Source organism: Streptomyces sp. NPDC038213, from assembly GCF_055600495.1.
In genome coordinates, this window is the sequence record NZ_JBVJYM010000021.1 from 55,157 (window position 1) to 110,766 (window position 55,610).

Genomic DNA, 55,610 nt, shown 5'->3' on the forward strand with positions numbered 1-55,610 from the left:
CTGCGTCTCTTCGGGTCATCCCTCGCCGCACGGGCCGGCCGCCGGGCGGGCGGGACGGCCGACGGCCCCCGCGCGACGGGTGCGCACCCGCTCAGCGCTCAGCCCCTGCGCCCGAGCAGCGCCAGCAGCCGGGTCTGCGCATCGGCGCCCGCGGGCACCTCCAGCGGCTCCGCGTACATCCCGCTGGCGGCCAGCCCGTCGGCGTACGGCATGACCTCCTTGAGGGAGAACTCGACCAGCGCGGGCGGCAGCCGGTCGTCGGCGCCGAGTCCGCGGGCCAGGTCCCAGGCGTGCACGACCACGTCCGCCGTCAGTTCCGAGCAGTAGGCCGAGCCCCGTGCGGGCCCGTACGAGAGCCGGACCGTGCGGTCCAGGGCCCCCGGGGCCGCGAACGCGGCCGCGGCGAGCGCGGCGGCGCGGTCCCAGGCCGCGGCCGGGTCCGCGCCGAGCAGGTCGCCGGAGAGGGCGTCGCCCACCTCGGCGACCGTACGGCCCTCGGCGACCAGCGGGGGCACCCAGAGCTGCTCGCCGGTGACGTGGTTGACCAGGTCGCGGACGGTCCAGTCGGTGCAGGGGGTCGGGCCGCGCCACTGCTCCCCGGCCACGGAGTGCACGAGCCCGCCGAAGAGCGCGAGCGCCTCGGCGTGCGCCTCCAGGAGGCCAGGCGTCCGCGCCCCACCGCCACCGCCTCCGCCGTCCGCCGCCTCCGCGCCGCCGGCTGCGCTTCCCGCTCCTGCTGCTGTGTCTGACACGGGTCCCACCGTCCTCTTCCGCCCGCGCCCCTCGCGTTCCACTGTCCTCGCACCCCGATTCCCCCGCCACCGCTTCCCCCAACCCCCTTGCAGCGCAAGCAGTGTGTCCATATGTCAAAACACCTATCTCAGATTTCGACACGATCGCCTACCGTGGTGAACGAGCCGGACCAGCCGGGCCCGGGCCCGACGATGAGGGAGCTGCCGCCATGACCGCCGCCGCGCACCGCGAGACCGCCGTCTACACCCACGGGCACCACGAGTCGGTCCTGCGCTCCCACCGCTGGCGCACGGCCGCGAACTCCGCGGCGTACCTGCTGCCCGAGCTGCGCCCGGGGCTGAGCGTGCTGGACGTCGGCTGCGGGCCGGGCACCATCACCGCCGACCTGGCCGAGCGGGTCGCGCCCGGCCCCGTGACCGCGGTGGACCACGCGGCCGGGATCGTGGACGAGGCCCGCGCGTACGCCCGCGAGCGGGGGCTGACCGGGATCCGGTTCGCCGTGGCCGACGTCCACGCGCTGGACTTCCCGGACGACTCGTTCGACGTGGTCCACGCGCACCAGGTGCTGCAGCACGTGGGCGACCCGGTGCAGGCGCTGCGCGAGATGCGCCGGGTGTGCCGGCCGGGCGGGATCGTCGCCGCGCGGGACGCGGACTACGCCGCCATGACCTGGTACCCGCAGGCCCCGGTCCTGGAGGAGTGGCAGGACCTGTACGGCCGCGTGGCGCGGGCGCACGGCGGCGAACCGGACGCCGGGCGGCGGCTGCACGCCTGGGCCCGCGCGGCCGGGTTCACCGGGGTCTCCTGCTCCTCGACGGTGTGGTGCTTCGCCACCGCGGAGGAGCGGGCCTGGTGGAGCAGCCTGTGGGCGGACCGGACCACCCGTTCGGCGTACGCGGAGAAGGCCGTGTCCGGCGGCCACGCCGGGCCCGGGGACCTGGAGCGGATCGCCGGGGCCTGGCGGGCCTGGGGCGCGGACCCGGACGGCTGGTTCTCGGTCCCCCACGGCGAGGTCCTGTGCCGCGCCTGACCGCGAGCGGGCGCAGGGTCCGCGGGGCCGGGCAGCAGGCGCGACCCGGCCCGGCGCTGCGGACCCCCGGAACCCGGAAGGGGCAGCCCCACCCCCTCCGGCCCGACCCCTCCCCTCAGTCCCCGCCCTCCCCCGGCCTCATCCTGAAGTCGTACGGAAGCGGCAGCGGGCCTGCCGAGAGCTCGGACCAGACCTCGCCGAGCACCTCCTCCCCCTCCCTCAGGTCCGCCACCTCGAAGCCGTCCTCGAACACCCGCCGGGCCGCGGCCACGTGCCCCTCGGCCACCAGGAGGCGGGCGGCCAGCAGCCGGAAGCGGCCCCGCTCCCGCAGGGCGGGCCGCAGCGCCTCCCAGACCGAGCGGGCCGCCGCCGGGCGCCGGGCGGCCAGCAGTGCGGACAGGGCCTCCCGGCCCAGCGCGGCTTCCGCCGCCTCCCAGACGGGCCCGTCACCGCCGTGCGCGCACAGGTCGGCGAAGGCCTCCCCGAAGCGGTCGGCGGCCCGCTCGGTGTGTCCGGCGAGCTCGTCGGCCACGGCCAGGCAGCGCAGCAGGGGCCAGCGGGCCGGGGCCAGGGGCAGTCCGCGCTCCCAGCTGCGCACGGCCTGCGCCACGTCGCCGGCGTGCCACTGGGCCACGCCGAGGTGGTACTCGGTGAGCGGGTCGGCGGGCGCGGTCTCCAGCATGTCCCGCCAGTGCACGGCCACCAGGCTGGGCCCGGGCGGCGCGGGGGCCGCCGGGGCGGGGAACACCCCGGTGCGGTACAACTCCACCCAGGGCGCCTGGACTTCCTCCAGCCCGGCCTCCTCGAAGGGGGTGCCGGGCAGTTTGTGACCGGCGCGCAGCACCTCCAGCGCGCCCCAGCCGGAGCCCCGGGCCAGCCGCTCCCCCGGTTCGGCGTCGGCGTACGGCAGCCAGGCGGCGTAGGCGGCGTCCACGCGCTCGCGCGGCAGGTCGGCGGCGAGCCGTGCGGCGGCCCCGGCGCGGGCCGCCTCCCAGTCGGGTCCGTGGACGGCGGCGGGGTCGGCGGCGAGCGGCCCGTACGCCTCCAGCCAGCTGAACTCGGCGCCCGCCGCCAGCGGGACGTGCTCCAGCTGGGTACGGGCGAGCCCGGCCTGGACCTCGGCGTACCCGGGGGTGCCGGGCTCGGTCAGCCACTCCTGCCAGCGGCGTCCGCCGGGGCCCGTGCCCCAGACGAACAGCTTGCGCCCGCGCAGCCGTTCGGTGGAGGTCTGGACGAGCCCGTACCCGGAGGTGTCGAGGGCGGCGATCCACGGGCGGGCGCCCTCGGGCAGCTCGTAGAACCAGTCGGCGGGCCGGGCGGCGTTCAGGGGGTACGTGGGATCGGCGCGCCCGGTACCGCCGGGGAAGGGGATCCGCCGCAGGGTCCGGGCGCCGTCGAGGTGCCAGGCCTCGTCGGCCGGGGCGAGGACGCGGGTGCCGGGGGCCTCGGGCACCGCGGCGCTGGACCACCAGTAGACGGGGGCGGGGCGCTCGTGGGGGTTGCGGACGCGGATCCCGGCGTACAGGTGGCGGGAGTCCGCGGGCAGCCACAGGTCCACCTGGAAGGGCAGGTCGCGCAGCCGCTCCCACTCCCACAGCCGCAGCATCACCCCGCCGTCCGGAGCGGTCACCACGGCGGCGTGCAGCGGGGCGCAGGACAGGGCGGAGTGGCCGGTGGCGCCGGTGTTCCACTCGATGCCGCCGGAGAACCAGGCGCCGTTCAGTGCGAAGGCCGCGGGCTGGAACACCGGGTTGCGGTACAGCAGTTCGCGTTCGGCCGGCCGGTCCCCGGCGGCGGGCGGCGAACTTGCCGCGCTTCCGGGGGCCTTGTCGACCAGGGAGACCACGCGGCCCCCGAGTTCCGGGAGGACGGTGGCGCGTAAGTAGGCGTTCTCGATGACGACGGCCTCGAACCCGCGCTCGATGCGCTGTCTTCCGTACCCGTCGAGGACGCGGACGGGCAGGAGGCTGCGCAGCGGGGCGTGGCCGAGCTGGCGGGCCATGTCGCGGGGCAGCGCCTGCCCGGCGGCGGGGCCGGGCAGGCCGCGGCTCCACATGCCGGCGGGCCGCGCACCCGGGTGCGGCGCGCCGGGCGCATGCGGGCCCGGTCCGTGCGGGCCGGGGGCGGAGCCCGGCGGGACCTCGGGGGCGCGGAGGGCGGGCAGCGGGTTCTCGGCGCCCAACGGGGCTGCGGGCAGGGTGAGTACGGCGCGACGGATGCTGGTGGCGGTCATGGCAAGGAGACCTCCCCTTCTCGCCGGGGCGGTGCGGGGTGCGCGCGCCCCCAGGGGAATGGAACACGCCACGGCGGCCGAAGAACAGGGGTCCCGCGGACCACACCGGGTCAGGATTGCGCAAAGGCCGCCACGAGGACGTCGGCGAGGAGCCGGCCGGCGGCGCCCCCGGGGTCGAGGTCGGGGTCGTAGACGGTGACGTTCACCCCGGCGCACCGGGGTGAGGCGGCCAGCGTCAGCAGCAGTTCGGTGAGTTCGCCGGGCAGCAGGCCGTCGGGCTCGGGCGAGTCCACGGCGGGCATGACCGAGGGGTCGAGCACGTCCGCGTCCAGGTGCACCCAGAAGCCCCGGGTGCCGGAGTCCCGGAAGGCGGCCAGGGCCTCGCGGGCGGCGGCCTGCGGGCCGCGGGTGCGGATCGCGCCGACCGTGGCCGCGGCGATGCCGGCCTGCGCGAGCTCGGGCAGGTCCCCGTCGGCGTCGCGGATCCCGAAGAGGCGCACGTCCTCCTCGCGCAGGTAGGGCCGCAGCCCTTCGAGGTCGGTGAGCAGGTCCTGTCCGCGGCCGGTGGCGAGGGCGAGCTCCTCTCCGGCGGCGGCCCCGACGGGCCCGTTGGCCTTCTCGTTGCCGGGGTGGCGGAAGTCCGCCGAGCCGTCGAGGGCGGCGAGCCCGTACCGGCCCAGGCGGCGCATGGCCAGCGAGGCGCCGAGCTGGATGGAGCAGTCCCCGCCGAGGACCACGGGGAACTCCCCCTTCTCCAGGTGCCGTTGGATGCGGTCGGCGAGGCGGACGGTGTACGCCGCGATGGCCTCGGCGTGGAAGACCCCGTCGCCCTCCCGCCAGTGCCCGCGGTCGTAGCGGGGCGGGACCACCGCGCCGCCCTCCACGGCGCCGAGGCGGGCGAGCAGGCCCTCTTCGCGCAGGGCCGTGGCGAGTTTGTGGCAGCCGGGGACGGTGCCGGGGGCCGGGGGCCGCAGCCCCAGGTTGGACGGGGCGTCGATCAGGACGAACCGGTGCACCGGATCATCCTCCCGCGGGCGGGGCGGTGACGGCCCAGCGCTCGTGGTCGCGCCAGGCGCCGTCGACGTACAGGAAGTCCGGTGAGAACCCCTCCAGCCGGAAGCCCCGTCCGCGGACCAGGGCGATCGAAGCGGTGTTGCCCGGCTGGACGTTGGCCTCCAGGCGGTGCAGGCCGAGCGGCCCGAAGCATTCGGCGAGGACCAGGTCCAGCGCCTCGGACATCAGCCCGCGCCCGGCCGCGTGGGCGAACGCGCCGTAGCCGAGGGCCCCGCAGCGGAAGGCGCCGTGGACGATGTTGTTCACGTTCACGAACCCGGCGATGCCGCCGCCGTCGAGCTCGCAGACCAGGTAGCCGGTCCGGCCGGACTCCGCCGCCGCGCCCGTCAGCCGGGCCGCGTACTCCCCGTACGCGTGCAGGGTGTCGGGCGGGAACAGCCAGGGGCGGTGCAGCTGCCTGCTCTCGCGGGCGCGGGCGGTGAACTCCGGCCCGTCGGCGGCCCGGTAGGGCCGCAGCCCCACGCGGGCGCCGGTCCTGACGTACGCCGCTCCAGGTTCGCGTTCTTCGCTCATGCGGCCACGCTAACCCCGGACCCCGCCCGTCCGCCGCCGCGCCCCGTCACGTCCTCAGCTCCAGGGGCGCCAGGTCTTCCCGCTCGAAGCCGAAGGCCCGTGCGTACAGCGCGAGTTCGGCCTCCAGGGCCCGGACCATGGTGTCCGCGCGCCGGAAGCCGTGCCCCTCGCCCTCGAAGGCGAGGTAGGCGTGCGGGACCCCGCGGCCGGCCATCCGGGCGAGGAGGCGCTCGGCCTGGGCGGGCGGGCAGACGGCGTCGTCGAGCCCCTGGAGGAGCAGGAAGGGGGCGGTGATGCGCTCGGCCCCGGCCAGCGGCGAGCGGTCCTCGCCGCGGGCGGCCAGGCCGGAGAGGTAGCGCGATTCAAAGTCGTGGGTCTCCGCCGCGATGGCGGCCGCGTCCAGCACCGGGTAGATCACCGTCCCGCAGGCGTACAGCCCGGTGGCGGCGAGCGAGGCGGCCGCGGTCCAGCCGCCGGCGCTGCCGCCGCGGACCGCGAGCCGCGCGGGGTCGGCGGTGCCCTCGGAGGCCAGCGCGCGCGCCACGGCCGCGCAGTCCTCCACGTCCACCACGCCCCACTGCTCGCGCAGCCGCTCCCGGTAGGCCCGCCCGTACCCCGTGGACCCGCCGTAGTTGACCTCGGCCACCCCGATCCCCCGGGAGGTGAAGTAGGCGATGGACAGGTCGAGTACGGCTTCCACGTGGGAGGTGGGTCCGCCGTGCGCCCACACGACGTACGGCGGGAGCTCGTCGGCGGGGGCCGCCCACCCGGGGTGGTGGGGCGGGTAGACGTGCGCGTGGATCTCCCGGTCGTCGGGTCCGGTGAAGGTGCGGGTCTGGGGCTCGGGGTAGTACACCGGGTCGACCGGGTCCGCCCGGTGCGCGCCCGCGACCCGGGCGTGGCCGGTGGCCGTGTCCAGTTCGACCACCTCGCAGGCGCTGCGCGGGCTGGCCGCGACCCCCGCCACCCGGGTGCCGCGCACCGCGAGGGCGGGCTGCCAGGAGGTCCAGGGTCCGGGTGCGTCGACCAGGTCGCCGGTGGCGGGGTCGAGGATTCCGAGGAGGGTGGCGCCGCGCCCGTGGAGCACGGCGACGAGCCCGTCGTCCAGCGGGGCGAACCAGCTCAGGCCGGTCTTCCACAGCGCACCGCCGAACTCCTCCTCCCGCGGGCAGAGGTTGACGGCGCCGCCGGTGTCCGGGTCCACGCGGTGGAGGTTCCACCAGCCGGTGCGGTCGGTGACGGCGAGCAGGCTGCCGTCGGCCGCCCAGTCCGCCTGCGCCACGGACTCCGCGGGGCCGCCGAGCACGGTCCGCGGCCCGGCGAGCCCGCCCCCGGGCGTCACCCGGGCCACCTTCAGCTCGCTGCCGTCCCAGGGCATCCGGGGGTGGTCCCAGACCAGCCAGGCGGCCCGCGTCCCGTCCGGGGAGAGCCGCACCCCGGTGGTGAAGCGGTGCCCGTCTCCGGTGAGCTCCCGCACCGCGGACCGGTCCCGGGCGGCCGATCCGTCCAGGGGGACGGCGGCCAGCACGCGGCGCACGTCGGTGGGCGCGGGGCCGGTGGACTCCTCCAGTACGCACCAGGCCTCGCCGGGTGCGGGCCGGATCACGGGGTCGGCCCAGCGCAGCCCGCCGCCCTCGGGGGTCAGCGGGCGGGGTCCCGTACCGGCCGCGGGCTCGTACGCGTACAGCCGCTGGTCGGCGTAGTGCACGAAGAGGACGAGCGGCCCGGCGCCGTCCCCGCGGGCCAGTGCCGCCCAGGGCCGGCCGCCGTACTCGACCACCCTGCTGCGGACGTTCCACGGGGCGGGCAGCACGGTCTCCTCCGTGCCGTCGGCCCGGACCCGCACGAGGGCGCGGCGGCCGTCCTCGGCGGGCCGGGGCTCGGTCCACCACAGCTCCCCGCCGACCGCGCCGAGGTACTCGGGCCGGCCGTCGCGGCCCGCCGCGAGCCCGGCGCCGATCGGCGAGGGCCAGCTGCCGTACGGTCCCGTGGACACCATCCCGCGTCCCCTTCCCGAATGCCGTATGCCGAATAGCACTTGCCGATACCGAATGCCGGATTCCGCCGCCCGCCGCCCCGTGGACCGCGGCCGCCCTACAGCGTGCGCAGCGCGTGGTCGAGCACCCTGACCCCGAAGTGCAGGGCCTCGACGGGCACCCGCTCGTCCACCCCGTGGAAGAGCGACCAGTAGTCGAAGCCGGGCGGGAGCTTCAGCGGCGAGAACCCGTAGCCGGTGATCCCGAGCCGGGAGAACTGCTTGGCGTCGGTGCCGCCCGCCATGCAGAACGGCACCACGTGGCCGTCGGGGTCGAAGCGCTCCACCGAGGAGCGCAGCACGGCGTACGTCCGCGAGTCGACGGGGGCCTCCAGGGCCACCTCGCGGTGGTGGTACTCCCAGTCCACGTCCGGGCCGGTCAGGGCGTCGAGGGTGGTGCGGAACTCCTCCTCGCCGCCGGGCAGGACCCGCCCGTCGACGTGGGCGGTGGCCCGGCCGGGGATCACGTTGAGCTTGTACCCGGCCTCCAGCATGGTCGGGTTGGCGCTGTTGCGGACGGTGGCCTCGACCAGGGCCGCGGCGGGGCCGAGGGCCGCGAGGAAGGCGTCGAGGTCGAAGCCCGGGTCGTCGGGGTCGGCGGCCAGCCCGTACACGGAGCCGAGGGCGCGCAGTGCGGCGCGGACGGTGGGGGTGTACCGGACGGGCCACTCGTGCTCCCCGATGCGGGACACGGCACCGGCGAGCCGGCTGACGGCGTTGGCGCGGTTGGGCTTGGAGCCGTGGCCGGCGGTGCCGTGCGCGGTCAGCTTCAGCCAGGCGGTGCCGCGCTCGCCGGCGGCGATCGGGTACAGGGCGCGGCCCGGGGCGGGGTGGACGGTGAAGGCGCCGGATTCGCTCAGGCCCTCCGTACAGCCCTCGAAGAGCTCCGGGTGGTGGTCGGCGAGGAAGCCCGAGCCGTCGACGGCGCTGTCCTCCTCGTCGGCGGTGTACGCGATCACGATGTCGCGGCGGGGGCGGACCCCGGAGCGGGCCCAGGCCCGTACGACGGACAGGACCATCGCGTCCATGTCCTTCATGTCCACGGCGCCCCGGCCCCAGACCACGCCGTCGCGCACCTCGCCCGAGAAGGGGTGCACGCTCCAGTCGGCGGCCTCGGCGGGGACCACGTCGAGGTGGCCGTGGACGAGCAGGGCGTCGGCCCCGGGGTCGGTGCCCTCGATGCGGGCGACGACGTTGGTGCGGCCCGGGGTGCGCTCCAGGAGCACGGGCTCCAGCCCGGCCTGCGCGAGGCGTTCGGCCACGTACTCGGCGGCGGGGCGCTCGCGGCAGTCGCCGCCGCCGCGGTTGGTGGTGTCGATGCGGATCAGGTCCGAGGTGAACTGCACCGCCTCGTCGAGGGCCGTGGCGTCGACGGTCCCGGGCGAAAGGGTTTCGGTCTCAAGAGAATGCATATCAGCCATACTGCTCCTCCACGGCCGCCGAGACGATCGTGGTGACCGCCTTGAACGTCCGGATCCCCTCGTACATCGCCCCGCTGGTGTACGAGATCCGCCGCTCCCCCGTGCGCTCCACCCCGGGGACGACGGTGGCCGCGGCGGCGAGGTGCTCGGCGTCGAACTCCAGGACGAAGCCGAACGGGCCGCCCTGCACCGGCTCGTGACGGACCGCGAGGGCCGCGGCCTCCTCGGCCGCGGACCGGATCTCGGCGGCGGTCCGCGCGGGCGGGCGGCAGACGGCGGCGTACCGCGAGACGTGGTCCTTGACGGCGACGGTACGGGCGCGGGGCGCGTAGCCGCGGGCGTCGTCGCAGGTCAGGTCGTCGCCGGTGACGAGGACCACCGGGACCCCGTACTCGGCGACCACGCGGGCGTTGAGCAGCCCCTCGCTGGCGCGCTCGCCGTTGAGCCAGACCCCGGTGATGGAGTTGGCGAGGTAGGTGTGGGCGAGTACCCCCTCGGCCCCGGCGCCGGTGTGGTAGCCGACGAAGGCGATCCCGTCCACGTCCCCGTGCTGCACCCCCTCGACCATGGAGAGGGACTTGTGGCGGCCGGTCAGCATCTCGACCCGCTCGTCGAGCTGCTCCAGGAGCAGGTTGCGCATGGTCCAGTGCGCCTCGTTGACCAGGACCTCGTCGGCGCCGCCGTCGAAGAAGCCGAGGACGGCGGCGTTCACGTCCGAGGTGAACATGGCCCGGCAGCGCTCCCACTGCGGGGTGCCGGGCAGCACGTCGGCCGGCCAGGTCACCCCGGTCGCGCCCTCCATGTCGGCGGAGATGAGGATCTTCATCGGGCCCCCGTGCGGTCCGGGACGTCCGCCCGCGGCCGCGGGCGGCGCCTTCACCCTAGGCCGTGCCGCCCCGCGCGGCCCGGCAGCGCGCCCGGCCGCGCGGGGCGGCGGGGGAACGCGGGGGTGCGCGGGAGTGCACGCGGGGGTACGGGGGGCACGGGGGCGCGCACAGGCGTACGAAGGGTGCGCACGGGCGACGCGGGCGGGTTCAGGCCGGGGCGGGGGCGGGTTCAGGCCCGGGCGGGGGCGGGTTCAGGCCCGGGCGGGGGCGGGTGCCCGCCCGGCCCTGCGCCCGAACCACCCGATCCGGTGACGCGTCACTTCTCCACTTCGGCGGCCAGCTTGTCCAGCAGCGCGTCGTAGATCCGGGCGAGGCCCTTGGGCGCGAAGGTCCGCTCGAAGAAGCCGCCGATGCCGCCGGCGCCGTTCCACACGGTGGAGACCACGGCGCGGGACTTGCCCTCGCCGGCCGGGGTGACCGTCCAGGTCGTCACCATCGAGGAGTTGCGGTCCTTCTCGACGAGCTGCCCGTCGGTGGGCTCGGTGACCTCCAGCAGGCAGTCGCGGATCCGCTTGCTGGTGGCCTGCAGCTTCCAGTGGACGAGGGTCCCCTCGCCGTCGCCGCCCTCGCGCACCTCGTACTCGCTGAAGTGCTCGGGCAGCACCTTGGAGCGGGTGCCGGTGTAGTCCGCGAGCGCGTCGAACACGGTCTCCGCGTCGGCCGCGATGATCCGCTCCGTGGTGGCCTCGACCTGCGCCATACCTGTTCCTCCAGCACGTGTGAACACTCGACTTCGGGGGTCGGCGGCAAGCCAACCACCTCCGGCACGGCGGCCCAAATCCGGGTCCCCGGCAGGGGGCGATCCGGGAGCCCCCCGGGAGCCGCCGGGCGGGAAGGAGTACGGAAGCATCATCAAATCGGGCCAATAGTCCGCACAATTCCCCCGTTCCGTCCTCCGCATCCGGGACGATTCCGCCCAGACCCCAGCGGCTGGGAGGCCCCGTGAAGAAGCGTGCAGCAGTCCTGTTGTCCCTCGCCACCGTGCTGGCGGGGACGGTCACCGCCGTTCCCGCCGGGGCGGCCGCGGCGGAGGCGGGCGGCCGGGCGGCGGCGCCGCTCGTGTGGAAGGGCTGCGCGACGTCCCGGTACCCGAGCCTCCAGTGCGCCGCGCTGTCCGTGCCGCTGGACCACGCCCGGCCCGGGGGCCGCCGGATCTCCCTCGCGCTCACCCGCGTCCCGCACACCGCGGCGAAGTCCCAGGGCCCGCTGCTGGTCAACCCCGGCGGGCCGGGCGGCAGCGGGCGCAGCCTCGCCGGGTACGTGGCCTCGTCGCTGCCGAAGCAGGTGGCCGCGCAGTACGACGTGATCGGCTTCGACCCGCGCGGGGTGGGCAGGAGCGAGCCGGCGCTCAACTGCGCCAAGGGCCACTTCGAGGCGGTCCGGCCGGACCCGGTGCCGCGGACCTGGGCGCTGGAGCAGGCGAACCTGGACCGGGTGCGGGCCTTCGCCGAGGAGTGCCAGAAGCAGTACGGGGACGTCCTGCCGTACATCGACACCGTCAGCGCGGCGCGTGACATGGAGCTGCTCCGGCAGGCCCTGGGCGCCCCGCGGATCAGCTACTTCGGGTACTCGTACGGGACCTTCCTCGGCGCGGTGTACGCGAAGCTGTTCCCGGAGCGGGTGCGGCGGATGGTGCTGGACTCCGTGGTCGACCCCTCCGGGGTCTGGTACCGGGCCAACCTGGCCCAGGACCTCGCCTTCGACGCCCGCCACAAGGCCTTCCTCGCCTGGGTGGCCCGGCACGATGCGGCGTACGGGCTCGGCACCGACCCGCACCGGGTGGAGCGGGCCTGGTACCGGATGCGCAAGGAGCTGGGCGGGCGCCCGGCGGGCGGCCGGGTCGGCCCGGCCGAGCTGGAGGACACCTTCATGCCGGGCAGCTACTTCAACGGGTACTGGCCGCAGCTCGCGGAGGCCTTCGCCGCGTACGCGGTCAAGGGGGACCCGGAGCCGCTGGCGGCCGCGTACGGGCGGTTCGGGGCGGTGGACCCGGCGGCGGGCAACAGCTACAGCGTGTACAGCGCGGTGCAGTGCCGGGACGCGGCGTGGCCGGCGGACTGGAACGTGTGGCGGCGCGACATGTGGGCCACGCACGCGAAGGCGCCGTTCATGGCCTGGAACAACGCCTGGTACAACGCACCGTGCGCGTTCTGGAAGACGGGGCCGCTGGCGACGCCGGACGTCGCGAACACCGAGGTGCCGCCGGTGCTGCTGGTGCAGGCGACGGAGGACGCGGCGACGCCGTTCGAGGGGGCCGTGCGCATGCGGGAGAAGCTGGCGGGGTCGGCGCTGGTGGTGGAGGAGGGCGGCGGCAACCACGGGGTGTCCTTCAGCGGGAACGCCTGCGTGGACCGGTACGTGACGGACTATCTGGGTACGGGCGTGCTGCCGGGCGGGGGCGGGGCGGGGTGTGCGGCGCTGCCGGAGCCGGTGCCGGTGCCGGTGACGCGGGCTGCGGCGCCCACCGCGGGCGGGGCCGCCCTCCACGGCCTCATCCGCCCCCGCCCCTGACCCCGGGTCCCGCTGCGCGGGGCCGTTTCCCGAACTGGGGCTCCGCCCCAGACCCCGCGCCTCAAACGCCGGCGGGGCTGGATTTGCCGCGCAGCGGCACTATCAAGCCCGCGCGGCGATTGAGCGCACCGGGCGCGGAGCGCACGGAACGGGGTCCGGGGCTTGCCCCGGTTTCGGGAAGGGGCGGGTAGGGGAAACGGCCCCGCGCAGCGGACCGACCCCGGGTCACGGGAGGCGGTGGAGGGCCGCCGTGGCGGCCTCGGCGAGGCGGGGGTGCGACTGGGCCGCGGTCAGGACCTCCCGCGCCCGCGAATCCCCCAACGCCCCCAACCCCTCCGCACAGGCCACCGCCACCCGCCAGTACGGCTCGTGCGGCGACAACAGCCGCCCCAGCGTCGCCACCAGCACCGGCACGGACTCCGGCGCCCGCAACTGCGCCAGCAACCGCACCGGGTGCAGCGCGTAGGCCGTCCGCAGCCGGTTGCCGGCCAGCGCGGCCGCCGCCCGCGCGGTCCGCGGGTCCCCGAGCCGCGCCAGCGCGTGCGCGGCCGCCGCACACCGCGGCGGGTCCCGGTGGTTGAGCAGCAGCACGAGGGCCTCGAAGGCCCGCCGGTCCCCCGCGCACCCGAGCCGGAAGGCGGCCGCCTCCCGCGCCCACAGCGGCTGCCCCGGCTCGGTCAGCGCCGCCGCCAGCTCCTCGGTGCCGGCCCCGTCCAGCAGGTGCGCGCACCGCGCCGCCGCGGCCGCCCCGTCCGCCGCCGCCTCGGCCCGCACCCGCCGCCCCAGCACCGCATCCGGCCCGTCGGACCCGCCCGGCCGGCCCGACCCGTCCCACCCGCCCAACCCATCCGACCCGCCAGGCCGGTCCGACCCCCCAGGCCGGTCCGGCCCACCCTGGCCCTCCGGCCCGCCCCGGTCGCCCCGGGAACCCCCGCCGCCCTCACTACCCCGCTCGTCCACGCCGTCAGCGTAGGGTCCGGCGGTCGGTCCGCGGTGCAGATCACACGGATCCGCGGCACCGGCCCCCTGGCGTCCCGGTTACCGGGCGGTTAATCTCCCCTCAACGAGTCCTCCGGGCCACCACAGTGGCCGGGGACCGGACTGCCCGACGCGGCCTGGTGACGCAGCCGCCCGGGCGTGCAGTACGCACCACCGGTCTGGCATGTCCGATCGGCGCGGCTCCGGGACAGAGCCCGTCGCGTCCGCCACTCCGCCGTTCACCTCTCCACGCCACCCACCACGCTCCGGCGCCGTGCGCCCGGTCCCGTGTGTGCCGTGGCCCCGTGCGCCGTTACTCCCGGGCGCGCCCCCGTACGCCCCTCGCACCGCCGCGTGACCCGCGTACCCGTCTCCCGATCCGGCTGCGCACGCATCCGCGTACCCGAGCAGCCCCGGACCCGCGCGCCCCGTGCCGCGCCGTCAGCCGTCACCTTCACCCTCTCACTGGAGTCCCGCGATGGACCGTCAGTCCACTCCGCCCAGTCCCCTCACCTCCCTCACCACCATCGCCGTCGTCGGCCTCGGCACCATGGGCTCCGGCATCGCCGAGGTCCTGGCCCGCGCCGGCCGCGAGGTCATCGGCATCGACGTCAGCGAGGACGCCGGCCGCCGCACGGTGGCCTCCCTGGAGGCCGCCACCGCCCGGTCCGTGGCCCGCGGGCGCCTCACCGAGCAGGAGCGCCGGGACGTGCTGTCGCGGCTGCGGACCTTCACCGACCTCCAGGCCGCCGCCCACGCCGACCTGGTGATCGAGGTCGTGCCGGAGGACTACGCCCTCAAGAGCGCGGTGTTCGCGGCGCTGGACGCCATCGTCCGCCCCGACGCCGTCCTGGCCACCGGTACGAACGCCCTGTCCGTCACCCGGCTCGCCGCCGAGTCCCTGCGCCCCGAGCGCGTGATCGGCCTGCACTTCTTCAACCCGGCCCCGGCCATGAAGCTGGTGGAGATCGTCTCCTCGGTGCTGACGGCCCCGCCGGTGGTCGAGGCGGCGCACACCCTGGCCCGCGCCCTGGGCAAGGAGCCCGTCACGGCCGGCGACCGCCCCGGCTTCGTCGCGGACGGCCTGCTGTTCGGCTACCTGAACCAGGCCGCCGCCATGTACGAGGCGAAGTACGCCTCCCGCGAGGACATCGACGCGGCCATGCGGCTCGGCTGCGGGCTGCCGATGGGCCCGCTCGCGCTGCTCGACCTGATCGGCGTGGACACCGCCCGCACCGTCCTGGAGGCCATGTACGCCGCCTCCGGCGACCGGCTGCACGCCCCGGCCCCGGTGCTCGGGCACCTCGCCGAGGCGGGGCTGACCGGCCGCAAGTCGGGCCGCGGCTTCTACACGTACGAGGGCCCGGGCAGCCCCGCCGTGGTCGCCGACGCCCTGACCCCGGCGGCGGGCGGGACGGGCGGCACGGGCCGCACCGTCGCCTCGGTCGGCGTGGCCGGTACGGGCACCATGGCCGGCGGGATCGCCCAGGTCTTCGCGCAGGCGGGGTACGCGGTCGTGCTGGCCGGGCGCAGCCAGGAGAAGGCGGAGGCCGCCAAGGCCGCCGTCGCCAAGTCCCTGGGCCGCCAGGTCGAGCGGGGCCGGCTGACCGAGGAGGCCAGGGCGGCGACCCTGGACCGGATCTCCCCGGCCGGTTCGCTGGAGGCCTTCGCGGAGGTGGACCTGGCCGTGGAGGCCGTGGCCGAGGACCTCGCGGTGAAGCAGGAGCTGTTCGCGGCCCTGGACAAGATCTGCAAGCCGGGCGCGGTGCTGGCGACGACCACCTCCTCGCTGCCGGTGATCGCCTGCGCCCGCGCCACCTCGCGCCCTCAGGACGTGATCGGCATGCACTTCTTCAACCCGGCCCCGGCGATGAAGCTGGTCGAGGTGGTCCGCACGGTCCTGACCGCCGACGACGTGCACGCCACGGTCCGCGAGGTCTGCACGAAGGTGCGCAAGCACGCGGTGGACTGCGGGGACCGGGCCGGGTTCATCGTGAACGCGCTGCTGTTCCCGTACCTGAACAACGCCATCAAGATGGTCGAGGAGCACTACGCGAGCCTCGACGAGATCGACGCGGCGATGAAGCTGGGCGGCGGCTACCCGATGGGCCCGTTCGAGCTGCTGGACGTGGTCGGGCTCGACGTCTCGCTGGCCATCGAGAAGGTGCTCCACAAGGAGTTCCGCGACCCGGGCCTGGCCCCGTCCCCGCTGCTGGAGCACCTGGTGGCGGCGGGCTGCCTGGGCCGGAAGACCGGCCGCGGATTCCGTGAGTACGCCCGGCGCTGATCCCGGCGCCCACGAGCTGGATGCGTGGGGAGGGCTGCTCGGCCCCGCCGCACCCTCACGGCGGGGAAACCCTCCCGAGCCCAGTGCGGGCCCTCCCCCGCATCCACCCCCTCAGGCGCGTGCCGCGGCGCACATGCAGTACGTTCGCCTTATGTCCCAGTCCGCCAAGATCACCCGTACCGGCGCGTCCGAGGCCCCGGAGAGCGCCGCGGGTTCCCGCGCCGCCGCCCAGCGCCTGAAGATGCGCCGCGAGCTCGCCGCCGCCGCGATGGAGCTGTTCGCGACGAAGGGGTACGAGGCGACGACGGTGGACGAGATCGCCGCGACCGCCGGCGTGGCCCGCCGTACGTTCTTCCGCCACTTCCGCTCCAAGGAAGAGGCGATCTTCCCGGACCACGACGACACCCTGACCCGGGCCGAGGCGGTGCTGGACGCGGCCCCGGCCCACGAGCACCCGCTCGACACGGTGTGCCGCGGGATCAAGGAAGTCATGAAGATGTACGCCGCCTCCCCGGCGGTGTCCGTGGAGCGCTACCGGCTCACCCGCGAGGTGCCGGCGCTGCGGGAGCGGGAGATCGCCTCGGTGGCCCGCTACGAGCGGCTGTTCACGCGCTACCTGCTCGCCCACTTCGACGAGACCGACCACCACGACGGCAACGACGACCCGCTGCTGGCCGAGGTGGCCGCCTCGGCCGTCGTGACCGCCCACAACCACGTCCTGCGGCGCTGGCTGCGGGCCGGCGGGCAGGGGGACGTGGAGGCGCAGCTCGACCACGCCTTCTCGATCGTGCGCAAGACCTTCGGCACCGGCATCGGGGCGGGGCGCACCCTGGGCGCCGCGGCTGCGGCCGCCGCGCCGGAGCCCGCGCCGGCCGCGGTGCGGACCGAGGGCGAGGTGCTGGTGGCGGTGGCCCGTACGGACGCCCCGCTGGACGAGGTCATGCGGACCATCGAGCAGGCCCTCAAGAACACGTAGCCGGCCGGACCACCGGCAGCAGGACGCGATACGCACCACAGCGGCCGCCCCCGTCACGGGGGCGGCCGCTGTCGTTTGTCCAGCTTGCCCCTACTCGCGGGTAACACTGATCGATCATCGCTCATCTGCGCAGGTCAATCGGCAAATGAGAGAAAGTTTTGGCACGCAGTGCCTTGCCGAGTGACACGGGGTGCCATACGTTGATCTCAGTCCGGATGTCCCCGCGGCCCGTGCCACCCCGCACGCGGACGCGCCCCGGACGGCCTGCGTCACCAGGCCGAGAACGCGCCCACCACAGCGCTCGCACACCACCACATGCGCACCACCCGTACCGCCGGACCGACGGCACACCCGTACCCGCTACGGCACCACCGCTCCGCTCCGCACCCCTCATCTTTCGCAGACCAGCGTTTCCCTCGACGCTCACCGCCGGAGGCACCACCGTGAAGGACATCCTCGACGCGATCCAGTCGCAGTCGGCCACGGCCGCGGACTTCGCGGCCCTGCCGCTCCCCGACTCCTACCGCGCGATCACCGTGCACAAGGACGAGGCGGAGATGTTCGCCGGGCTCAGCACCCGCGAGAAGGACCCGCGCAAGTCCCTCCACCTCGACCAGGTCCCGCTGCCCGAACTGGGCCCGGGCGAGGCCCTGGTGGCCGTCATGGCCTCCTCGGTCAACTACAACTCGGTGTGGACCTCGATCTTCGAGCCCGTGTCCACCTTCAGCTTCCTGGAGCGCTACGGGCGCCTCTCGGACCTCAGCAAGCGCCACGACCTGCCGTACCACATCATCGGCTCGGACCTCGCGGGCGTCGTGCTGCGCACCGGCCCCGGCGTCAACAGCTGGAAGCCCGGCGACGAGGTCGTCGCGCACTGCCTGTCCGTCGAGCTGGAGTCCTCGGACGGCCACAACGACACGATGCTCGACCCCGAGCAGCGCATCTGGGGCTTCGAGACCAACTTCGGCGGGCTCGCGGAGATCGCGCTCGTCAAGTCCAACCAGCTGATGCCCAAGCCGGGCCACCTCAGCTGGGAGGAGGCCGCCTCCCCCGGCCTGGTCAACTCCACCGCCTACCGCCAGCTGGTCTCCCGCAACGGCGCCGGCATGAAGCAGGGCGACAACGTGCTCATCTGGGGCGCCAGCGGCGGCCTCGGCTCGTACGCCACCCAGTTCGCCCTGGCCGGCGGCGCCAACCCGATCTGCGTGGTCTCCTCCCCGGAGAAGGCGGAGATCTGCCGGAAGATGGGCGCCGACGCGGTCATCGACCGCAACGCCGAGGGCTACCGGTTCTGGAAGGACGAGCAGACCCAGGACCCCCGGGAGTGGAAGCGGTTCGGCTCCAAGATCCGCGAGCTCACCGGCGGCGAGGACATCGACATCGTCTTCGAGCACCCCGGCCGCGAGACCTTCGGCGCCTCGGTCTACGTCACCCGCAAGGGCGGCACCATCACCACCTGCGCCTCCACCTCGGGCTACATGCACGAGTACGACAACCGCTACCTGTGGATGTCCCTCAAGCGCATCGTCGGCTCCCACTTCGCGAACTACCGCGAGGCCTGGGAGGCCAACCGCCTGATCGCCAAGGGCAAGATCCACCCCACCCTCTCCAAGACGTACTCCCTCGAGGAGACCGGCCAGGCCGCGCACGACGTCCACCGCAACGCCCACCAGGGCAAGGTCGGCGTCCTGTGCCTGGCCCCCGAGGAGGGCCTGGGCGTCCGCAACCACGAGATGCGCGCCGAACACCTCGAGGCCATCAACCGCTTCCGTAACGTCTGACCCGACGAAGTCCCTAGAGGATCGCCTGAGATGACAGAGCGTCAGAAGGACCGTCCGTGGCTCATGCGGACGTACGCCGGCCACTCCACGGCCGAGGCGTCCAACGAGCTGTACCGCCGCAACCTCGCCAAGGGCCAGACCGGCCTGTCGGTCGCGTTCGACCTGCCCACGCAGACCGGCTACGACCCCGACCACGTCCTCGCCCGCGGCGAGGTGGGCCGCGTCGGGGTACCCGTCTCCCATCTGGGCGACATGCGGCGGCTGTTCCAGGACATCCCCCTGGAGCAGATGAACACCTCGATGACGATCAACGCCACCGCCATGTGGCTGCTGGCGCTCTACCAGGTGGCCGCCGAGGAGCAGGGCGCCGACATCTCCAGGCTCCAGGGCACCACGCAGAACGACATCGTCAAGGAGTACCTCTCCCGCGGGACGCACGTCTTCCCGCCCGGGCCGAGCCTCCGCCTGACGACGGACATGATCGCGTACACGGTCAACAACATCCCGAAGTGGAACCCGATCAACATCTGCAGCTACCACCTGCAGGAGGCGGGGGCCACTCCGGTCCAGGAGATCTCGTACGCGATGTCCACCGCGATCGCCGTGCTGGACTCGGTCCGCGACTCGGGGCAGGTGCCCGAGGAGCGGTTCGGCGAGGTGGTCGCCCGGATCTCCTTCTTCGTGAACGCGGGCGTCCGCTTCATCGAGGAGATGTGCAAGATGCGCGCCTTCGGCCGCATCTGGGAGCAGGTCACCCGGGAGCGGTACGGGATCGCGGACGCCAAGCAGCGGCGCTTCCGCTACGGCGTCCAGGTCAACTCCCTCGGCCTGACGGAGGCCCAGCCGGAGAACAACGTCCAGCGGATCGTCCTGGAGATGCTCGCGGTCACCCTCTCCAAGGACGCCCGCGCCCGCGCCGTGCAGCTGCCCGCCTGGAACGAGGCGCTGGGCCTGCCCCGGCCCTGGGACCAGCAGTGGTCGCTGCGCATCCAGCAGGTGCTGGCCCACGAGAGCGACCTGCTGGAGTACGAGGACATCTTCGCGGGCTCGCACGTGGTCGAGGCCAAGGTGGACGCCCTGGTGGCGGAGTGCCTGGCCGAGATCGGGCGGATCCAGGAGATGGGCGGGGCGATGGCGGCCGTCGAGTCCGGCTACCTCAAGTCCCAGCTGGTCGCCTCGCACGCCGAGCGCCGCGCCCGGATCGAGGCCGGCGAGGACAAGATCGTCGGCGTGAACTGCTTCCAGCAGACCGAGGAGAACCCGCTCACCTCCGACCTCGACGGCGCGATCATGACCGTGGACGGGGCCGTGGAGGCGCTGACCGTGGAGCGGATCGGCCGCTGGCGCGCCGAGCGCGAGGAGTCCACCGACCGGCAGGGCGGCGGGGACCCCTTCGTCTTCCCGACCGCCGGCCAGGCGCTGGACCGCCTCAAGGAGGCCGCGGCGGGCACGGAGAACCTGATGGAGGCCACCCTGGAGTGCGCCAGGGCCGGTGTCACCACGGGCGAGTGGGCGGGCGCGCTGCGCGAGGTCTTCGGCGAGTTCCGCGCCCCCACCGGGGTCTCCTCCGCACCCGTCGCGGTGACCGCCGAGGAGGGCACGCCGATGGCGGCCGTCCGCGCGAAGGTCTCCCGCACCGCCGAGGAGCTGGGCGCCGGCAGGCTGCGCCTGCTGGTCGGCAAGCCCGGCCTGGACGGGCACTCCAACGGCGCCGAGCAGATCGCCGTGCGGGCCCGCGACGCCGGGTTCGAGGTGGTCTACCAGGGGATCCGGCTCACGCCCGAGCAGATCGCCTCGGCCGCCCTGGCCGAGGACGTGCACTGCGTGGGCCTGTCGATCCTCTCCGGCTCCCACAGCGCCCTGGTCCCGGACGTCCTGGAGCGGCTGCGCGCGGCGGGGGCGGGTGAGGTCCCCGTCATCGTCGGGGGCATCATTCCGAACGCCGATGCAGAAGCGCTCAAGGCCGCGGGGGTGGCGGCGGTGTTCACCCCCAAGGACTTCGGCATCACGGAGATCATCGGCCGTATCGTCGACGAGATCCGCACCGCGAACAAGCTCAGCCCCCTGATCGACACGGAGGTCCCCGCATGACCACGCCTTCCCCCCGGGTCAACCGCCTGCGGCCCCGCCGCTCCTGCCTGGCGGTCCCCGGCTCCAACCCGCGCTTCCTGGAGAAGGCCCAGGGCCTGCCGGCCGACCAGGTCTTCCTGGACCTGGAGGACGCCTGCGCCCCGCTGGCCAAGCCCGAGGCCCGGCACACCATCGTCAAGTTCCTGAACGAGGGCGACTGGACCGGCAAGACCCGGGTCGTACGCGTGAACGACTGGACCACCCACTGGACGTACCGGGACGTGGTCACGGTGGTCGAGGGCGCGGGGCAGAACCTGGACTGCATCATGCTGCCGAAGGTGCAGAACGCCGAGCAGGTCGTGGCGCTCGACCTCCTGCTGACCCAGATCGAGAAGACCATGGGCTTCGAGGTCGGCAAGATCGGCATCGAGGCCCAGATCGAGAACGCCGCGGGCCTCAACAACGTGAACGCGATCGCCCAGGCCTCCCCCCGCCTGGAGACGATCATCTTCGGCCCGGCCGACTTCATGGCCTCCATCAACATGAAGTCCCTGGTCGTGGGCGAGCAGCCGCCCGGCTACCCGGCGGACGCGTACCACTTCATCCTGATGAAGATCCTGATGGCGGCCCGCGCGAACGACCTCCAGGCGATCGACGGCCCCTACCTCCAGATCAAGAACGTCGACGGCTACCGCGAGGTCGCCGGCCGCGCCGCGGCCCTGGGCTTCGACGGCAAGTGGGTGCTGCACCCGGGCCAGGTCGAGGCGGCCAACGAGGTCTTCTCCCCCTCCCAGGCGGACTACGACCACGCCGAGCTGATCCTCGACGCCTACGAGTGGTGCACCTCGGAGGCGGGCGGCAAGAAGGGCTCCGCGATGCTCGGCGACGAGATGATCGACGAGGCCAGCCGCAAGATGGCCCTGGTCATCGCCGGCAAGGGCCGGGCCGCGGGCATGCAGCGGACGTCCACGTTCGAGATCCCGGAGGCCTAGGACCCATGCAGTTCGGACGCACGTACGAGGAGTTCGAGGTCGGTGCCGTATACAAGCACTGGCCCGGGAAGACGGTCACGGAGTACGACGACCACCTCTTCTGCCTCCTCACCATGAACCACCACCCGCTCCACATGGACGCGAACTACGCCGAGAACACCACGGACTTCGGCAAGAACGTGGTGGTGGGCAACTACATCTACTCGCTGCTGCTCGGCATGTCCGTGCCGGACGTCTCCGGCAAGGCCATCGCCAACCTGGAGATCGAGTCGCTGCGGCACGTGGCGCCGACCTTCCACGGCGACACGGTCTACGGCGAGACCACGGTCCTCGACAAGACCCCTTCGAAGTCGAAGAACGACCGCGGGATCGTCTACGTCGAGACCAAGGGCTACAAGCAGGACGGCACCCTCGTCTGCGTCTTCCGGCGCAAGGTGATGGTCCCGACCGAGACGTACATCAAGGAGCGCGGCGGCGAGCAGCCCGGCCGGCCGGAACTCAAGGAGCAGGTGAAGTAGCCATGGCCCGTCTCGCCCAGACCGCCGGACTGACCGACGTCCAGCAGGAGATCCTCAAGACCGTCCGCGAGTTCGTCGACAAGGAGATCATCCCGGTCGCGACCGAGCTGGAGCACCGCGACGAGTACCCGCAGCAGATCGTCGACGGGCTCAAGGAGCTCGGGCTCTTCGGGCTGATGATCCCGGAGGAGTACGGCGGCCTGGGCGAGAGCCTCCTCACGTACGCGCTGTGCGTGGAGGAGATCGCCCGCGGCTGGATGTCCGTCTCGGGCATCATCAACACCCACTTCATCGTGGCGTACATGCTCAAGCAGCACGGCACGCAGGAGCAGAAGGACCACTTCCTGCCGCGCATGGCGCTGGGCGAGGTCCGCGGCGCCTTCTCGATGTCGGAGCCGGGGCTCGGCTCGGATGTGTCGGCGATCACGTCCAAGGCGGTCAGGGACGGAGACGAGTACGTCCTCAACGGCCAGAAGATGTGGCTGACGAACGGCGGCACGTCGACTCTGGTGGCCGTCCTGTGCCGGAGTGACGAAGGTCTCCCCGAGGGCAGCGCCCCCCACAAGTCGATGACGACCTTCCTCGTGGAGAAGGAGCCGGGCTTCGGCGAGGTCCGCCCCGGCCTGACCATCCCGGGCAAGATCGACAAGATGGGTTACAAGGGCGTCGACACGACCGAACTCATCATGGACGGACTGCGCATTCCGGCCAATCGGGTCCTCGGCGGGACGACCGGCCGAGGGTTTTACCAAATGATGGACGGCGTGGAGGTCGGCCGCGTCAACGTGGCGGCCCGTGGCTGCGGCGTCGCTCAGCGTGCTTTCGAACTGGGTGTCTCGTATGCCCAGCAACGTCACACTTTCGGCAAGCCGATCGCCCAGCACCAGGCGATCCAGTTCAAGCTCGCCGAGATGGCTACCAAGGTCGAGGCCGCTCATGCGATGATGGTGAACGCAGCACGCAAAAAGGACTCAGGGGAACGAAACGACCTCGAAGCAGGGATGGCGAAGTACCTCGCCTCCGAATACTGCAAGGAGGTGGTCGAGGACGCCTTCCGGATCCACGGCGGTTACGGGTTCTCCAAGGAGTACGAGATCGAGCGCCTCTACCGCGAGGCCCCGATGCTGCTGATCGGTGAAGGTACCGCCGAGATCCAGAAAATGATCATTGGGCGACGCCTGCTCGAGGAGTACCGACTCCAGGGCTGAAAGTCCCTTTTGTGGCGGAAGGTCCGCGGATTGGTCGCAAAAGGGTCACACCCTGTCACCGGCTTCGGGCCACCGACTCGGCTTCTGGCTTGCCCAGTTGTTGCGCGCAACCGATAGCATTCCAGTAAAGCCGCCGTCCCGTCCCCCCGTTTGCGGCGCGGCAATCACCCGCTACGAAGGTCATCCATGCCCCACAGCCAAACCTCTGCACACCGAGACAGCGTCGCCGGCGTACGCCTCGCACGCGGAGCATCGCCGTGGCTTCTGCCGACCGTCGCCACCGCGGCCCTCAGCCTCGTCCGGGCCCGCAAGTCCGGACGCTGGGCCGCGGCGGCCGTGCCCACCACCGCGCTCGCGGCGGGCATGCTGTGGTTCTTCCGCGACCCCGAGCGCGAGATCGCCCAGGGCCGCGTCATCTCCCCGGCCGACGGCGTGGTGCAGAGCATCATGCCGTGGAAGGACGGGCGCACCCGCGTCGCGATCTTCATGAGCCCCCTGAACGTCCACGTCAACCGCGCGCCCCTCGCGGGCACGGTGACGTCCGTCGAGCACGTGCCCGGCGGGTTCGTTCCGGCGTTCAACAAGGAGAGCGAGAACAACGAGCGCGTTGTCTGGCACTTCGACACCGAGCTCGGCGACATCGAGATGGTGCAGATCGCGGGTGCAGTGGCCCGCCGCATCGTCCCGTACGTGCCCGCGGGCACCAAGGTGGAACAGGGCGAACGGATCGGTCTGATCCGCTTCGGCTCGCGCGTCGACATCTACCTCCCCGAGGGAGTCGAGGTCGCGGTCGAGGTCGGACAGGCCACCACGGCGGGAGTGACTCGAATTGACCGTGACTGATCCCGAGACTCATCCCAAGCCCCAGAGCGGCTGGGTCCCGGAGGCCGAGGAGGAGACCGACGGCGAGGAGATGCCCCTCTCGCTGCGGCTGTCGATAGCGGACACCCTCACCCTCGGCAACGCCACCTGCGGATTCATGGCGGTGTACTTCACCACCACCGGGATCCTCATCCCGCACCTCACCGGCAGCGGCGAGTCGGGCATGGCCCGGCACAGCGCGGCCACCGCGGTGATACTGATGCTGCTGGCGGCGGTCTTCGACCTGTTCGACGGGCTCGTGGCACGCAAGCTGCGCAGCTCGCCGATGGGCGCGGAGCTGGACAACCTCTCCGACCTGATCAGCTTCGGCCTCGCCCCGGCCTACTTCGTGCTCGTCTACGGCATGGTCGCCGACGACGCGCACCAGAAGATGTCGGCGCTGGCCGCGATCGTGGTGCTGCTCGCCGTGGTGCTCAGACTCGCGCGGTTCAGCTGCGTGACGATGAAGGACGGCATGTTCCAGGGCATGCCGAGCCCCTTCGGCGCGCTGACGGTCGTCTCGATCGTGCTGCTGGAGCTGCCGTTCGTCCCGACGCTGCTGGCGATCATCGGGGTGGCCTGGCTGATGGTGAGCCGGGTCGAGTACCCGAAGCCGCGCGGCGTGCTGGCGGTCGCGATGCTCAGCTGGATCGTGGGCGCCATGGGCCTGCTGGCCGCGTGGGCCTTCGACGCCCCCGGCGGTGCGGCGCTGCTGCAGACCGGCTGCGCCCTGCAGATCGTGCTCGCGGCGACCATCCCGCTGTTCGCGACCACCCGCCGGGTGAACACCTTCCGGAACAACCGGCGCGAGGCCCGTGCGAGCGGGCTCCGCTAGCTTCCCGGTCCCGCAAGGCCACGAAGGGCCCTGGAACGCCTCTACGGCGTTCCAGGGCCCTTCCGCATGCCCGGGGGCCGGGGGGCACCGGGCCGGTCCCGGATTGCGTACGCGGCGGGACGCGGGATCGTGGACTCATGACCGACGGCGGAGAACCCGGACGGATACCCGGCCCCCGTCCGGCCGGCCCCCCGCGCGGTCCGCTCAGCGGCGGTGCGGACGGCCGCGGCGGCGGCCCCGGGCGCGGCGGCCGCGGGCGCGGCGACAGGCCCCGGCTGGGGCGGATGAAGGCCGCGGCGCTCGGCGGAGTCGTCGCCTTCGCGGTGCTCCTCGTCGTAGGGATCCTCTCGGACCGCACCCGCGACCCCTCGGGGGCCGAGCCCCCCGGCACCGGCCGCCCCGCGGAGACGACGGCGCCCGCCGCCACCCCGGATGGGCGTACGGAGGGCGGCGGGCGTCCGCCGCCGCCAGCGGCCCCGGCCCCGCCCGCGCCGTTCAAGGGGACGGGCAACCAGGTGACCGAGGCGTTCACCGCCCCGGCGGGGCTGGCCGTGTTCGAGTCCTCGTGCCCGGCGTGCGACCAGAACTTCATCGTCGAGCTGCGCGACGGCAAGGGCGTGCCGCACGCCCATCCGGTCAATGCCGTCGGCCCGTACGCGGGCACGGCCGGGGAGCACCTGGCGGCCGGGGAGCACTACCTGAGGGTCGTGGCGGACGCGGCCTGGACGGTGAAGGTCAGCTACCCCCGCGGGGAGGACCCGGCCCGCCTCCCGGTGAGCTACTCCGGCACCGGCGACCGGCTGGAGGGCCCGCTGCGGTTCACCGGCACGGTCGCCTTCGATGCCACCGCCAAGGGGGACGGACTGTTCATGGTGTGGCTGCTGGACGCCGGCGGGAACAGGATCGAGGCCCCCTTCAACACCGTGGGTGCCCCCACGGGCACCGCCACCGCCCGGGTCCACGGATCCGGCCCGTACTACGTGAACGTGACCTCCGACGGCGACTGGACCCTGCGCCTCTCCGCGCGCTGAGACCCCGTACCGCCCCGCACCTCGATGTCGGAAAACCGCCAGCCCGGACCCCCGGCGTGCCGGATCCTTGAGGCATGCACACCGACACCGAGCGCTGCGTGCGCGCCGTGCAGTCGAAGGACTCCCGCTTCGACGGCTGGTTCTTCACGGCCGTCCTGACCACCCGGATCTACTGCCGTCCCAGCTGCCCGGCCGTGCCGCCGAAGGTCGAGAACATGACCTTCCTGCCCAGTGCGGCCGCCTGCCAGCAGGCCGGCTTCCGGGCGTGCAAGCGGTGCCGGCCCGACACCAGCCCCGGCTCCCCGGAGTGGAACGCCCGGGCGGACGCGGTGGCCCGCGCGATGCGGCTGATCCGCGACGGGGTCGTGGACCGCGAGGGGGTGCCCGGGCTCGCGGCCCGGCTGGGCTACTCCACCCGCCAGATCGAGCGGCAGCTCAGCGCCGAGCTGGGGGCCGGGCCGCTGGCCCTGGCCCGGGCCCAGCGGGCCCAGACCGCCCGGCTGCTGATCGAGACCTCCGCACTGCCGATGGCCGACGTCGCCTTCGCCGCCGGCTTCTCCTCGATCCGGACCTTCAACGACACCGTCCGCGAGGTCTTCGCCCTCTCCCCCAGCGAGCTGCGCACCCGCGCCGGGCGCAGGTCCGGGGGCGGCCGGGCCCCGCAGACCCCCGGGGCGCTCTCGCTGCGGCTGCCGTACCGGACCCCGCTCCATCCGGACAACCTCTTCGGGCACCTGGCGGCCACCGCCGTCCCGGGGGTGGAGGAGTGGCGCGGCGGGGCGTACCGGCGGACCCTGCGGCTGCCGTACGGCACGGGGACCGCGGCCCTGTCCCCCGGCCCCGGGTACATCGACTGCCGGCTGGCGCTGACCGACCTGCGGGACCTGACGATCGCGATCAGCCGCTGCCGGTGGATGCTCGACCTGGACGCCGACCCGGAGGCCGTGGACGGACGGCTGCGCACCGATCCGCTGCTGGCGCCGCTCGTGGACGCGGCGCCGGGGCGCCGGGTGCCGCGGACGGTGGACGCGGCCGAGTTCGCCGTACGGGCCGTACTGGGGCAGCAGGTGTCCACGGCGGCGGCCCGGACCCACGCGGGGCGGCTGGTCGCGGCGCACGGGGAGCCGGTCGAGGACCCCGAGGGCGGGCTGACGCACCTGTTCCCGTCCCCGCAGGCCCTGGCCGGGCTGGACCCGGAGGCGCTGGCCCTGCCGCGCAGCCGCCGCACCACCCTGACCACCCTGGTCGGCGCGCTGGCCGACGGCTCGCTGCCGCTGGGCATCGACAGCGACTGGGAGCGGGCGCGCGCCGGGCTGGGCGCCCTGCCGGGCATCGGGCCGTGGACCGTGGAGGCGGTGGCGATGCGGGCGCTGGGCGATCCGGACGCCTTCCTCCCCACCGATCTGGGGATGCGGCGGGCGGCCCGGGCGCTGGGCCTGCCGCACACCCCGGCGGCACTGACCGCGCGGGCGGCAGGGTGGCGGCCCTGGCGGGCGTACGCCGTGCAGTACCTGTGGGCCACGGACGACCACCCGGTGAACCGCCTGCCGTCCTGAAGCCCGCCCCCGCGACCACCGACACGACGACGATCCGCAGAAAGCGACAGGAAGCCACCGTCATGGAACGACAGCACACCGTCATCGAGAGCCCGTACGGCCCGCTCACCCTGGTTTCCAGCGGGGGCGTGCTCTGCGGCGTGTACATGGAGGGGCAGCGGCACCGGCCCGCGGAGGAGTCCTTCGGCACCCGCACCGGCCCCGGGGAGGAGCCCTTCGCGGAGGCCGTGCGCCAGCTGTCCGCGTACTTCGCCGGCGAGCTGACGGCCTTCGACCTGCCGCTGCGGATGGAGGGCACGGAGTTCCAGCGCAGCGTGTGGGAGCAGCTGGTCCTGATCCCGTACGGGGAGACCTGGTCGTACGGGGAGCTGGCGGCCCGGCTGGGCAAGCCGAACGCCTCGCGGGCGGTCGGCCTGGCCAACGGCAGGAACCCGGTCTCGATCATCGTCCCGTGCCACCGGGTGATCGGCGCCTCCGGTGCGATGACCGGATACGGCGGCGGCCTGGACCGCAAGCAGCGCCTGCTGGCCTTCGAGAGCGGCAGGGAGGGCGCCGGTACGGACCAGCAGCTCTTCTGAGCCGGGTGCCGGGACCCCCGGCACCCGGCCCCGGGCGGTCAGTCCTCGCGGTCGCGGCGGGAGTCGGCGGCGCGGCGCAGGCGGGAGTGGCGGGCGGGGGCGCCCTGTTCGCTGATCGCGTCGCCGACCATGGCCTTGACGGCGTCGCGCAGGCCGTGGAGGGCCGGGTGGCGGGCGGGTCCGGCGCCTGGGTCGGCGCGCAGCTCCTTCACCAGGGCCCAGCAGAGCAGCAGCATGACGATGACGAAGGGCAGGGCGACCAGGATGGTGGCGGTCTGGAGGGACTTCAGGCCGCCGGCGACCAGCAGGACGGCGGCGACGGCGGCCATCAGGACGCCCCAGGTGACCACGAGCCAGGTCGGCGGGTGGAGGGAGCCGCGGCTGGTGAGGGAGCCCATGACCAGGGAGGCCGAGTCGGCGCTCGTGACGAAGTAGGTCATGACGAGCAGCATGGCGACGTACGAGGTGACGGTGCCGAGCGGCAGGGCGTCGAGCATGGCGAACAGGGAGGCCTCGGCCCCGTCCTTGACCGCGGCGGCCAGGTCGGCGGCCCCGGTGGAGTCGAGCCGGATGGCGGTGCCGCCCATCACGCAGAACCAGACGACGGTGGCGCCGCTGGGGATGAGCAGGACGCCGACGAGGAACTCGCGGATGGTGCGGCCGCGGGAGATCCGGGCGATGAAGGTCCCGACGAAGGGGGCCCAGGACAGCCACCAGGCCCAGTAGAAGATGGTCCAGGCGCCGAGCCAGGCGCTGTCGGTGAAGGCGCCGGTACGGCTGGCCATGGGCAGCAGGTCGTCGAGGTAGCCGCCGATGCTCGCGGGGATGACGTCGAGGATGTAGACCGTCGGCCCGAGCAGGAAGACGAAGAGCATCATGACGCCGGCGAGCACGATGTTGAGGGTGGACAGCCACTTGACGCCCTTGTGCAGCCCGGAGAAGGCCGACAGGACGAATGCCGCCGACAGCGAGGCGATGATGACCAGCTGGACGGTGGTGGTGTTCTCCACCCCGGCGGTGATGTCGAGCCCCTCGGCGACCTGGAGGGCGCCCAGGCCCAGGCTGGTGGCGGTGCCGAAGACGGTCGCGAACACGGCGAGCAGGTCCACGGCCTTGCCCTGCCAGCCCTCGGCCCGGCGCTCGCCGATCAGGGGGACGAAGGCGGAGCTGAGCCGGTTGCCGCGGCGCTTGCGGAAGGTCGCGTACGCGAGGGCGAGGCCTGCGATGCCGTAGATCGCCCAGGGGGTGAGCGTCCAGTGGAAGAAGGAGTACTCGAGGGCCACGCGGGCGGCCTCGCCGGTCTGGGGCTGGGCCCCGCTGGCGGGCGGCGGGGCGAGGTAGTGGGTCAGGGGCTCCCCGACCCCGTAGAACATCAGGCCGATGCCCATGCCGGCGCTGAACATCATCGCGATCCACGCGAGGTTCGAGAACTCGGGCTCGGAGTCGTCGGCGCCCAGCCGGATCCGGCCGAACCGGCTGACGGCCAGGACCACGCACATCACCAGGAACACGTCCGCGGCGATCACGAACAGCCAGGCGAAGTTGTTGAGTACCCAGGTCAGGGCGGTGCTCGACGCGCTGTCGAAGGAGTCCCCGCCGAGCGCGGCCCAGGCGACGACGGCCAGGACCGCGATGACCCCGATGCCCACCACCGCCCGGTCGGGGGAATCGTCCCCCGGGGGGCCCGGTGGAGTGTCCGGACGTGACTGTTCCAGTGAATCCGTGCTCATGCGGCCCCACTATGGGGTTGAATATCGCCATTTTCCGGCGTGGCGCGCCGGGTGTGGCGCAGGGCACCCATGGGCATAGGAGGATCCTCCGGATAGGCTCGGGGCGGCGCGACTGCACGTTCGATAGCAAGGGATCAGCAAGGTGACGGACGGAGCAGTAACTGAGGCCGCGCGCGTACTCATCGCCGCGGACAAATTCAAGGGCTCGCTCACGGCCGTGCAGGTCGCGGAGCGGGTGACGGCCGGGCTGAGGGCCGCGGTCCCCGGGGTGCAGGTCGAGACCCTCCCGGTCGCGGACGGCGGCGACGGCACGGTCGCGGCCGCCGTGGCGGCCGGGTTCGAGCGCCGGGAGGTCCGGGTCACCGGCCCCCTCGGCGACCGGGTCACGGCCGCGTACGCCCTGCGCGGCGGCACCGCGGTCGTGGAGATGGCCGAGGCCTCGGGGCTGCAGCTGCTCCCGAAGGGCGAGTTCGCCCCGCTGACCGCGACCACGTACGGCTCGGGCGAGGTGCTGCGCGCCGCGCTCGACGCGGGCGCCACCACGATCGTCTTCGGCGTCGGCGGCAGCGCCACGACCGACGGCGGCGCGGGCATGCTCGCCGCCCTCGGCGCGGTGTTCCTGGACGCGGACGGCGAGCCGGTGGGCCCCGGCGGCGGCCCCCTGGCCGGCCTGGCCTCGGCGGACCTCTCCGGGCTGGACCCGCGCTTCGCGGACATCGAGTTCGTCCTCGCCAGCGACGTGGACAACCCGCTGACCGGCCCGAAGGGCTGCGCGGCGGTGTACGGGCCCCAGAAGGGCGCCTCCCCGCAGGACGTGGCCGCCCTCGACGCGGCCCTCGGCCACTACGCGCAGGTGCTGGAGAAGGCCATCGGCCCGAAGGCCGCCGAACTGGCCGCCTCCCCGGGCGCGGGCGGCGCGGGCGGCATCGGCTACGGCGCGCTGCTGCTCGGTGCGAGCTTCCGCCCCGGCATCGAGCTGATGCTGGAGGTGCTCGGCTTCGCCCCGGCGCTGGAGCGGGCCACGCTGGTCATCACCGGCGAGGGCTCCCTCGACGAGCAGACCCTGCACGGCAAGGCCCCGGCGGGGGTGGCCGCGGCCGCGCGCGCGGCGGGCAAGGAGGTCGTGGCGGTCTGCGGTCGGCTCGCCCTGCCGCCGGAGGCCCTGGCGGGCGCCGGGATCCGGCGGGCGTACCCGCTGACGGAGATCGAGCCCGACACGGCGAAGTGCATCGCGAACGCGGGCCCGCTGCTGGAGCAGGTGGCCCGCAACATCGCGGCGGACGTGCTCTGACCGGGGCGCGCCCTGATCGGGGGCGGCCCCTGGACCGTACGCGGTGAACCTGCGGCAAATCGTTCGATGCCCCCGCCCCGGCCTGCCGGGGCGGGGGCGTCGCCCTGTCGGTGGCACCTTTGGGCCATGGGTTTCGATCTTGCAATACCGGGCGGCGCGGGCGGGTACGCCCTCTCCGGGACCCCTGCGACGGGACGGGGACGGCGATGAGCGTGCTCGGATGGATCGGAACGGTACTGGCCTGCTGGTGCGCGCTGTCGTTCCTGGCGGCCGCGCTGTACGCGTGGCTGCGCACCCGGCTGAAGCGGGAGGCGGCGCGGGTGCGGTCGGACTGAGCGGGTGCGGTCGGACCGGGCGGGGGGCGGGTGCGGTCGGGGGCGGGGGGTCGGCAGCGCGTGTGGAAAAAGGGCTGGCCGGGGCGGGTGCGGGGCGCCTAGCCTCAGTGATCGTTTGCGTCCGCAGTACCCGCCCGACGAAAGCAGCTCCTGCATGCCCGAGGCTTCCCGCCCGCCCGTCCCCTCCGATCCCTCCGTTCCCTCCACCGGGTTCGCGGGACCGTACGTACCGACCGTGTGCCCGGCGCCGCCGCCGGCGGTGGTCTTCCGGGCCGCCGGGGCCGCCGATACCGGGCGGGCCGCCGCCTTCACCGTCGACGAGCCCGTGCACTGGATCGGGGCCGACCGCTACCGCGACGAGCTCTCCGAGGGCATGTACCGGCCCGAGTGGACCTGGATCGCCGAGGACGGCGCGGGCCGGATCCTGGGCCGGGCCCTGTGGTGGGGGCGGGCCGACAGCTCCCACCCCATCGCCCTCGACTGCCTGCACGTCCTGCCCGAGGCGGGCGGACAGGCGGAGGTGGCGGGCGGGCTCCTCCGGGCCTCGCTGGCGGCCTTCGCCGCCGCGGGCGCGGACACGGTCCCCCTGTACAACCTCGGTCTGGATCCCGGCTGGCGCGAGGACCCCGCGGCTGCGGCGGCCGTCGGCTGGCGCCGTGCGGCGGCCGCCGCGGCCGGGCTCACCGACGAGGTGGAGCGGCTGCGCCTGGAGTGGACCCCGGACGCCGGGGTGCCCGCGGACGGGGGCCGGCTCGTCTTCACCGAGGGCTCCGACGAGGAGTTCCTGGAGGCGTTCCGGCGGATCGCCGTCGGCAGCCTGGACGGGGAGACCCGGCGCAGCCTCGCCCGTACCGGGCCGGAGGCGACCGCGCGCGAGGAGATGGACTTCTACCTGGACTGCCCCGGGGAGCGCTCCTGGTGGCGGCTGGCCCGCACCCCGGACGGCGCGCTCGCCGGACTCGCGGTCCCGTCCGCCACGCCGTACGGGCGGAACGTGGGGTACCTGGGGGTCGTGCCGGAGCTGCGGGGGCGGGGGTACGTGGACGAGATCCTCGGGGAGATCACGCGGGTGCACGCCGGGGCGGGGGCCGGGGTGGTGACGGCCACGACCGATACCGGGAACGGGCCGATGGCTGCCGCGTTCGGCCGGGCCGGTTACCGTACGGCGCTGATTCGGCTGATCTGGTCGGCCCCGGGCGCCTGACCCGGGTCCGCTGCGCGGGGCCTGTTCCCCGACCCGCCCCTTCCCGAAACCGGGGGGCAAGCCCCCGGACCCCCGGACCCCCGAACCGTGCGCTCCGCGCCCGGTGCGCTCAAACGCCGCGCGGGCTGGATACCTCCAGCCTCGCCGGCGTTTGAGGCGCGGGGTCTGGGGCGGAGCCCCAGTTCGGGAAGGGGCGGGTAGGGGAAAGGCCCCGCGCAGCGGACGGAGCTACGGGGCCATTTCGTAGGACCCGGCCAGGGACTCCACGCGGGCCCAGACGCGGGCCGCCCGCGCCCCGTCGACCACCGGCCTCCGCACGGCACCCAGCGCCCACCCCTGCTGCTCAGCAGTGGCCGAGTCCTTGCCGTGCAACTCCACCGCATGCGCCGAGAAGTCCCGCACCAGCACCGAGAACAGCTCGTCCAGCACATCCGTGTCCAGCCCGGTCAGCCGCGCCTGTTCCAGGATCAGCTGGCCGTGCACGACGAGTGCGAAGAGCTGGCCGACGGAGAGCAGGAAGTCGAGGTCGCGCCCCTGCTGCTCGTCGGGCGCCATCGTGGCGACGAAGGTGCACAGCGCGTCGGCCTGCTCGCGGAAGCGGGCGACGTTGGGCACCTCCGCGTACGCGTCGTAGGCCGGGCGCCAGTCGTGGAAGCGGACCGAGCCGAGGCCGCGGGCCGGACCCTGCCGGAACAGGAACGCGTCGTCGGCCGCGTCGAGCCGGGTCGGGACGGCGGGGTAGTCCACCGGCTCCAGCAGGTGGTTGCGCATGAACTTGAGGATCAGGGCGAGGTTGACGTGGACCGTGCCCTCCAGCTTCGGCAGCCCGCGGATCTCCACGGCGGCGTTGGCGAAGTAGGTGTCCTTCTCGAAGCCCTTGGCGGCGATGACGTCCCACATGAGGTCGATGACCTTCTCGCCCTCGGTGGTCACCTTCATCTTCGTCATCGGGTTGAAGAGGAGGTAGCGGCGGTCCTCGGGCCCGGCCGAGCGGAAGTAGTCCACGGCGCGGTCGCTGAAGAGCTTCATGCCGACCAACCGGACGTAGGCGTCGGCGAGTTCGCGGCGCACGTGCGGGAAGGCGGTGACGGGGCGGCCGTACAGGATGCGGTTGTGGGCGTGGGTGACGGCCTCGTACATCGCGTGCTCGCAGATGCCGATGGAGGCGGTGCACAGGTTGAACTTGCCGACGTTGACGGTGTTGAGGGCGGCGTCGAAGGCGGCGCGCCCGGTGTGCAGCACGTCGGCCGCGGCCACCGGGTAGTCCTCCAGGCGGAATTCGCTGACGTACTTGGAGGAGTGGACCACGTTCTGCACCAGGTGGTATGCGGGGTGGCGGCTGTCCGCGGCGAAGAACACGTAGCCGTCGGGGCCCTCCACGTCGGTGCGGCGGCCGAAGACGGAGACGAGTCCGGCGGCGTTGCCGTTGCCGATGTAGTACTTCGAACCGGTGGCGGTGAAGCCGCCGTTGCCGTCGGGCTCCAGGAGCATGTCGGTGGAGTAGATGTCGGCGCCGTGGGTCCGCTCGGAGAGGCCGAAGGCGAACACCTCGCCCTGGGAGAGGAGTTCGGCGGCGCGGCTGCGGGCCTCGGCGTTCTCGCTCTGCCAGACCGGGCCGAGGCCGAGGATGGTCACCTGCCAGGCGTACCAGTAGTCGAGCCCGTAGAAGCCGAAGATCTCGTTGAGGGCGGCGATCCGGGCGGTGTCCCAGCGCTGGTCCGGGCCGGTCGCGGCGGCGGCCGGGGTGAGGAAGGCGGCGAACAGGCCCTCCTTCGCGGCGAAGGCGAGGAAGTCCCCGAGCCAGGCGCGGGTGAGGTAGTCCTCCAGCAGCCTGCGCTTGCCGCGCTCCTCGAACCAGTCGACGGTGGCGCGCAGCAGGCGGCGCGTCTCGGGGTCGAAGTGCGCGGGGTCGTAGGTGCGCGGGTTGAACAGCAGCTGCTCGGCCATGGGGCTCCGCCTTCCGGGATGGGGGTCCGGTCAGCGATCTTTCTATGCAACTAGTTGCACAGACAAGCCGTGCCGGGCGGGTGAGACGGGACTCACCCGCCCGGCGGCCCCGGGTGCGGGGGTTACGCCGGGTTACCGGGCGCCACGGGCACGAGAGCGGGCGGAAGTGGGGGTTCCGCGGGTGGCCGGGCGGGCCGGGGGTAGCCGCACGGGAGGGGGCGGAGGACCGCGGAAGGACGGTGGACCGGCATGGCACGCGTAGCGGTGGAGGGTGGCGAGGTGGTGGTCCGGCTGGGGCCCGTGGAGGCGCTGGCCGGGCGCCGGCGGGTGCTGCGCCTGCCGCTGGCGGCCGTACGGCAGGTGCGCGTGGAGCCCAGCTGGTGGCGGGTCCTGCGCGGGCGGGCCGGGCCGGGGCGGTGGCGGCCGGGGCGCTGCGCGGGGTTCCGGCGGGTGCCGGGCGGCGGGCAGGACTTCGTGGCCGTGCGGGCGCGGCGGCCCGTGCTGTGCCTGGAGCTGGCCCCGGAGTCGGGGCTGCGGCGGGTGGCGGTGTCGGTGGCCCGCCCGGAGCGGGCGGCCCGGCAGCTCCGGGCGGCGGCGCCGGGGCGGACGGCCGCCGAGGGCTCCGTACCGGATCCGGTGGTGGGGCGCGAGACCGGGCCGGAGGGGGGAAGGGGGCCGCAGGGAGCAGGAGCGGTGGGATCCGAGCGCCGGAGCGGGGCGGAGGCCGGTGCCGGCGGCGGTGGAGCGCGGGGTACGCGCGCCGGCGCCGCGCCCGCGGATGGCGGGCGGCCGCGTCCGCTGCACGAGGGCGGCACGGCCGACGACCACGGCCGGGCGCCCGGCGCGCCCTCGCGGACGGGGGCCGGGGCGGGGGCCCCGCCGCTGGACGCCGTACGCGCGGCGCGCGAGGACGCGGACCGGCCGCGCCGGTCCCACCTGCTGCCGCCCGCCCTGCGGGCGCGGGGGGCCGCGGGTGGCGGGGAGGACGACGTACCGGCGTGACGGAGGGGTTTGGGGGTGCGCTGGCGGGTTAGCCGCACCCGTAGCGGGGGATGGACCGCGACCCGAGGAGCGTGGAGCGCCATGGGCGGCAGCAGGCAGGGCGAGGGCAGGCAAGGCGGCAGCAGGCAGGGCGAGGGCCGGGAGGACGGCGGCGGGATGGCCGACAAGCGGCAGGCGCCCGGCCTGGGGCGCGAGGAGCAGATCCGCGACACCTCCCCCGGACCGGACCGGCCGGCATCGGGCGGTGGTGCGGACGGTTCCGGGGACGGCTCCGCGGAGCGCACGCCCCGCGACCCCGCGATGCGCGGGGCCGTACCGGATCCGCCGCGCGCGGACCGGGACCCCTGAGGGCAGTGCCGTGACCACCTCGATCCCCCTGGTCACCACCTCCGGCGGCACCGTGCTCATCCCGGCCGCCGAGGTCACCGCCCTGCTGCGGCGGATCGCGGGCGGCTGGATCGACGCCGACGAGGAGGGCGCGACGGAGCTCGACCCGACGACCCTGCGGGCCCTGGCGGGCGTCCTGGCCGAACTGGCCGACCAGATCGACGTCGAGTGCATCGCGTACGTCCCGCCGCACGAGGGGCACGACGGGCGCCGCCGTACCCGCTGAAGACCGCACGAGGGCCGAACCACTCGGCCCTACAACCGAGTTGCCACGGAGGCACCCCATGTCCGAGCGGACCATCTGGCACTACCACCCCGACACCGGCTACCGGCAGGGCCTCGACATCGTCGGCTACAAGGTCGAGGCGACCGACGGCGGCATCGGCACCATCGACGAGCACTCCGAGGAGGTCGGCTCCTCCTACCTGGTCGTGGACACCGGAGTGTGGATCTTCGGTAAGAAGGTGCTGCTGCCCGCGGGCACGATCAGCCGCATCGACACCGCCGAGGAGAAGGTCTACGTCAACCGCACGAAGGACCAGATCAAGGACGCCCCGGAGTTCGAGGCGAAGCGGGACGCCCCGGAGGACGCCGGGCAGCAGCCGAAGTACGAGCAGGGCTACCTCGAGCAGTTCGGGCGCTACTACGGCATGCCGCACATGTGAGCCGGGCCCGCACCGCGGCCCGCGGCCCCCGGCGGGAACACCGGGGCCGCGGGCCGTCCGTACGCTCAGCCGCGCTCCCGGCCGCGCTCCCGCGCCTCGGTCTGTTCGCGCTCGCGCCGCAGGTCGTCCTGGAGGAGTTTCAGCTCCTCCGGGCTCTTGCCCGTACCAGGGGCCGCGGGCTCCCACTGCGCGCCGGACCGGTCCTCCGCGCGGCGGCCCCGCGCACCGGCGTTGTCCTTGGTCGGGGTGACGGTGGGCGCCTTCTCCCCGCCCGCCTCGTCCCGGCCCGGCGTCTCCCCGCCGCCGGTCTTCTGCCCGCCCGCGTGCTCCCCTCCGGCCTTCCTGCCGCCCCCGCCCGCCTCCGGGCGGCGGCCGTGCGGATCGGCGTCACCGAGCGGGACCCCGCCCGCTCCGCCCTGGTCCATCGCGTTCATCGCCTCGCTCCTTCCGCGGCGGCCCCCCGTCGGCGGGGGGCCTGCACGTCCGCGCGCCTACCCGGTTTACGGGCCCCCAAGGCCACGGGGACGCCTCCGGGCGGCCGGTTTGGCGCCGCCCCCGCCGGGCAGGCGCGGGCCTGAGCACACCGGCTGAGGCCTCGGGAGGACACGATGTCAACGGGAACCCTGCTCGCCATCGTCATCCCCTCGGCCATCGTCCTGGTCGCCCTGCTGACCGGGCTCGCCGCGTACCTGCGCCACCGCAGGCTCCAGCGGGAGTTCGGCGCGGAGTACCGGCGCGTGGCGGAGGAGGAGGGCGGCGTCCTGGCGGCCGACAGGGAGCTGCACAGCCGCCGGCAGCGGCACGAAGAACTCGATCTGCGCGAACTGCCCGCCGCCGACCGGCGAAAGTACGCGGAGGAGTGGACCCGGGTGCAGGAGCGGTTCGTGGACAGCCCCGGCGAGACGGTCCGGGAGGCGGACGCCCTCGTGACCCGGGTCATGCGCGACCGCGGCTACCCCACGGAGGGGTACGAGCAGCGGGTGCGCGACCTGTCCGTGGAGCACGGCGAGACGCTGGAGCACTACCGGCGGGCCCACGACGTCCAGGTCCGCGAGGGCTCCGGCGGCCGGGCCACGACCGAGGAGCTGCGCGGGGCGATGGTCCACTACCGGGCCCTGTTCGACGAGCTCCTGACCCCTGCCGGCCCTTCGAGGAACGGGTGAGCGCCATGCGAGACGAGACCACCTACCGCGAAGGCGCCGGCCACGACGGCGCCGACGGCGACCGGGCCCTGACCACCGAGGACCTCGCCCGGCAGCAGGCGGCCGGGCAGGACGGGGACCGGGACGGCGTACGGGACCCCGCACGGGACGGAGCGCGGGAGGACGGCGGGCCGGCCGTGTACCCGGGCGAGGCGGCCGCCGAAGGCGGGCTCACCGCAGGAGTGGCGGGCGGCGGCGACCGCTCCCCGGTTCGGGACGAAGAGGGGAGCCCGGCACCGGACGGCGACCCGGCCGGGGACGAGGGCCGGAGCCCGACCGCGGACGACGGCGGGAGCCCGGCCACGGACGGCGACCCGGCCGCGGACGGCGACGGCGCGCGGCAGGAGCCGCTCATGGCTCGCGCCGAGGCGGACGCGTTCCGCGAGCGGTGGAGCCGCATCCAGGCCGGTTTCGTGGACGACCCCCAGGACTCGGTGCGCGCCGCCGACGCCCTCGTCGCCTCGGTGATGCAGCACCTGGCGGCGAACTTCTCCGAGCACAAGCAGGAGCTCGACGGGCAGTGGCAGGGCGGCGGCGAACCCGCCACCGAGGAGCTCCGCGTCGCCCTCCAGCGCTACCGGTCCTTCTTCAACCGCCTGCTGGCCACCTGAGGCGCGGCGGGCGGGCACCCGCCGGAATTCGACAGCCGGTGGCGGAAACACCCGCCACGACCGTCCGAATGCCGGGACGGGCCGCCGTAATTCAGCACCGGAAAACGGGACAAAGAATCCCGTTTCCTGAATCGGAAAACCAACTGCGCGACCGGTAGTCCCCCACTGGAAGGACTCCAAGACTCCGCTCGAGATGCAGCTCAGCGCCCTGGCGAGGGCGCTGAGCTGCTGCTCTACTGCTCCTCGCCGCCGCATTCCCCAGGGACATACGAATCGGGAATCGCGGCGGAATACGAAGAGATCGAGAGCGCGTCCGCATTCTCGAATTACATTTCCGATACCGGAGTCATGCAGTCATGATGCGATCCTTTGCCAGCGCCTTTGCCGCCGCCACCATCGCCGCTTCCGCGGTCGTCTTCAGCGGGGGCGCCGCCAGCGCCGCGCCCAACTGCACGACGTGGCAGGACCAGGCCACGTTCGGCGTCAAGTGCACCAACACCTCGAGGGCCTACTCCGCCTACGCGAAGTGCCAGAACGGCAAGACCGTCTACGGCGTGACCACCACCAGCGGCAACTGGTCCTACGCGTACTGCTCCAGCGTCGGTTCGGTCCGCGCCGCCGGCTCGGGCGGCTACAAGTTCCACTGACCCGCGCCCCCGCACAGCGCCCCGGCTCCGGCCGGGGCGTTGCGCGTTCCTCAGAGGCCGGCGCGCAGCCGTCGCCAGACCGCCTTCGCCGCGTTGTGGCCGGACATGCCGTGGACGCCCGGGCCGGGCGGGGTGGCGGAGGAGCAGAGGTAGACGGCCGGGTGGGCGGTGGCGTACGGGCGCAGGGTGGGCCGGGGGCGCAGCAGGAGCCGCAGGCCCGCGGCGGAGCCGCAGGCGATGTCGCCGCCGACGTAGTTGGCGTTGTGGAGGGCGAGTTGGGGCGGGCCGGCGGTGGCCCGGGCGAGGACCAGGTCGCGGAATCCGGGGGCGAAGCGTTCGATCTGCCGCTCCACGGCCTCGGTGAGGTCTCCGTCCCAACCGTGCGGGACGTGCCCGTACGCCCAGAAGACGTGCTTGCCCTCGGGGGCGCGGCCGGGGTCCACCAGGCTGGGCTGGGCGGTGATCAGGAAGGGGTTGCGGGGGGCCCGGCCGCCGCTGGCCAGTTGCAGGGCGGCGTCGATATCGCGCAGCCGCGGCCCGATCTGCACGGTGCCGGCCCGGCGGGCCTCGGGTGCGGTCCACGGCACCGGGCCGGACAGAGCGTAATCGATCTTGAACACGCCGGCCCCGTACCGGTACCCGCCGTACGCGTTGCCGAGGCGGGCGATCCGGGCGAGGGCGGTGGGCGAGGTGTCGAAGATGTAGGCGCGGGCGGGCGGGAGTTCGTCGAGGCGTTTGACCTCGACGCCGGTGTGGATCTCGCCGCCGAGGTCCCGGAGGTAGCCGGCGAGGGCGTCCGAGAGGGACTGGGAGCCGCCGCGGGGCATGGGCCAGCCGTTCTCGTGGGCGGCGAGGGCGAAGACCAGGCCGACCGCGCCGGTGCCGATCCCGCCGAGGGGGGCGATCACGTGGGCGACGAGGCCCGCGAACAGGGCGCGGGCCCGCTCGTCGCGGAAGCGGCTCAGCAGCCAGGTCGAGGGCGGCAGCCCGGCCAGCCCGAACCGGGCCAGGGTGACCGGGTCGCGGGGCAGGGCCGTTCCGGGGAGGGACATGAAGTCCCGGGCCAGGGTGTCCCAGCGGCCGAGGAAGGGCTCGACCAGCCGCCGGTAGGCGCCCGCGTCGCGGGGGCCGAAGGAGGCGGCGGTCTCGGCCGCGGAGCGGGCCAGGACGGCGGCGGTGCCGTTGTCGAAGGGGTGTGCCATCGGCAGCGGGGCGTGCAGCCACTCCAGCCCGTAGCGGTCCAGCGGCATGGTCTTGAAGACCGGGGAGCCCGCGCCGAGCGGGTGCACCGCGGCGCAGGGGTCGTGCCGGAAGCCCGGCAGCGTCAGCTCCTCGGTGCGCGCACCGCCGCCGACCGTGTCCCGGGCTTCGAAGACGGCGACGGAGAAGCCGCGCCTGGCCAGTTCGACGGCGGCCGTGAGCCCGTTGGGCCCCGCCCCCACCACGACCGCATCGAGAATCGACGGCACCTCATGACTCCTTCGTCGCCGGGCGGCACTGGCCCCAGGATATGGGGCCGCCCTCGAGGGGCTCCACGACTATCCCCTGAGCAGGTCCCGGACCCGCTCGGCGGTGGCGCGGTCGCGGGCGACCGCGAAGGGCAGGGCGTTGTCGCGGTCCACCCGGAAGGGTTCGCCGGCGACCGTGGTCTGCGCCCCGCCCGCCTCGGCGACCAGGAGCAGTCCGGCGGCGTGGTCCCAGGCCGAGGGCCAGGTGAAGGCCAGGGCGTCCATCTCGCCGCGGGCCACCTTCAGGTACTCGAGTCCGGCCGATCCGCAGGCCCGCGGGGCGATTCCGGGGACCTGGAGGCGGGCCAGGGCCTGCTTGTCGCGGTCGCTGGTGTACAGGGGGTGGGCGGTGGCGACGCGCAGCTCGGCGCCCGGCTCCGGCGAACCGGCGCTGATCCGCTGCCCGTTGACGTACGCGCCCGCGCCGCGGACGGCGGTGGCGAGTTCGTCCAGGGCGGGGGCGAGGGTCCAGGAGGCGAGGATCTCGCCGTGCAGGGCGAGGGCCACGAGGGTGCAGAAGGCGGGTTCGCCGTGGACGAACTGCCGGGTGCCGTCGACCGGGTCGACGATCCACACGGGGGCGTCCCCGCGCAGGGCGCCGTAGACGGCGGGGTCGGCGTGTACGGCCTCCTCCCCCACGACCGCGGAGCCGGGCAGCAGTTTGGTGAGGGAGGCCGTGAGGTGCTCCTCGGCGAGCCGGTCCGCGGCGGTCACGAGGTCGTGGGGGCCGCTCTTGTGGTCGACTTCGTCCTCGGCGAGCTTCCGGAACCGCGGCATGATCTCGGCGGCCGCCGCGGCGCGGACGGCTTCCTCGACATCGGACAGCCGGTGTGCAAGAAATTCTTCGATCATGCCCCCATCACACCATGCCCGCGCCCCGATCCCCAGCGCCGCCGCCGGTCCGGCGGCACCGGGCGGCCGGGTCAGGGGGTGCGCAGGGCCGGGATGACGGAGGCGCCGTACGCGTCGATGGTCGTCTCGCGGGCGTCGTGCATGTCGTAGACGGCGAACTGGTCGACGCCCAGGTCGCGCAGGTGGCGGAGTTTGGTGATGTGGGCCTCGGCCGGGCCCAGGAGGCAGAAGCGGTCGACGATCTCGTCGGGGACGAAGTCGGTGGAGGGGTTCCCGGCGCGGCCGTGGTGGCTGTAGTCGTAGCCGTGCCGGTCCTTGATGTACGCGGTGAGCTCCTCGGGGACCATCGCGGAGTGCTCGCCGTAGCGGGAGACCAGGTCCGCGACGTGGTTGCCGACCATGCCGCCGAACCAGCGGCACTGGTCGCGGGCGTGGGCCAGGGCCGCGGGGCTGTCGTCCTGCGTCACGTACGCGGGGGCGGCCACGCAGATGGCCACCGACGCCGGGTCGCGGCCGGCGTCGGTCGCGGCCTGCCGTACGGCCTTGACCATCCACTCCGTGAGGAACGGGTCGGCGAGCTGGAGGATGAACCCGTCGGCCTTCTGCCCGGTGAGGGCGAGGGCCTTGGGACCGTACGCGGCCATCCAGACGGGGAGCTTCCCGTCCTTGATCCAGGGGATGCGGAGCGCTTTGCCGTCGACCTCGGCCTCCCGGCCCTCGGCGAGGTCGCGGATGACGTCGATGGCCTCGCCCAGCCGGGCCAGGGTGTTGGGGGCGCGGCCGGCCACGCGCATGGCGGAGTCGCCGCGGCCGATCCCGCAGACGGTGCGGTTGCCGTACATGTCGTTGAGGGTGGCGAAGGTGGAGGCGGTCACCTCCCAGGTACGGGTGCCGGGGTTGGTGACCATCGGGCCGACGTGCAGCTTCTGCGTGTTGGCGAGGATCTGGCTGTAGATGACGAAGGGTTCCTGCCAGAGCACGGCCGAGTCGAAGGTCCAGCCGTAGCGGAACCCGTTGCGCTCGGCGCGCTTCATCAGGCTGACGACCTGGGAGGCGGGCGGGTCCGTCTGCAGGACGAGACCGAAGTCCATGCCACTCCTTAGCTGGTGACGCAGGATCAGAGGTACTGGCTCGTGGAGCGGTGGAGGAAGGCGCCGTGTCCGGTACGCCCGGTGAACTCGCCTCCCTCGATGACGAGTTCGCCGCGGGAGAGGACCGTGTCTACGCGTCCGGTGATCCGCCTGCCCTCGTACGCCGAGTAGTCCACGTTCATGTGGTGCGTCTCGGCGGAGATGACCTGCTCGGCGTGCGGATCGTAGAGGACGACGTCGGCGTCGGATCCCGGGGCGATGGTGCCCTTGCGCGGGTACAGGCCGAACATCCGGGCCGGGCTCGCGCAGGCGATCTCGATCCAGCGGCGGCGGCTGATGTGCCCGTCCACGACGGCCTGGTGGAGGAGGTCCATGCGGTTCTCCACCCCCGGCAGCCCGTTGGGGATCTTCGAGAAGTCCCCCCGGCCCAGCTCCTTCTGCCCGCGGAAGCAGAACGGGCAGTGGTCGGTGGAGACCACCTGGAGGTCGTTCGTCCGCAGCCCCCGCCACAGCGCCGCCTGGTGCTCGCGGGGGCGCAGCGGCGTGGAGCAGACGTACTTGGCGCCCTCGAAGTCCGGCTCGGCCAGGTTGTCGGTGGACAGGAACAGGTACTGCGGACAGGTCTCCCCGAAGACCGGCAGCCCCAGGTCCCGGGCCGCGGCCAGCTCGGCCACCGCCTCCTGCGCCGACACGTGCACCACGTACAGCGGGGAGCCCGCCACCCGGGCCAGCTGGATCGCCCGGTGGGTGGCCTCGGCCTCCAGGAGGGCCTTGCGCACCTCCCCGTGGTAGCGGGGGTCGGTCTCGCCGCGGGCCAGGGCCTGTTCGACGAGCACGTCGATCGCGATGCCGTTCTCGGCGTGCATCATGATCAGCCCGCCGTTGCCGGAGGCCCGCTGCATGGCCCGCAGGATCTGCCCGTCGTCGCTGTAGAAGACCCCCGGGTAGGCCATGAACAGCTTGAAGGAGGTGATCCCCTCCCCGACCAGCAGGTCCATCTCCTTGAGGGTGTGCTCGTTGACGTCCGAGAGGATCATGTGGAAGCCGTAGTCGACGGCGCAGTTGCCGTCGGCCTTGGCGTACCAGGCGTCCAGGCCCTCGCGCAGGGAGCGGCCGGCGGTCTGGACGGCGAAGTCCACGATGGTGGTGGTGCCGCCCCAGGCGGCGGCGCGGGTGCCGGTCTCGAAGGTGTCGGAGGCGGAGGTGCCGCCGAAGGGCAGTTCCATGTGCGTGTGCGCGTCGACGCCGCCCGGGATGACGTACTTTCCGGTGGCGTCGAGCACACGGGGGGCGGTCCAGGCCTCGGCGGCGGCCGAGCCGTGGGCGGCCAGGGCGGCGATCCGGCCGTCCTCGATCAGTACGTCGGCGTGGACCTCGTCGGCGGCGGTGACGACGAGGCCGCCGCGGATCAGGGTGCGGGTGCTCATGCCTGGTCTCCCAAGTCTCCCGGTCGGCCCGGGCGTTCGGGGTGTGCGGGGCGCTCGCGGCGCCCCGCACCCTGCGAAGGCGCCTCGGGTTAGAGGGTGTTCAGGGCTGCTTCGAGGATCGCTGCGCCCTCTTCCGCCTCGGCGACGGTGAGGGTCATCGGGGGTGCGATGCGCAGCACGCTGGTGTTGTGCCCGCCGCCCTTGCCGAGCAGCAGGCCCCGTTCGCGGGCGGCTTCGAGTACGGCCGCGGCCGCCTGCGGGTGGGCGCGGTCGGTGCCGGGGTGGACGAGTTCGATGCCGGCCATCAGGCCGCGGCCGCGGACCTCGCGGACGTGCGCGTGTCCGGCGCAGGCGGCGCGCAGCCGCTCCAGCAGCAGACCGCCGACCCGGCGGGCGTTGCCCTGGAGGTCGTGTTCGAGGAGGTAGCCGAGGTTGGCGAGGCCGGCTGCCATGGTGACGGGCGAACCGCCGAAGGTGGAGATGGAGTTGGTGTCCACGCAGTTCATGATCTCGGCGCGGGCGACGACCCCGCCGATGGACATGCCGTTGCCGATGCCCTTGGCGAAGGTGAGGATGTCCGGCGGGCCGTTCTGCGCGTGGGCCTGCCAGCCCCAGAAGTGGTCGCCGGTGCGGCCCCAGCCGGTCTGCACCTCGTCGCTGATCCACAGGATGCCGTGCCGGTCGAGGACCTGGCGGAAGGCGGCGTACAGCCCGTCGGGCGGGGAGGTGAACCCGCCGACTCCCTGGACCGGTTCGGCGATCAGGGCGGCGATGCCGCCGCGGGCCTGGCCGAGCACGTCCTCCAGGTCGGCGAGGCAGGCCTCGGTGAACCGCTCGTCGGTGAGGCCGGCGAAGGGGCCGCGGCTGCGGACGGCGCCGTGCACGTAGTGGGTCTGGAGGGGGGACAGGCTGGTCGGGGACCAGCCCTGGTTGCCCGTGATCGACACGGTGGCGAAGGACCGGCCGTGGTAGCTGTTGCGCATGGCCAGGACCTGGTTGGAGCGCCGGTAGGCGGTGGCCAGCAGCAGGGCGGTGTCGTTGGCCTCCGTGCCGGAGGTGGTGAAGAAGACCCGCGGGTCGGGGATCCCGGAGAGGGCGGCGACCCGCTCGGCCAGTTCGACCATCGGCCGGTTGAGGTAGAGCGTGGAGGAGTGCACGATCCGGGCGGCCTGCTCGGCGACGGCCTTGGTGACCTCGGGCAGGGCGTGCGCGGTCATGGTGGTGAGGATGCCGCCGAAGAAGTCGAGGTAGCGGTTCCCGTCGGCGTCCCAGACGTGCCGGCCCTCGCCGTGGGTCAGCTCGATCGGGCGGTCGTAGTACAGGGCGAGCCAGTCGGGCAGCACGGACCGGTGGCGGCTGTGCAGGGACAGGGGTGTGATCACGGCTGGACCAGTCCTCCGTACGCGTCGGGCCTGCGGTCGCGGTAGAAGGCCCACTGGTTGCGGACCTCCTCGATCAGGTCGAAGTCCAGGTCGCGGACGAGGAGTTCCTCCTCCTTGTCGCTGGCCGGGTCCCCGACGAAGCGGCCGCGCGGGTCCACGAAGTAACTCGTCCCGTAGAAGTCGTTGTCCCCGTACTCCTCCTGGCCGACCCGGTTGATCGCGGCGACGAAGTACTCGTTGGCGACGGCCGCGGCGGGCTGCTCCAGCTGCCAGAGGTAGGAGGACAGGCCGCGGTGGGTGGCGGAGGGGTTGTAGACGATCTGGGCCCCGGCGAGGCCGAGCGCGCGCCAGCCCTCCGGGAAGTGCCGGTCGTAGCAGATGTACACGCCGACCTTGCCGACCGCGGTGTCGAAGACGGGCCAGCCGAGGTTGCCCGGGCGGAAGTAGTACTTCTCCCAGAAGCCCTTGACCTGGGGGATGTGGTGCTTGCGGTACTTGCCGAGGTAGCTGCCGTCGGCGTCGATGACGGCGGCGGTGTTGTAGTAGAGGCCGGACTGCTCGACCTCGAAGACGGGCACGACGATCACCATGCCGGTTTCGCGGGCGAGGTCCTGCATGCGGCGGACCGTGGGCCCGTCGGGGACGGGCTCGGCCCAGCGGTAGTGCTCCGGCTCCTGCACCTGGCAGAAGTACGGGGCGTTGAAGACCTCCTGGAACCCGATGATCCGGGCGCCGTCGCGGGCGGCGGCCCGGGCGTGCTCCTCGTGTTTGGCGATCATGGATTCGGTGTCGCCCGTCCAGGTGGCCTGGACGAGGGCGGCGCGGACGACGTGGGCCATGAGCTGCTCCTTCGACGGGACGTCAGAGAGCCTTCTACGCACGTAGACGCATTGCGTAGATAGGAGAACGTAAGCCCCGTCCGGGGCCGGGGCAAGACCATCACCGCCAACCCGCAGAGTCGATCATGTTCGGCCCGGCGGCGATCGGGAACGGGCACCGGGCGGACAGTTCAGGCCACCGGCACCCGCCTTCCGGGCCCGCTCCAGCCGCCCCGCTCCTGCCCTGCTCCTGCCCTGTTCCGGGCCCGCTCCGGACCCGCGCCGGGCCCGCTCCCGCCTCAGGCCACCGGCACTCCCGCCACCCGCAGGGCGTGCACCAGGTCGCGGTGGCGGCTCTCGGACACCGCGCGGGCCTCCGTCAGCAGCCGCGGGGCCAGCCGGTGGGGGTCCTGCCGGGCCAGCCGGGCGGAGTCCTCCGCCGTCCGGACCCGCACGAAGGCCCCGAGCAGGGCCGAGGCCTCGTGGTCCCGCCCGGCGGCGCTGAGCACCAGGGCCGCGTCCGCTATCTCGGCGGCGGGCCGGGCCACGCCCTGGCGCAGCAGCCGGCCGCAGTCGGCCTCCCGCCCGGCCGCGGCGAGGGCGGCGGCGACGGCCGCGAGCCGCCCGGAGGGCAGCGAGGCCGCCTCCCAGAGCAGGGTGGCCCAGTCGGCGCCGCGCCCGGCCCGCTCCAGGTGCCGGGCGAGTGCGGGCAGCAGCTCGGGCGGCCACGCGGCGGCCTCGCACAGCAGCCCGTGCGCCTCGCCGGTACGCCCCTGCGCGCGGAGCGCGACGAGCCCGGCGACGAGCGCGGGCCCGTCGGGACCGGCGCCCGCGCCCGGGGCGGGGAGGGCGGCGCCGGGATCCGCGGCCCACCCGGGGCCGGACTCCGGCGCGTACCCGGGCAGGGGCAGGGGCGCGGGTACGGACTCCGGTCCGGCCTCCGCGTCGCGCTCCGGTACGGGCACCGGGGGGCCGGCGGGGGCGTAGCGGGCCCCGCGCCGCGGCGGGGCGGGGGCGGTGTCCGGGACCGGCAGGGCCGGCGCGGCGGCCGCGGCCTCCGGGGCCCCGGCGAACCGGGCCCCGCCCGCGGCCCGCCCGCCGGAGCGGAACCAGCGCCCGGTCCCGCCGATCGCCCGCTGCCGCGGCACGGCGGCGCGCTCCCCGTCCCCGTGCCCTTCGCCGCCGCTCCCGTACCGCTCCCCGTCCCCCTGCCCCTGCCCGGGCGCGCGTGCGGGCCGGATCCGGGCGGGCGGAGTGCCGTCGGCGAGGCCCGCGGGTACGGGGGCTGCCGCCGGCCCGGACGGGTACGGGCCACCGGCAGGCCCGTGGTGCGCGGGGCCACCGGCACCTGCACCGGCGCCGGCTCCCGGTCCGAAGGCCGGGCCCGCGCCGAAGAGCGGGCCGGTGCCGTGGTCCGGACCCGCGCCGAAGAGCGGGCCCGTGTCGAAGAGCGGGTCGGGGTACGGGGCCGGGTGGGTGCTGGTGCCGGCATCCGTACCCGGCCCGGAGCCCGTGGCGGGGTCCGCGCTCGCGTCGGGGGTCGGGGCGGCGCCGGGATCCGGGGCTGCGGCGGGGGCGCGGGCCGGGCCGGTGGCGGGGAGGCGGTCGAGGCGGGCGGTCAGGTCGGCGGTGCGGGCCTCGGCGCGGGTCAGGTCGTCCTGGATCCAGGCGAGTTCGCCGGAGATCCGGTCCGACTCCTCCGGGCCCGCCGCGGCGTACAGCTGTGCGTCCAGGTCCCGGCGGGCGGCAAGGGCCCGCTCCCGCTGGGCGCCCACCGCCTCCCGGAGGGCGGCCAGTTCCGCCGCCCCGCCGGGCCGCCGGTCCCAGGCGGCGACGGCTGCCGCGCGGAGCCCGAGGGCCCGCGCCGCGTACGCGGCCGTGCGCTGCGGTCCGCGCAGCGCGGACAGGTCGTGGAGCAGGGAGTCCACCACGTCCCAGGGCGGGACGGCGGTTCCGTCGAGACAGGCGCGCACGCCCTGCGGATCACGTCTGAGGAACTCCGCGTACCAGCCGGTCGCGGGATCGAGGAGGGAGGTCAACTCGCGCAGAAAAAAAGCGAGTTGGCGTACCGGACTGACTGACTCTGTCGCTTCCGCTCCGCTGTCCATCCGGGCATTGCACCGCACGGGTGTTACGGGCGGGCTACGGGAGTCTCAAAGCTTGACGGCGGCCGCGCGTCGGCCCGCCCGGGGCGGCGGGCCGACGGACGGGCCGACGGAGGGACGGGATCAGGGCGCCGCCGGGACCGGGGCCGTCCCGGCGGCCGCCGGGGGTGCGGCGTGGGTGAGGGTCTCCCAGGCCACGAAGAGGTCGTCCGTACCGGCGGGGCGGGTCTGCTCGGCCAGCTTCCGCGTCAGCGGCAGGGCCGCGCCCGTACGCCCCTCGTAGTGGGCGAGGGCCACCTCCAGGTCCGGGCCCATCGTGCGCTCCAGCGTGCCGCCGCACAGCCAGTCGGGGGCCTCCTCGCCGAGCTGGTAGCCGGAGTGGAACTCCAGTGCCCTGGTGAGGCGTTCGGCCTGCTCGCCGTACAGGTCCACGCCCTGGAGCCAGGCGGTCTCGGCGATATGGGCGGTGGCGGCGAAGGCGTACCCGACGTGCATCAGGTTGCGGCAGGTCTCCTGGGCCAGGCCGTCCCGGAAGGTCTCCTGCCCGAACCAGTACGCGCGGATCCGCTCCGGGGTGTCGAGTCCGGCCCCGGCGGGCGCCTTGGGCTGCGGGCCGTCCGAGGCCAGGTAGAAGTACGCGGGCACGCGGTCGCGGAAGCGGGCGAGGGACTCCTCGAAGACCTCGCGGTCGTCGAGGAAGACGGCGATGGCCATCGAGGCGTCGGTCATGGCCAGTTCCCAGTTGCCGTTGAAGTGCGGCACCCGGTCGCGGACGGCGGGCAGGTACGCCGTACGCAGCATGGCGCCGAAGCGGTCGGCGCGCTCCGCGGGCCAGTCGGGGTACCCGGCGCGCAGCAGTTCGGCGGCGCGCGCCCAGGTGGCGCCCGACCAGGCGGCCTGGAGGCCGGAGTTGTCGCCCGTGTGGCCCTTCATGACGGCCGACCAGGCGTCCATGATCTCGGCGGACCTGGCGGCGTGGGCGGTCTTGCCGGTGAGGGACCAGAGCAGGGCGTGGGTGTAGGCGGCCAGGGCGTCCTGGCGTTCGTCGAGGCAGGCGCGCGGGCCCGCGTTGAAGGGGCAGTGGACGGTCTCGGCGGGGTACGCGGCGTAGTCGGGGGCGGCATACGGGCTGGCCAGCACCTGCCGGTACGCGGAGCTCCACGGCTCCCGGCCGAGGGCCACCATCTCGCGGGCGCGGGCGAGCTGCTCACTGCCGACGACCACCCCGGGGTGGCGGAAGGCCGCAGCCGCGGCGGCGGGCCGCAGGAGGGCGGAGGCGGTGAGGGGGCGGGCCGCCGCGGCGGGGCCGCGGGCGCCGCCGGGACCGCCTGCGGGGCCGGGCGCAGGACCGGTCACGGGACCGGTGGCAGGACCCGCGGGATACCCGGTGCGGCCCCCGGCGGGGCCGGCGGTGCGGCTCTCCGCGGCATGGCCCTCCGGGGCGGCGCAGGCGGCGAGCAGCAGGCCCGTCGCGAGCATCCCGCCGAGAAGGCCGAGACCGAGCCTTTTGGATGCGTTCAGTGCAGACACGTGTTCAGCGATGCCCCGCCGGGGCGCCGCCGCACCGGGGATTGCGCCGAACGGCCGCCAGGCCGCTCCTTCCGGATCCGGCGGGGGCCGGGACCGCCCCGAGGAGACGGCTCAGGCGGGCAGCAGGGCGCAGCGCCGGCTGAGTTCGTCCATGGAGATGCCGAGGGCCCCGGCGACCGCGGCGACGGTGAAGAAGGCGGGGGTGGGGGCCCGGCCGGTCTCGATCTTGCGCAGGGTTTCGGCGGAGAGGCCGGCCTGGGCGGCCACCTCGACCATGCTGCGGGAGCCGCGGGCCTCGCGCAGCAGCGCGCCGAGGCGCTCGCCGCGCTCGCGCTCTTCGGGGGTGAGGGGGGTGCGCACCATGCCGCCATGGTAATACCGGCATAGTCATACCGGTATTCTCGTACCGGGATACTCATACCGGTATAGTAATTGGCATGATCAAGATCAAGACTCCTGAGGAGATCGCGCGGATGCGCAGTGCGGGGCGCGTCGTGGCCCGCACGCTGGCGGCCGTACGGGAGGCCGCCGCGGCCGGGACCCGGCTGGCCGAGCTGGACGCCGTGGCCCGGGAGGTGCTGGAGCGGGAGGGCGCGCGCTCGCCCTTCCTCGGCTACCGGCCCTCCTTCGCCCCCGTGCCCTTCCCCGCGGCCGTCTGCATCTCCGTCAACGACGCGATCGTGCACGGCATCCCCGGGGAGTACCGGCTGCGCGACGGGGACCTCGTCAGCGTGGACTGCGGGGCGGTGCTCGACGGCTGGGTCGGGGACTCCGCCGCCAGCTTCACGGTCGGACCGGGCCGGCCCGCGGACCTCGACCTGATCGGGGCCGCCGAGGCGGCGCTGCGGGCCGGGATCGCCGCGGCCGTGCCGGGCAACCGCATCGGGGACATCGCCCACGCCGTCGGCCGGGTCTGCCGGGCCGCGGGCTACGGCATCCCGGACGGGTTCGGAGGCCACGGGGTGGGGCGCAGCCTGCACGAGGACCCCGGGGTGCCCAACGAGGGCCCGCCGGGGCGCGGCGCGAAGCTGCGCCCCGGCATGGTCCTCGCCATCGAGCCGATGGTGATCGCGGGCGGCGGGGACGACTGGCGGCCCGACGCCGACGGCTGGACGCTGCGCACGCTGGACGGCAGCCGCGCGGCACACGCCGAGCACACCGTCGCGGTCACCGCCGCCGGCCCGCGGATCCTGACCGCCTTGTGATCCGTACGGCCCGGACCCCCAGGCCGCTCGGGCCCGCGAGCCGCTCAAACCCGCGCCGCTCACGGCCTCCCGTGCGGCCTGACGACCATGGCGGAGCCGCCGCCGCGCCGGGTGGTCTCGGCCGCGGCCAGCCAGCGGCCGTCCGGCAGCCGCTGGACGCCGGTGGCCGCGCCGATCTCCGGGTTGAGCCGGAAGCCGTGCCCCAGCGCCTCCAGCTCGGCCTTCAACGGGCTGTTCCACAGGCCCGGTTCGAGTTCGGTGGTGGTCTGGTTGCGCTGGCTGGCCCGGGGGGCCGCGATGGCCTCGACCAGCGGCAGCCCGCGGTCGAGGTGCCCGGTCAGGGTCTGCAGCACGGTGGTGATGATGGTGGCGCCGCCCGGGGAGCCCACCGCGAGCACCGGCCGGCCGTGGTCGAGCACGATGGTCGGGGACATCGAGGAGCGCGGGCGCTTGCCCGGTCCGGGCAGGTTCGGGTCGGGGACCCCGGGGGCGGCCGGGGCGAAGGAGAAGTCCGTCAGCTCGTTGTTGAGCAGGAAGCCGCGGCCGGGGACGGTGATCGCGCTGCCGCCGGTGGACTCGATGGTCAGCGTGTACGAGACCACGTTGCCCCAGCGGTCGGCCGTGGTCAGGTGCGTGGTGTTCTCGCCCTCGTACGTGGTCGGGGCCGCCCGGCCGGTCGTGGCGCAGGGCACCGGCCGGCGCGGGTCGCCGGGCGCCAGCGGGCTGGTCAGGGCCCTGGCCGGGTCGATCAGGCAGCCGCGGGCGTCGGCGAACCGCTGCGAGAGCAGTTCGCGGGTCGGCACGTCCTCGAAGGCGGGGTCGCCCACCCAGCGGCCGCGGTCGGCGAAGGAGATCCGGGAGGCCTCGATGAAGCGGTGCAGGTACTGGGCCGGGGACAGCCGGCGCAGGTCGGAGCGCTCCAGGATGTTCAGGGCCTCGCCGACGGTGGTGCCGCCGGAGGAGGAGGGCGCCATGCCGTACACGTCGAGCCCGCGGTAGCGCAGCCGGGTGGGGGCCTGCCGTGTAACGGTGTACGAGGACAGGTCCGCGGCGGTCAGGTCGCCGGGCCGGACGGTGCGGGTGGCGGCCGGGTCCACGGGGGGCGTGCGGACGGTGCGGACGATGTCGCGGGCGAGCGGGCCGCGGTAGAGGGAGCGGGTGCCGGTACGGCCCAGTTCGGCGTACGTGGCGGCCAGTTCGGGGTTCTTGAAGGTGCTGCCGACCACGGGCAGGGCCCCGCCGGGCAGGAACAGCCGCGCGGTATCGGGGAAGTCCCGGAAGCGGGCCTCGTTGGCCGCGGTCTGGGCCCGGAAGGTCTCGTCCACGGCGAAGCCCTCGCGGGCCAGCTTCTCTGCGGGCTTGAGGAGTTGGCGCAGCGGGCGGGTGCCCCAGGAGTCGAGGGCGGCGCGCCAGGTGGCGGGGGTGCCGGGGACCCCGACGCCGAGCCCGCTGGTCTGGCCCTCCGCGAAGGGGATCGGGACGCCGCCGTCGAGGAAGAGGTCGGCGCCCGCGCTGGCGGGGGCGGTCTCGCGGCCGTCGACGGTGTACACGCGCCGGTCGGAGGCGTCGTAGTAGACGAAGTACCCGCCGCCGCCGATGCCGGCGGAGTACGGCTCGGTGACGCCGAGCGCGGCGGCGGTGGCCACGGCCGCGTCGACGGCGTTGCCGCCGGCCCGCAGGACGGCGATGCCGGCGGCGGAGGCGTCCGCATCGGCGCTGGCCACGGCGCCCCCGTGGCCGACGGCCACCGGCACCTTCGGCGGGGTGCCGCCCGCCGGGGCGGCCGCGGGGCCCGGGGCGGGCGCGGCGGCGGGCGCCGGGAGGGGGGCGGTCGCGCCCGTGGCGGCCAGGGCCGCGGCGAGGGCGAGGAGGGCTAAGGGTCGGGAGCGGGGACGGCGCATGCGGGACCTCCGGTCGACGGCGACCCGCGCAGGGTAGCGTCCGGCGCGCTGCCGCTACCATCCCGCGCATGAACGAAGACCTGCGCAACATCCTGCTCGGGATGGCGGCCACCGGGGTCAGCGGATCGCTCGGCTGGTTCGCCCGCACCTACCTGTGGCGCCGCCGCCTCCGCCGCAAGCAGGCCTTCTTCGGCCTGCCGACCGGCTCGGACTGCATGTTCGTCGTCAACCGGCAGATGGGGGCCACCGAGAACTCGGTGCACCGCCGCGACGCGCTCGCCCTGCTGGAGATATCCGCCCTCATCAAGGACTGCGGGGCGACCGTGCAGATCGCCGCGCACGACACGGCCCGTCAGGGCTTCGGCGAGCGGGCCGAGTTCTGCATCGGCGGCCCCGTGTCCAACGTCCGTACGGCCGCCCACCTGGAGTCGATGCTCCCGGGCGTGTCGGTGGACCTGAGCGCCGAGGAGTCCCCGGACCGCGGGGCGCTGCGCGTCGGCGGGGAGACGTACCGCTGGCAGAAGCACACCGTCGAGCACGTGCTGCTGGCCCGGCTGACCACGGCGGAGGGGGACCGCCCGGTGTTCCTGGTGAGCGGTCAGACGGCCGTCAGCAACCAGGCCGCCGCCCGCTACCTCGCCCGCCACCACGAGCAGTTGGCGCGGACGTACGGGAGGAAGTCCTTCGCGCTCGTCCTCAAGGTGGTCAACTCCCGGGCCTACGGCCCGGATGTCACCCAGCTGGTCGCGGACGTCACCGCCGCGGCCCGGACACCCGCATCGGCAGCCGCGTGAGGCCGTTGATGAAGTTGGACACCAACCGCCTGGGCGGTCCGGCCAGTTCGGGGGCGGGCATGGCGGCCCGCCACTCCTCGTAGAGGATCCCGAGCTGGAGCCGGGCGAAGTGCGCGCCCAGGCAGACGTGCGGCCCGTCGCCGAAGGAGACGTGCGGGTTGGGGGTGCGGCCGAGGTCGAGGCGGTGCGGGTCGGCGAAGACCCGCTCGTCGTGGTTGGCGGAGGCGTGGAAGACCACGACCTTCTCCCCCGCCCTGATCCGCACCCCGGACAGTTCGGCGTCCCGGGCGGCGGTCCGCCGGAAGCTGAGCACCGGCGGGTGCACGCGCAGGAGTTCGTCCACGGCCGAGGCCCGGGAGACCTCGCCCGCGGCCAGCCTGCGGTACTCGCCGGGGGCCCCGGCCAGGGCCAGCAGGGCGCCGGGGGCGGCGCTGCGGACGGTGTCGTTGCCCGCCACGGTCAGCAGGAAGAAGAACATCTCCAGTTCGGGCCCGTCGAGCCCGGCCCCGGCCAGCGCCGTCATCAGGTCCTCGCCGGGGTGGCGGCGCTTGTGCGCGGCGAGGTCGCGGGCGTAGCCGAACATCTCCCCCAGCAGGGCGGGCGAGCGCGGGTTGAGGGGTTTGCCGTCGGGGCCGGGGGCGGGCCCGGCCGCCGCGCCCTCCTCGGGGTCCTGGTAGCCGATGATCCGCACGGTCCACTCCAGCAGCAGCCCGCGGTCGGAGGCCGGCACCCCCATCAGGTCGGTCAGGTTGAGCAGGGCGTACTCGTCGGTGACCGTGCGGACCAGGTCGGCCGTACCGTCCTCGGCGCCGTCCCGGGCGGCGGCCAGGAGGGTGCGGGCCCGCTCCCGGACCCGGTCGCCGAAGGCGTCCACCCGGGCGGGGGTGAAGGCCCGGGCCACCAGCCGCCGCAGCCTGCCGTGCTGCGGCGGGTCCTGGTTGAGCATGGTGCGCCGCAGGAAGGGCAGGTCCGCCGGGTCGGGGTCGCGGATCTGCGTGGCGCCCAGGTACGAGGACCAGGTGCCGGAGTCCTTCAGGACGCGGACCACGTCGGCGTGGCGGGTGACCGCCCGGAAGCCGGGTCCCGCGGGCCAGCCCAGCACCTCGGGCTCCTCCTGCCACGACACCGGGTACCGGTCGCGCAGCAGCCGGTACGCCGCGTGCGGGACCCCCTCGGCGTAGATCCGCGGGTCGAACACATCCGGTACGGACGGCACTTCGGGACCCCCGGGGACACCGGGACCCCCGGGGACACCAGGGCCCCCGGGGCCGCTCCCCGCCACGGCGGGGGCCCCGCTCAAGGGGTCCGGGAGGTGCAGTCGGCGGGCTCGGTGTCCCCGTCGGGCCCGCGCAGCACCACCGGGGCCCCGGCGAACTTCGCCGAGGAGCGCAGGGCGGTGCAGACGAGCTGCTGCCGGGCGGTCTGCGAGAGCGGTTCCACGGGGAAGCGGAGCATGAGGAACAGGGTCTCATCCGCGAACTCGACGCGCACGGGGTTCGCCCCGGCGCCCCGCGGCAGCTCGGTGCGCAGCCCGGCCCGCTCCTCCGTCTCCACCGGTCCGCCCATGAGCATGGCCATGGAGGAGCCGGGGGCCACCTCGTACTCGGTGCCGTCGAGCGCGCGGTCCGCGGAGTCCTGTCCCGCGATGAGGCCCGGCGTCGGCGTGCGCCCGCCGAACAGCGAGCGGACCGCGGGCACGATCCGGCCCCCGGAGTCCACGAAGTACAGCACCACGCTCCCGGGGTCGACGGTGCTCGTGACGGCCGGGTCCCCCGCCTCGACCACCCCGGTGGGCCCGATGGCGTCGAACTCGGAGCCGCAGCCGGACAGCAGCAGCGCCGCCGCCAG

General features: G+C 74.3%; 50 protein-coding genes (1 of these 50 cut by a window edge). 26 read left to right on the forward strand and 24 right to left on the reverse strand.

Features of this window, described 5'->3' with window-relative positions; translation table 11 throughout:
* Positions 1-98: 98 nt before the first annotated feature.
* The gene (locus tag ACZ7JZ_RS25145; RefSeq protein ID WP_470943171.1) at positions 99-656 is read right to left on the reverse strand and encodes a TIGR03086 family metal-binding protein; all 558 of its coding nucleotides are present in this window, start codon (positions 654-656) and stop codon (positions 99-101) included.
* A gap of 305 nt (positions 657-961) precedes the next feature.
* Between ACZ7JZ_RS25145 and ACZ7JZ_RS25150 the strand changes: the two genes are divergently transcribed.
* On the forward strand, positions 962-1,783 hold the full coding sequence (locus tag ACZ7JZ_RS25150; RefSeq protein ID WP_470943057.1) for a class I SAM-dependent methyltransferase: 822 nt from the start codon (positions 962-964) through the stop codon (positions 1,781-1,783).
* A 115-nt stretch (positions 1,784-1,898) separates the two neighbouring features.
* Here the strand turns inward: ACZ7JZ_RS25150 and ACZ7JZ_RS25155 are convergent, their stop codons facing one another.
* The 7 genes from ACZ7JZ_RS25155 to ACZ7JZ_RS25185 all read right to left on the reverse strand — a co-directional run bounded on the left by ACZ7JZ_RS25155 (position 1,899) and on the right by ACZ7JZ_RS25185 (position 10,646).
* On the reverse strand, positions 1,899-4,016 hold the full coding sequence (locus tag ACZ7JZ_RS25155; RefSeq protein ID WP_470943059.1) for a DUF5107 domain-containing protein: 2,118 nt from the start codon (positions 4,014-4,016) through the stop codon (positions 1,899-1,901).
* A gap of 110 nt (positions 4,017-4,126) precedes the next feature.
* Positions 4,127-5,032, reverse strand: coding sequence for an arginase family protein (locus ACZ7JZ_RS25160; RefSeq protein WP_470943061.1), 906 nt, complete (start codon positions 5,030-5,032; stop codon positions 4,127-4,129).
* A 4-nt stretch (positions 5,033-5,036) separates the two neighbouring features.
* Positions 5,037-5,603 carry a GNAT family N-acetyltransferase gene (locus tag ACZ7JZ_RS25165; protein ID WP_470943063.1) on the reverse strand — a complete coding sequence of 189 codons (567 nt, stop codon included), beginning with the start codon at positions 5,601-5,603 and terminating at the stop codon, positions 5,037-5,039.
* 46 nt (positions 5,604-5,649) lie between these two features.
* Complete coding sequence (locus tag ACZ7JZ_RS25170) at positions 5,650-7,602, reverse strand: S9 family peptidase (RefSeq protein WP_470943065.1); 1,953 nt, start codon at positions 7,600-7,602, stop codon at positions 5,650-5,652.
* A gap of 95 nt (positions 7,603-7,697) precedes the next feature.
* Entirely contained in the window at positions 7,698-9,059 is a 1,362-nt protein-coding gene (locus ACZ7JZ_RS25175) for a M20/M25/M40 family metallo-hydrolase (RefSeq protein WP_470943067.1), read from the reverse strand.
* Positions 9,052-9,885: a M55 family metallopeptidase gene (locus tag ACZ7JZ_RS25180; RefSeq protein ID WP_470943069.1), complete on the reverse strand. Its 834-nt coding sequence runs from the start codon at positions 9,883-9,885 to the stop codon at positions 9,052-9,054. Before ACZ7JZ_RS25180 ends, ACZ7JZ_RS25175 begins: the two co-directional genes overlap by 8 nt.
* A 317-nt stretch (positions 9,886-10,202) precedes the next feature.
* Positions 10,203-10,646 carry an SRPBCC family protein gene (locus tag ACZ7JZ_RS25185; RefSeq protein WP_470943071.1) on the reverse strand — a complete coding sequence of 148 codons (444 nt, stop codon included), beginning with the start codon at positions 10,644-10,646 and terminating at the stop codon, positions 10,203-10,205.
* A gap of 242 nt (positions 10,647-10,888) precedes the next feature.
* On the opposite strand from ACZ7JZ_RS25185, the gene ACZ7JZ_RS25190 reads away from it, so the two are divergent.
* Positions 10,889-12,457 (forward strand): alpha/beta hydrolase, encoded by a 1,569-nt coding sequence (locus ACZ7JZ_RS25190; RefSeq protein ID WP_470943073.1) that lies wholly within the window; start codon positions 10,889-10,891, stop codon positions 12,455-12,457.
* Between the two features lie 225 nt (positions 12,458-12,682).
* On the opposite strand, the gene ACZ7JZ_RS25195 is transcribed toward ACZ7JZ_RS25190, so the two are convergent.
* Entirely contained in the window at positions 12,683-13,231 is a 549-nt protein-coding gene (locus ACZ7JZ_RS25195) for a HEAT repeat domain-containing protein (RefSeq protein WP_470943074.1), read from the reverse strand.
* 682 nt (positions 13,232-13,913) lie between these two features.
* On the opposite strand from ACZ7JZ_RS25195, the gene ACZ7JZ_RS25200 reads away from it, so the two are divergent.
* From ACZ7JZ_RS25200 to ACZ7JZ_RS25255, 12 genes are all read left to right on the forward strand, one after another.
* Complete coding sequence (locus ACZ7JZ_RS25200; protein WP_470943076.1) at positions 13,914-15,722, forward strand: 3-hydroxyacyl-CoA dehydrogenase family protein; 1,809 nt, start codon at positions 13,914-13,916, stop codon at positions 15,720-15,722.
* 151 nt (positions 15,723-15,873) lie between these two features.
* Positions 15,874-16,698, forward strand: a complete 825-nt coding sequence (locus ACZ7JZ_RS25205) for a TetR family transcriptional regulator (protein WP_470943077.1) — start codon at positions 15,874-15,876, stop codon at positions 16,696-16,698.
* A gap of 443 nt (positions 16,699-17,141) precedes the next feature.
* Positions 17,142-18,479, forward strand: coding sequence for a crotonyl-CoA carboxylase/reductase (ccrA, locus tag ACZ7JZ_RS25210; protein WP_470943079.1), 1,338 nt, complete (start codon positions 17,142-17,144; stop codon positions 18,477-18,479).
* A gap of 30 nt (positions 18,480-18,509) precedes the next feature.
* Positions 18,510-20,570 carry a protein meaA gene (locus ACZ7JZ_RS25215; RefSeq protein ID WP_470943081.1) on the forward strand — a complete coding sequence of 687 codons (2,061 nt, stop codon included), beginning with the start codon at positions 18,510-18,512 and terminating at the stop codon, positions 20,568-20,570.
* On the forward strand, positions 20,567-21,541 hold the full coding sequence (locus ACZ7JZ_RS25220) for an HpcH/HpaI aldolase/citrate lyase family protein (RefSeq protein ID WP_470943083.1): 975 nt from the start codon (positions 20,567-20,569) through the stop codon (positions 21,539-21,541). The genes ACZ7JZ_RS25215 and ACZ7JZ_RS25220 overlap by 4 nt, the downstream gene beginning before the upstream one ends.
* 5 nt (positions 21,542-21,546) lie before the next feature.
* A complete protein-coding gene (locus ACZ7JZ_RS25225; protein WP_470943084.1) occupies positions 21,547-22,059 on the forward strand; it encodes a MaoC family dehydratase in 513 nt (170 codons plus the stop codon).
* 2 nt (positions 22,060-22,061) lie between these two features.
* On the forward strand, positions 22,062-23,267 hold the full coding sequence (locus tag ACZ7JZ_RS25230; RefSeq protein WP_470943086.1) for an acyl-CoA dehydrogenase family protein: 1,206 nt from the start codon (positions 22,062-22,064) through the stop codon (positions 23,265-23,267).
* Between the two features lie 186 nt (positions 23,268-23,453).
* Positions 23,454-24,110, forward strand: a complete 657-nt coding sequence (locus ACZ7JZ_RS25235; protein ID WP_470943088.1) for a phosphatidylserine decarboxylase — start codon at positions 23,454-23,456, stop codon at positions 24,108-24,110.
* A gap of 70 nt (positions 24,111-24,180) precedes the next feature.
* The gene (pssA, locus tag ACZ7JZ_RS25240) at positions 24,181-24,963 is read left to right on the forward strand and encodes a CDP-diacylglycerol--serine O-phosphatidyltransferase (protein WP_470943172.1); all 783 of its coding nucleotides are present in this window, start codon (positions 24,181-24,183) and stop codon (positions 24,961-24,963) included.
* A 137-nt stretch (positions 24,964-25,100) separates the two neighbouring features.
* Positions 25,101-25,994: a hypothetical protein gene (locus ACZ7JZ_RS25245; RefSeq protein ID WP_470943089.1), complete on the forward strand. Its 894-nt coding sequence runs from the start codon at positions 25,101-25,103 to the stop codon at positions 25,992-25,994.
* Positions 25,995-26,068: 74 nt separating this feature from the next.
* Entirely contained in the window at positions 26,069-27,550 is a 1,482-nt protein-coding gene (locus tag ACZ7JZ_RS25250) for an AlkA N-terminal domain-containing protein (RefSeq protein ID WP_470943090.1), read from the forward strand.
* Positions 27,551-27,612: 62 nt separating this feature from the next.
* On the forward strand, positions 27,613-28,128 hold the full coding sequence (locus ACZ7JZ_RS25255) for a methylated-DNA--[protein]-cysteine S-methyltransferase (protein ID WP_470943091.1): 516 nt from the start codon (positions 27,613-27,615) through the stop codon (positions 28,126-28,128).
* A gap of 38 nt (positions 28,129-28,166) precedes the next feature.
* On the opposite strand, the gene ACZ7JZ_RS25260 is transcribed toward ACZ7JZ_RS25255, so the two are convergent.
* Positions 28,167-29,858, reverse strand: a complete 1,692-nt coding sequence (locus tag ACZ7JZ_RS25260; protein WP_470943092.1) for a BCCT family transporter — start codon at positions 29,856-29,858, stop codon at positions 28,167-28,169.
* Between the two features lie 142 nt (positions 29,859-30,000).
* On the opposite strand from ACZ7JZ_RS25260, the gene ACZ7JZ_RS25265 reads away from it, so the two are divergent.
* The 3 genes from ACZ7JZ_RS25265 to ACZ7JZ_RS25275 all read left to right on the forward strand — a co-directional run bounded on the left by ACZ7JZ_RS25265 (position 30,001) and on the right by ACZ7JZ_RS25275 (position 32,688).
* Positions 30,001-31,149 carry a glycerate kinase gene (locus ACZ7JZ_RS25265; RefSeq protein WP_470943094.1) on the forward strand — a complete coding sequence of 383 codons (1,149 nt, stop codon included), beginning with the start codon at positions 30,001-30,003 and terminating at the stop codon, positions 31,147-31,149.
* Between the two features lie 206 nt (positions 31,150-31,355).
* Positions 31,356-31,484, forward strand: a complete 129-nt coding sequence (locus ACZ7JZ_RS25270) for a hypothetical protein (protein WP_470943096.1) — start codon at positions 31,356-31,358, stop codon at positions 31,482-31,484.
* A gap of 154 nt (positions 31,485-31,638) precedes the next feature.
* Positions 31,639-32,688, forward strand: a complete 1,050-nt coding sequence (locus ACZ7JZ_RS25275) for a GNAT family N-acetyltransferase (RefSeq protein WP_470943097.1) — start codon at positions 31,639-31,641, stop codon at positions 32,686-32,688.
* A gap of 228 nt (positions 32,689-32,916) precedes the next feature.
* On the opposite strand, the gene ACZ7JZ_RS25280 is transcribed toward ACZ7JZ_RS25275, so the two are convergent.
* Entirely contained in the window at positions 32,917-34,635 is a 1,719-nt protein-coding gene (locus tag ACZ7JZ_RS25280; RefSeq protein WP_470943098.1) for an acyl-CoA dehydrogenase family protein, read from the reverse strand.
* A gap of 249 nt (positions 34,636-34,884) precedes the next feature.
* On the opposite strand from ACZ7JZ_RS25280, the gene ACZ7JZ_RS25285 reads away from it, so the two are divergent.
* From ACZ7JZ_RS25285 to ACZ7JZ_RS25300, 4 genes are all read left to right on the forward strand, one after another.
* Complete coding sequence (locus ACZ7JZ_RS25285) at positions 34,885-35,637, forward strand: hypothetical protein (protein ID WP_470943100.1); 753 nt, start codon at positions 34,885-34,887, stop codon at positions 35,635-35,637.
* 81 nt (positions 35,638-35,718) lie between these two features.
* Positions 35,719-35,985: a hypothetical protein gene (locus tag ACZ7JZ_RS25290; protein ID WP_470943102.1), complete on the forward strand. Its 267-nt coding sequence runs from the start codon at positions 35,719-35,721 to the stop codon at positions 35,983-35,985.
* A gap of 10 nt (positions 35,986-35,995) precedes the next feature.
* On the forward strand, positions 35,996-36,250 hold the full coding sequence (locus ACZ7JZ_RS25295) for a DUF6213 family protein (protein ID WP_470943103.1): 255 nt from the start codon (positions 35,996-35,998) through the stop codon (positions 36,248-36,250).
* Positions 36,251-36,308: 58 nt separating this feature from the next.
* Positions 36,309-36,689: a PRC-barrel domain-containing protein gene (locus ACZ7JZ_RS25300; protein ID WP_470943105.1), complete on the forward strand. Its 381-nt coding sequence runs from the start codon at positions 36,309-36,311 to the stop codon at positions 36,687-36,689.
* Between the two features lie 65 nt (positions 36,690-36,754).
* On the opposite strand, the gene ACZ7JZ_RS25305 is transcribed toward ACZ7JZ_RS25300, so the two are convergent.
* Positions 36,755-37,123, reverse strand: coding sequence for a hypothetical protein (locus ACZ7JZ_RS25305; protein ID WP_470943106.1), 369 nt, complete (start codon positions 37,121-37,123; stop codon positions 36,755-36,757).
* Between the two features lie 174 nt (positions 37,124-37,297).
* On the opposite strand from ACZ7JZ_RS25305, the gene ACZ7JZ_RS25310 reads away from it, so the two are divergent.
* The 3 genes from ACZ7JZ_RS25310 (at position 37,298) to ACZ7JZ_RS25320 (ending at position 39,149) form a co-directional block, all read left to right on the forward strand.
* Positions 37,298-37,852 carry an SH2 domain-containing protein gene (locus ACZ7JZ_RS25310; protein ID WP_470943107.1) on the forward strand — a complete coding sequence of 185 codons (555 nt, stop codon included), beginning with the start codon at positions 37,298-37,300 and terminating at the stop codon, positions 37,850-37,852.
* The gene (locus ACZ7JZ_RS25315) at positions 37,849-38,502 is read left to right on the forward strand and encodes a hypothetical protein (RefSeq protein ID WP_470943108.1); all 654 of its coding nucleotides are present in this window, start codon (positions 37,849-37,851) and stop codon (positions 38,500-38,502) included. Before ACZ7JZ_RS25310 ends, ACZ7JZ_RS25315 begins: the two co-directional genes overlap by 4 nt.
* A gap of 356 nt (positions 38,503-38,858) precedes the next feature.
* Positions 38,859-39,149, forward strand: a complete 291-nt coding sequence (locus ACZ7JZ_RS25320; RefSeq protein WP_470943110.1) for a hypothetical protein — start codon at positions 38,859-38,861, stop codon at positions 39,147-39,149.
* Positions 39,150-39,199: 50 nt separating this feature from the next.
* On the opposite strand, the gene ACZ7JZ_RS25325 is transcribed toward ACZ7JZ_RS25320, so the two are convergent.
* From ACZ7JZ_RS25325 to ACZ7JZ_RS25365, 9 genes are all read right to left on the reverse strand, one after another.
* The gene (locus ACZ7JZ_RS25325; RefSeq protein WP_470943112.1) at positions 39,200-40,618 is read right to left on the reverse strand and encodes a phytoene desaturase family protein; all 1,419 of its coding nucleotides are present in this window, start codon (positions 40,616-40,618) and stop codon (positions 39,200-39,202) included.
* A 69-nt stretch (positions 40,619-40,687) separates the two neighbouring features.
* Positions 40,688-41,509, reverse strand: a complete 822-nt coding sequence (locus ACZ7JZ_RS25330; protein ID WP_470943113.1) for an inositol monophosphatase family protein — start codon at positions 41,507-41,509, stop codon at positions 40,688-40,690.
* Between the two features lie 71 nt (positions 41,510-41,580).
* Positions 41,581-42,600: a TIGR03842 family LLM class F420-dependent oxidoreductase gene (locus ACZ7JZ_RS25335; protein WP_470943115.1), complete on the reverse strand. Its 1,020-nt coding sequence runs from the start codon at positions 42,598-42,600 to the stop codon at positions 41,581-41,583.
* 26 nt (positions 42,601-42,626) lie between these two features.
* Positions 42,627-44,027, reverse strand: a complete 1,401-nt coding sequence (gene hydA, locus ACZ7JZ_RS25340) for a dihydropyrimidinase (protein ID WP_470943117.1) — start codon at positions 44,025-44,027, stop codon at positions 42,627-42,629.
* Positions 44,028-44,116: 89 nt separating this feature from the next.
* Positions 44,117-45,409: an aspartate aminotransferase family protein gene (locus ACZ7JZ_RS25345; protein WP_470943119.1), complete on the reverse strand. Its 1,293-nt coding sequence runs from the start codon at positions 45,407-45,409 to the stop codon at positions 44,117-44,119.
* Positions 45,406-46,248 (reverse strand): nitrilase-related carbon-nitrogen hydrolase, encoded by an 843-nt coding sequence (locus ACZ7JZ_RS25350; RefSeq protein ID WP_470943121.1) that lies wholly within the window; start codon positions 46,246-46,248, stop codon positions 45,406-45,408. Before ACZ7JZ_RS25350 ends, ACZ7JZ_RS25345 begins: the two co-directional genes overlap by 4 nt.
* Positions 46,249-46,526: 278 nt before the next feature.
* The gene (locus tag ACZ7JZ_RS25355; protein ID WP_470943123.1) at positions 46,527-48,266 is read right to left on the reverse strand and encodes a hypothetical protein; all 1,740 of its coding nucleotides are present in this window, start codon (positions 48,264-48,266) and stop codon (positions 46,527-46,529) included.
* A 189-nt stretch (positions 48,267-48,455) separates the two neighbouring features.
* On the reverse strand, positions 48,456-49,862 hold the full coding sequence (locus ACZ7JZ_RS25360) for an alginate lyase family protein (protein ID WP_470943124.1): 1,407 nt from the start codon (positions 49,860-49,862) through the stop codon (positions 48,456-48,458).
* 111 nt (positions 49,863-49,973) lie between these two features.
* Positions 49,974-50,225 (reverse strand): helix-turn-helix domain-containing protein, encoded by a 252-nt coding sequence (locus ACZ7JZ_RS25365; protein WP_470943125.1) that lies wholly within the window; start codon positions 50,223-50,225, stop codon positions 49,974-49,976.
* Positions 50,226-50,299: 74 nt separating this feature from the next.
* On the opposite strand from ACZ7JZ_RS25365, the gene map reads away from it, so the two are divergent.
* Positions 50,300-51,067, forward strand: a complete 768-nt coding sequence (map, locus tag ACZ7JZ_RS25370; RefSeq protein WP_470943126.1) for a type I methionyl aminopeptidase — start codon at positions 50,300-50,302, stop codon at positions 51,065-51,067.
* A gap of 59 nt (positions 51,068-51,126) precedes the next feature.
* Here map and ggt read toward each other — a convergent pair whose 3' ends face one another.
* On the reverse strand, positions 51,127-52,968 hold the full coding sequence (gene ggt, locus ACZ7JZ_RS25375; protein ID WP_470943127.1) for a gamma-glutamyltransferase: 1,842 nt from the start codon (positions 52,966-52,968) through the stop codon (positions 51,127-51,129).
* Between the two features lie 68 nt (positions 52,969-53,036).
* Here ggt and ACZ7JZ_RS25380 point away from each other — a divergent pair, with 68 nt between their 5' ends.
* Complete coding sequence (locus tag ACZ7JZ_RS25380) at positions 53,037-53,762, forward strand: hypothetical protein (RefSeq protein WP_470943128.1); 726 nt, start codon at positions 53,037-53,039, stop codon at positions 53,760-53,762.
* On the opposite strand, the gene ACZ7JZ_RS25385 is transcribed toward ACZ7JZ_RS25380, so the two are convergent.
* Entirely contained in the window at positions 53,722-54,978 is a 1,257-nt protein-coding gene (locus tag ACZ7JZ_RS25385) for a cytochrome P450 (RefSeq protein ID WP_470943129.1), read from the reverse strand. The two genes, ACZ7JZ_RS25380 and ACZ7JZ_RS25385, sit on opposite strands and share 41 nt — an antisense overlap.
* An 80-nt stretch (positions 54,979-55,058) precedes the next feature.
* Positions 55,059-55,610, reverse strand: the 3' portion of a protein-coding gene (locus ACZ7JZ_RS25390) for a hypothetical protein (RefSeq protein WP_470943130.1). The gene runs 48 nt beyond the window's last position; the window shows 552 of its 600 coding nt (coding positions 49-600); the start codon falls outside the window, past its right edge; it ends in the stop codon at positions 55,059-55,061.

What these genes read in the sequence shown, in the direction of transcription:
- ACZ7JZ_RS25150 (WP_470943057.1), top strand. Translation starts at nt 962, where the DNA reads ATGACCGCCGCCGCGCACCGCGAGACCGCCGTCTACACCCACGGGCAC.
- ACZ7JZ_RS25155 (WP_470943059.1), bottom strand. Translation starts at nt 4,016, where the DNA reads ATGACCGCCACCAGCATCCGTCGCGCCGTACTCACCCTGCCCGCAGCC.
- ACZ7JZ_RS25165 (WP_470943063.1), bottom strand. Translation starts at nt 5,603, where the DNA reads ATGAGCGAAGAACGCGAACCTGGAGCGGCGTACGTCAGGACCGGCGCC.
- ACZ7JZ_RS25170 (WP_470943065.1), bottom strand. Translation starts at nt 7,602, where the DNA reads ATGGTGTCCACGGGACCGTACGGCAGCTGGCCCTCGCCGATCGGCGCC.
- ACZ7JZ_RS25175 (WP_470943067.1), bottom strand. Translation starts at nt 9,059, where the DNA reads ATGGCTGATATGCATTCTCTTGAGACCGAAACCCTTTCGCCCGGGACC.
- ACZ7JZ_RS25180 (WP_470943069.1), bottom strand. Translation starts at nt 9,885, where the DNA reads ATGAAGATCCTCATCTCCGCCGACATGGAGGGCGCGACCGGGGTGACC.
- ACZ7JZ_RS25185 (WP_470943071.1), bottom strand. Translation starts at nt 10,646, where the DNA reads ATGGCGCAGGTCGAGGCCACCACGGAGCGGATCATCGCGGCCGACGCG.
- ACZ7JZ_RS25200 (WP_470943076.1), top strand. Translation starts at nt 13,914, where the DNA reads ATGGACCGTCAGTCCACTCCGCCCAGTCCCCTCACCTCCCTCACCACC.
- ACZ7JZ_RS25205 (WP_470943077.1), top strand. Translation starts at nt 15,874, where the DNA reads ATGTCCCAGTCCGCCAAGATCACCCGTACCGGCGCGTCCGAGGCCCCG.
- ACZ7JZ_RS25215 (WP_470943081.1), top strand. Translation starts at nt 18,510, where the DNA reads ATGACAGAGCGTCAGAAGGACCGTCCGTGGCTCATGCGGACGTACGCC.
- ACZ7JZ_RS25220 (WP_470943083.1), top strand. Translation starts at nt 20,567, where the DNA reads ATGACCACGCCTTCCCCCCGGGTCAACCGCCTGCGGCCCCGCCGCTCC.
- ACZ7JZ_RS25225 (WP_470943084.1), top strand. Translation starts at nt 21,547, where the DNA reads ATGCAGTTCGGACGCACGTACGAGGAGTTCGAGGTCGGTGCCGTATAC.
- ACZ7JZ_RS25230 (WP_470943086.1), top strand. Translation starts at nt 22,062, where the DNA reads ATGGCCCGTCTCGCCCAGACCGCCGGACTGACCGACGTCCAGCAGGAG.
- ACZ7JZ_RS25235 (WP_470943088.1), top strand. Translation starts at nt 23,454, where the DNA reads ATGCCCCACAGCCAAACCTCTGCACACCGAGACAGCGTCGCCGGCGTA.
- pssA (WP_470943172.1), top strand. Translation starts at nt 24,181, where the DNA reads ATGCCCCTCTCGCTGCGGCTGTCGATAGCGGACACCCTCACCCTCGGC.
- ACZ7JZ_RS25245 (WP_470943089.1), top strand. Translation starts at nt 25,101, where the DNA reads ATGACCGACGGCGGAGAACCCGGACGGATACCCGGCCCCCGTCCGGCC.
- ACZ7JZ_RS25250 (WP_470943090.1), top strand. Translation starts at nt 26,069, where the DNA reads ATGCACACCGACACCGAGCGCTGCGTGCGCGCCGTGCAGTCGAAGGAC.
- ACZ7JZ_RS25255 (WP_470943091.1), top strand. Translation starts at nt 27,613, where the DNA reads ATGGAACGACAGCACACCGTCATCGAGAGCCCGTACGGCCCGCTCACC.
- ACZ7JZ_RS25260 (WP_470943092.1), bottom strand. Translation starts at nt 29,858, where the DNA reads ATGAGCACGGATTCACTGGAACAGTCACGTCCGGACACTCCACCGGGC.
- ACZ7JZ_RS25270 (WP_470943096.1), top strand. Translation starts at nt 31,356, where the DNA reads ATGAGCGTGCTCGGATGGATCGGAACGGTACTGGCCTGCTGGTGCGCG.
- ACZ7JZ_RS25275 (WP_470943097.1), top strand. Translation starts at nt 31,639, where the DNA reads ATGCCCGAGGCTTCCCGCCCGCCCGTCCCCTCCGATCCCTCCGTTCCC.
- ACZ7JZ_RS25280 (WP_470943098.1), bottom strand. Translation starts at nt 34,635, where the DNA reads ATGGCCGAGCAGCTGCTGTTCAACCCGCGCACCTACGACCCCGCGCAC.
- ACZ7JZ_RS25285 (WP_470943100.1), top strand. Translation starts at nt 34,885, where the DNA reads ATGGCACGCGTAGCGGTGGAGGGTGGCGAGGTGGTGGTCCGGCTGGGG.
- ACZ7JZ_RS25290 (WP_470943102.1), top strand. Translation starts at nt 35,719, where the DNA reads ATGGGCGGCAGCAGGCAGGGCGAGGGCAGGCAAGGCGGCAGCAGGCAG.
- ACZ7JZ_RS25300 (WP_470943105.1), top strand. Translation starts at nt 36,309, where the DNA reads ATGTCCGAGCGGACCATCTGGCACTACCACCCCGACACCGGCTACCGG.
- ACZ7JZ_RS25305 (WP_470943106.1), bottom strand. Translation starts at nt 37,123, where the DNA reads ATGAACGCGATGGACCAGGGCGGAGCGGGCGGGGTCCCGCTCGGTGAC.
- ACZ7JZ_RS25310 (WP_470943107.1), top strand. Translation starts at nt 37,298, where the DNA reads ATGTCAACGGGAACCCTGCTCGCCATCGTCATCCCCTCGGCCATCGTC.
- ACZ7JZ_RS25320 (WP_470943110.1), top strand. Translation starts at nt 38,859, where the DNA reads ATGATGCGATCCTTTGCCAGCGCCTTTGCCGCCGCCACCATCGCCGCT.
- ACZ7JZ_RS25330 (WP_470943113.1), bottom strand. Translation starts at nt 41,509, where the DNA reads ATGATCGAAGAATTTCTTGCACACCGGCTGTCCGATGTCGAGGAAGCC.
- ACZ7JZ_RS25335 (WP_470943115.1), bottom strand. Translation starts at nt 42,600, where the DNA reads ATGGACTTCGGTCTCGTCCTGCAGACGGACCCGCCCGCCTCCCAGGTC.
- hydA (WP_470943117.1), bottom strand. Translation starts at nt 44,027, where the DNA reads ATGAGCACCCGCACCCTGATCCGCGGCGGCCTCGTCGTCACCGCCGCC.
- ACZ7JZ_RS25350 (WP_470943121.1), bottom strand. Translation starts at nt 46,248, where the DNA reads ATGGCCCACGTCGTCCGCGCCGCCCTCGTCCAGGCCACCTGGACGGGC.
- ACZ7JZ_RS25365 (WP_470943125.1), bottom strand. Translation starts at nt 50,225, where the DNA reads ATGGTGCGCACCCCCCTCACCCCCGAAGAGCGCGAGCGCGGCGAGCGC.
- map (WP_470943126.1), top strand. Translation starts at nt 50,300, where the DNA reads ATGATCAAGATCAAGACTCCTGAGGAGATCGCGCGGATGCGCAGTGCG.
- ggt (WP_470943127.1), bottom strand. Translation starts at nt 52,968, where the DNA reads ATGCGCCGTCCCCGCTCCCGACCCTTAGCCCTCCTCGCCCTCGCCGCG.
- ACZ7JZ_RS25380 (WP_470943128.1), top strand. Translation starts at nt 53,037, where the DNA reads ATGAACGAAGACCTGCGCAACATCCTGCTCGGGATGGCGGCCACCGGG.